The sequence below is a fragment of the Cellulomonas sp. ACRRI genome, from assembly GCF_022346185.1.
GTDB lineage: Bacteria > Actinomycetota > Actinomycetes > Actinomycetales > Cellulomonadaceae > Cellulomonas.
Window position 1 is genome coordinate 57,672 of the sequence record NZ_JAKRMS010000001.1, and the last position, 52,588, is coordinate 110,259.

Sequence of the window (52,588 nt, forward strand, 5' to 3'; positions counted from 1 at the left end):
TGGTGGCGGCCCGGCTGCGCGGGGCCGAGCCGGACGCGCTCGGGCTCGCGGGCCAGGGGCTGCGCGACGTCACCCGGATCGCCTCGTCCGACCCGGCGCTGTGGACGTCGATCCTCGCGGCCAACGCCGCGGCGGTGCGCGCGGTCCTCGCCGGGTTGCGGGACGACCTCGACGAGGTGCTGGGGGCGCTGGACAGCGCCGCGCGGGCGAGCGGGCCGGAGGACGTCGAGCTGGGCGCCCTGGCGCGGGTGGCCCGGCTGATCGCCGACGGCAACGCCGGCGTGGCGCTCGTCCCCGGCAAGCACGGCGGCGCGCCCCGCGCCTACGCGGTCGTGACGGCGCTGGTGCCGGACCGGCCGGGCGAGCTCGCACGGCTGCTCGCCGACGTCGGCGCGGCCGGCGTGAACCTGGAGGATCTGCGGCTCGAGCACGCGGCGGGACGGCCCGTCGGCATGGCGGCGGTGTCGGTCGACCCCGCGCGCTCGGCGCACCTGGAGGCGGAGCTGACGGCCCGCGGTTGGAGGTTGGTCCGGTGACGACGCACGAGGTGCGGCGACCCGTGGTGGTGGCGATCGACGGGCCGTCCGGCTCGGGGAAGTCGACGGTGTCCCGGCGGGTCGCCGAGCGGCTCGGCCTGGCGTACCTGGACACGGGCGCGATGTACCGCGCCGCGACCTGGTGGGCCCTGCACCGCGGGGTGTCGCTGACCGACGCGGACGCCGTGGCGCAGCTCGTCCGCGAGATGCCGCTGGTCATGGGCGTCGACCCGCGCGAGCCCGGCGTGCACGTCGACGGGCACGACGTCGGCGAGGCGATCCGCGAGACGGCGATCTCCGCGGCCGTGAGCGCCGTGGCCACCAACCTGGAGGTCCGGGCCGAGCTCGGCCGCCGGCAGCGCGCGGAGATCGCGGCGCAGGCGGCGTCGTCGGCGTTCTCGCAGGGCCGCGGCATCGTGGCCGAGGGCCGGGACATCACCACCGTGATCGCCCCCGACGCCGACGTGCGGCTGCTGCTCACCGCCAGCGAGGAGGCCCGGCTGGCCCGGCGCGCCCGCGAGGTGCACGGGTCCGACGACGCCGACGCGGTCGCGGCGACCCGGGACCAGGTAGTCCGCCGGGATGCGGACGACTCGACGGTGTCGCAGTTCCTCGTCGCGGCCGACGGCGTGGTCACGGTCGACTCCTCGGACCTCGACCTGGACCAGACGGTCCAGGCGGTGCTCGACGTCGTGGCGCGCACCGCGGACCTGCACGCGTGACCGGCGGCGCGGACGTGGCGCCGCCGGCGTCCCGCACGGCGGCCGCGGTGCCCGCCTCCCGGCCGGTGCCCGGCTGGGCGCGCGGCATCGGCAGGTTCCTCGCGCACGGCGTCTGGGACGCGCGGGTCGTCGGGGCCGAGCACGTCCCCGCGTCGGGGCCGGTGGTGTTCGCCGCCAACCACACCAGCGTCGTCGACGGGCCGCTGCTGCAGGGCATCACGCCACGCCCGGTGCACATCCTGGTCAAGCACGAGATGTTCCGCGGCCCGCTCGGCGGCGTGCTCCGGGCCGCGCAGCAGATCCCGGTCGACCGGTCCGGCGGGCGTGCCGCGCTGGTCGCCGCCCTCGCGGTGCTGCAGCGCGGCGACGCGGTCGGCGTGTTCCCGGAGGGCAACCGCGGGCGCGGCGACGCGTCGTCGGCACGGGCCGGCGTCGCCTGGCTGGCCGTGCACGCCGGCGCCCCGGTGGTCCCGGTGGCGATCCTCGGGACGCGGCGCACGGGCGAGTCGGTCGGCCACGTCCCGGGGCTCCGGCGGCGGCTGCACGTCGAGCTCGGCGCGCCCCTCGACCTGTCGCCGGCCGCGGGGCAGTCGTGGCGCGAGGCGGTCGGGGCGGGCACGGAGACCGTGCGGGCGGCGCTGTCCGCGCTGGTGCGCGACGCGGCGGCCCGCACGGGCGCGGCCCTCCCGACGGACTGACCCGGCCGCCCGCGCCGCGCGCGCCCGCCGCCCTGGTCGCCCGCAGTGCCCGCCCGCCGGGGCCGCCTGCGTCGCCTGCCCGGGCACACCGAGTGGGCAGCCGACGCGTCGAGTGTGCATCCGGCGGATGCACACTCGACATGTCGGTTGCACAGTCGCTGGGCCGCCCTGCCGGGGCGTGGTTCGTCGCCGGGTGCTCGGTCAGGGAGAATGGTGCCCATGCGTGACAGCGAGCCGGCCCAGCCGACCACCTCCGAGGACCTCGACGGGTCCGCCGTGGAGTCCGACGACCTCGGGAGCGGCCCCGCCGAGGCCGAGCCCTTCGACGGCACCGACGTGACCGCGGAGGCGGAGGACGACGAGGCGCGCGAGCGCGCCCTGCGGGCCGGCCTCGACGACTACGAGCTCGAGGACGAGGACGTCGCGCTGCTCTCCGGCGACGTGGACGACCTCGACGAGGACGGCTCGAACCAGGCGCTGCCCGTGCTGGCCGTCGTCGGCCGGCCGAACGTCGGCAAGTCGACGCTGGTCAACCGCATCCTGGGCCGGCGCGAGGCCGTCGTCGAGGACCGGCCTGGCGTCACCCGCGACCGGGTGTCGTACCCGGCGGAGTGGGCCGGGCGCCGGTTCACGCTCGTGGACACCGGCGGCTGGGAGGTCGACGTCGCCGGCATCGAGGCGCGCGTCGCCGAGCAGGCCGAGGTCGCGATCTCGCTGGCCGACGCCGTGCTGTTCGTCGTGGACGCCACGGTCGGCCCGACGGCCACCGACGAGCGCGTCGTGCGCCTGCTGCGGAAGTCCGGCAAGCCGGTCGTGCTGTGCGCCAACAAGGTCGACGGTCCTCGCGTCGAGGCGGACGCCGCCGAGCTCTGGAGCCTCGGCCTGGGCGAGCCGCACCCCGTCTCGGCCCTGCACGGCCGTGGCACCGGCGACCTGCTGGACGCCGCGATGGCCGCGCTGCCGACCGTCTCGCAGCACGCCACGGCCCGCCCCGGCGGCCCGCGACGCGTCGCGCTGGTCGGCCGACCCAACGTCGGCAAGTCCTCGCTGCTGAACAAGGTGCTCGGCACCGACCGCGTGGTCGTGGACGACACCGCCGGCACCACCCGCGACCCGGTCGACGAGCTCGTCGAGCTCAAGGGGGTGCCGTGGTGGTTCGTGGACACCGCCGGCATCCGCCGTCGCGTGCACCAGACCTCCGGCGCCGACTTCTACGCCTCGCTGCGCACGCAGGCCGCGATCGAGAAGGCCGAGGTCGCGGTCGTGCTGCTCGACGCGTCCCAGCCGCTCACGGAGCAGGACACCCGCGTCATCCAGCAGGTCATCGACGCGGGCCGCGCGCTCGTCATCGCGTACAACAAGTGGGACCTGATGGACGAGGACCGCCGGCCCTACCTGGAGCGCGAGATCGAGAAGGAGCTCGTGCAGATCCAGTGGGCGCCGCGGGTGAACATCTCCGCGCGCACCGGCTGGCACACCGACCGGCTGGTCCCGGCGCTGACCCGCTCGCTGGAGTCGTGGGACACCCGCATCCCGACCGGCAAGCTCAACGCGTTCCTCGGCGAGCTCGTCGCGGCGCACCCGCACCCGCTGCGGGGCGGCAAGCAGCCGCGCATCCTCTTCGCGACCCAGGCCTCGACCCGGCCGCCGCGGTTCGTCGTGTTCGCGACCGGCTTCCTCGAGGCGGGGTACCGCCGGTTCATCGAGCGCCGGCTGCGCGAGACCTTCGGCTTCGAGGGCTCGCCGATCTCGATCTCGGTCCGGGTGCGGGAGAAGCGCAAGCGGTGACCCGCGGGTCGGAGGTCGGTCGGACGGGGGACCGGACGGGCCCGCCGGAGCGGCACCACGTGCTGCGCCGGTCGCCGGTGCTCGTCCTGGGCCTGCCCCGGGACCCCGCCGGGCCCCGGCACGTCGCCGGGTTCCTCGCCGTGACGGTGCTCACGGTCCTGGTGACCCGCGGGCTGCTCGCGCTGACCGGCTTCCCGCAGCTCGGCGGCGACGGCCTGCACATCGCGCACGTCCTGTGGGGCGGGCTGCTGATGGCGGTCGCGGTGGTGGCGGCGCTGTCCTGGGCCGGGCCGGTGGTCCGGCCGCTGGCGGCGCTGCTGGGTGGCGTCGGGTTCGGGCTGTTCATCGACGAGATCGGCAAGTTCGTCACGTCCGACAACGACTACTTCTACGAGCCGACGGCGTCGCTCATCTACGTCGTCGTGGTCGTGCTGGTCCTGGTCGGGGAGGTCATCCACGGCCGGCGGCGCGACCCGCACGAGACCCTGGCCGCGGCCGCCGACCTCGCCGTGGCGGGCCTGGCGGGCGGGTTCTCGCCGCGCGCCCGGCGGCAGGCCCGGGAGCTCGTGGCCGGTGCCGGCGACGTCCGGGGCGCAGCCGAGGTGCGGGCCCTGCTCGACGTGGTGGAGGACGACGCCCGCGAGCTGCCGGACCCGATCAGCGCCGTCTCCCGCGCCGTGGTGGCCGCGTCGCGCCGGGTCGTGCGCGTGCGCTGGCTGCCCCGCCTGACCGTCGGTGTGCTCGCGCTCGTCACGCTGTACACCGTGGTGCGCGGAGTCGTCCTCGTCTCGACCGGCGCGGACCTGCCGTGGTGGGCGATGGTCGGGCTGCTCGCCAGCGGCGCCGCGTCCCTGGCGTGCTCGGCGGTGGGGCTGCGGTTCGTCGGCGAGGACCGGCGGCGGGGCTACGAGTGGTTCCGGCGCGCGGTGCTGGTGAACCTGCTCCTGAGCCAGATCTTCCTGTTCCGCATCGACCAGTGGAGCGCGGTGACCGGCCTGGTGGTCGACCTGCTGCTGCTCGGCGTCGTCGCCGCCGAGCTGGACGTGCTCCGGGGCCGCTCCGGGGACGACGACGTCGCCCGGGACGCCGCGGAGGAGACCGCCCCCGCGCGCTGACCCCCGGTTCCCGCCCCGGGGCCGCCCGATTTGGACCGGGGATGCATCTGGGATACATGTAGTACCCATGAAGTCGCTCGCCGCACCCGCCGCCCCGCCGGCCGCCGAGTCCGCCTACCGGCACGTCAAGGACGCGCTGCTGTCCGGCCGGCTGCCCGCGGGGGAGATGCTCAGCGAGGGCGACGTCGCCGCCGAGCTCGCGATGAGCCGCACGCCGGTGCGCGAGGCTTTCCTCCGCCTGGCCTCCGAGGGCTGGCTCCGGCTGTTCCCCAAGCGCGGCGCCCTGGTGGTCCCGGTGGCGCCGGGGGAGGCCGAGGCGGTCGTCGACGCGCGGCTGCTGCTGGAGTCGCACGCCGTCGACGTCGTGGTGCGGTCCGCGCCCGCCCGGGAGGCGCTCGCCGCCGGGCTGCGCGACCTGGTCGCGCGGCAGCGCGAGTCCGTCGCCGCGGGGGACCTGGACGCCTACGCCGAGCACGACGCCGCCTTCCACCTCGCGATCGTCGCGGCCGGCGGGAACGACCTGCTCACCGGCTTCTCGGTCACCCTGCGGGAGCGGCAGCGCCGGATGGTCGCGCTGTCGGTGGGCGCGTCGGGGGAGCGCGCGCCCGGCTTCGTCGAGGGCCACGAGGCGCTGGTGGCGGCGATCGAGGCCGGCGACGCGGCGGCGTTCCGCGAGCGGCTCCACGGGCACCTGCACGGGGCGCACCTGCACGGGGCGCACCTGCACGGCGCGCACCCGGACCGGGACGGCGGCGCGCGGTGACGGCGACGGACCTCGACGGCCCGGCGACGACCGCGACCCAGGGTGCCGCCCCCGCGACGAGCCCCGGCCCGCGCGCCTGGCTCCGCGTCGGTGCGCTCATGTTCGCCGTGGCCTGGGGCGGCAACGAGTTCACCCCGCTGCTGGTCATGTACCGCGAGGTGAGCCACCTGTCCGCGCTCACCGTGAACGTCCTGCTCGGGGCCTACGTGCTCGGCATCGTCCCGGCGCTGCTGATCGGCGGCCCCCTGTCCGACCGGTACGGCCGGCGGCCCCTGCTGCTGCCCGCGGCGCCGCTCGGCATCGTCGGCTCGCTCGTCCTCGCGCTCGGTCCGGCCTCGGTGCCGGCCCTGGCGGCGGGGCGGGTCCTGTCGGGACTCGCACTCGGGCTCGTGATGGCCGTCGGCACCACCTGGGTCGCGGAGCTGTGCGCGGCGACCGGGTCCCCGCAGGCGGGCGCCCGCCGGGCGTCGCTCGCGCTCACCCTCGGCTTCCTGCTCGGCGCGGGCGTGGCCGGCGCGCTCGCGCAGTGGGGCCCGTGGCGCACGGGCACGCCGTACCTCCTGCACGCCGTGGTGACCGTGGTCGCGGGACTGGCGGTGCTCGCGGTCCCGGAGACGCACGCGGCCCGCCCGGCCGGCGCCCGGGGCCGGCTCCGGGACGACCTGCGCGTCCCGGCCGTCGGGCACCGCCGGTTCCTCCGGGTGGTGCTGCCGCTGGCACCCTGGGTGTTCGGCGCGGTGGGCTCGGCGTACGCGGTGCTGCCCGGGCTGATGCGCGAGCACGCCGGCGGGGTGCCGATCGCGTTCTCCGCGCTGCTGACGGTCGTCACGCTCGCCGTGGGCTTCGCGGTGCAGTCCGTGGCCCGGCTGATCGACACCCGGCACAGCGCGAGGGCGTCCGTCGTGGCGCTGGCGATCCTCGTCGCCGGGATGGCGCTGGCCGCGTGGGCGGCGGCGACGCTCGTGCTGCCGGTGGTGCTGCTCGCCGCGGCGGTGCTGGGCGCCGGCTACGGGCTGGCCCTGGTCGCGGGCCTGTCGGAGGTGCAGCGGATCGCCACCCCGGACGACCTCGCCGGGCTGACCGCGGTGTACTACTCGGCCGCGTACCTCGGGTTCTTCGTGCCGGCGGTGCTCGCCTGGCTGTCGACGCGGTGGGCGTACCCGCAGATGTTCCTCGCCGGGCTGGGCGTCGCCGCGGTCTGCCTGGTGGTGGTCGCCACCGCGTGGCGCGCCCACCTGCCGGCGGGGGACGGCGGGACCGTCCGGATACGGTAGAGTTTCCGAGGCTCCTGCGGGGGCCGCCGAGGTCCCCGCGGGGACCATCGGGCTGTGGCGCAGCTTGGTAGCGCACTTGACTGGGGGTCAAGGGGTCGCAGGTTCAAATCCTGTCAGCCCGACGTGGAAGCCCTGGTGGGAGAGATCCCACCAGGGCTTCGTCGTGTCACCGGGGCGCAAATCCGTTGCTCTCCTCGCCCGGTCCCGGTCGGATGGTCACCGGCGGGCCGCACCGGCCGCCGACCGCCGTGCAGCGAGGACCGATGACGACGAACGACACCGACCACGACCGAGCGGTCCGGGACATCCCGCGCATCTTCGCGGTCCGTGAGAGCGCGCACCGCATCCACAACCCGTTCACCCCGCAGAAGTACGCCACCTTGGGCGAGGCGCTCCGCCTGCCGCCCGGCACGACCGCGCTGGACCTGGGGAGCGGGTCGGGGGAGATGCTGTGCACCTGGGCGCGGGACCACGACCTGACGGGCACGGGCGTGGACCTCAGCGAGACGTTCACGCGGCAGGCCCGGGCGCGGGCGCACGAGCTCGGCGTCGCCGACCGCGTGCGGTTCGTGCACGGGGACGCGGCGGGGTACGTCGGCCCGGAGCCGGTCGACCTGGCCGCCTGCGTGGGTGCCACCTGGATCGGCGGCGGCGTCCCCGGCACGGTCGAGCTGCTCGCCCGCAGCCTGCGGCCCGGCGGCACGATGCTGATCGGCGAGCCCTACTGGCGTCGGGTGCCGGGCGATCAGCGCACCGCGCAGGCGTGCGGGGCGACCCACGTCGACGACTTCCGGCCGCTGCCCGACCTGCTCGCCCAGCTCGGTTCCCTCGGGTACGACGTGGTCGAGATGGTGCTGGCCGACCAGGACAGCTGGGACCGCTACCAGGCGGCGCAGTGGCTCACCATGCGGCGGTGGCTCGACCTGAACCCGGGCGACGAGCTCGCCGGGGCGGTCCGTGAGGAGCTCGCGACGGGACCCGAGCAGTACGCGCGCACCACCCGCGAGCACGTCGGCTGGGGCGTCTTCGCGCTGCGCGCGCGCACCGCCGGCTGACCGGCGGGCGACCGCGGTGTCAGCCCGGCAGCCGCGCCAGCCGCAGCAGCGCCGCCAGCGCCTCGGGCGACCCGGGCCAGTGCCGGGCCAGCGCCTCCCGGCCGGCGCGCCGCACGACGGACCGCAGCACCAGGGCGACGACGATCGCGTCGTCGGCCCAGCCGAGCACCGGGATCACGTCCGGCACCAGGTCGAACGGCAGCGCCAGGTAGCCGAGCAGCAGCCACAGCCGGACCCGCACCCCGCGCGGGAGCGTCCGGTCTCCCGCCAGCCGGCGCACCAGCCGCACCACGTCGGGGAGCAGGCGGAGCAGCTCGCGCAGCCGGACCTCGTCGGGGCGGGTCGCCCACAGCGCGGCGACGAGCGCGAGCCACAGCAGCAGGACGCCCGCGGCGACGCCGACCAGCGTCCAGGCCCAGTCCGGCACGACGCCCCCTCAGCCGCGGGGGCCGGTCAGCACGACCAGCCGCTGGGTGGCCCGGGTCATCGCCACGTACCGGTCGACCGCCCCGGTGACCCCGTCGCCCCAGAGCCCCGGGTCCACCAGCACCACCAGGTCGAACTCGAGCCCCTTCGCCCCGGTGGGTGACAGCGACCGGACACGCGGAGCCCCGGGGACCTCGCGGTCGGCGCCGATCACGCACGCGACCCCCTCCGGGTGCTCGGCGAGCCAGGACGTCAGCAGCCCGTCGAGGTCCGCGACCGGACCATGCGCGACCGGGACACCGGTGCTGCGGACGGAGGTCGGCACGTTCGCGTCGGGCAGCGCGGCGCGGATCACCGGCTCGGCCGCGGCCATCACCTCGACGGGCGTGCGGTAGTTGATCGTGAGCGACGCCACCGTGGGCGCGCCGAGGCCGACCCGCCCCAGGCGGTCCGCCCACGACTCGGGGAAACCGCTCCGGGCCTGCGCCCGGTCGCCCACGACGGTGAGGCTCCGCGACGGCGACCGGCGCAGCAGCATCTGCCACTGCGCGTCCGTGAGCTCCTGGGCCTCGTCGACGACCACGTGCGCGAACGGGCCGGCGAGGCGGTCGGTCTCGGTGCGGGCGTCCTCGGGGTCGCCGAGCAGCGCGTGCTCCAGGTCCGCGCCGCGCAGCATGTCGAGCATCCCCTCCTGCTCGCCCTCGTGGTCGGCGGCGATCAGGTCGTCGGCGACCCGCGACCGGTACTCCCGCTCGGCCGCCGCCTCGGCCTCGCGGCGGTGCCGGCGGCGGGACGCCCCCGGGTCGCCGAGGCGCTGCCGGGCCGCGTCGAGCAGGGGCAGGTCCGCGTCGGTCCACGCACGGGGGTCCGCGCGCTGGAGCAGCCGCACCTGCTCGGGCGTCAGCCAGGGGGCGCAGAGCCGCAGGTAGGCCGGGACCGACCACAGGTCGGCGACGACCTCGGCGGCGTCGAGCACGGGCCACGCCCGGTCGAGCGCTGCGCTCAGGTCGCCGTCGCGCTGCAGGGTGCGGCGGAGCAGGTCGGCGGGGACCTCCTCGTCCTCCTCCCGTGCCTTCTCGGTCAGCAGGTCCAGCAGCGCCTCCCGGATCACGTCCCGGGCCTCGTTGTGCGGGGTGCCGGGGTCGGGGGCGCCGAACGCCTCGGCCCAGTCGTCGGGGCCGAGCCACAGGTCGGCCCACGGGGTCTCGACCAGCAGCCCCTCGGTCGGCGGGCGCTCCGAGAACCGCACCGCCGGCTCGATCGCGCGGACCATCTCGAGGGTGCCCTTGAGCCGGGCGACCTCGGGGTCGTTCTCCGGGACGGCCGCCGCGCCCTCGGGGACCAGGTCGCGCAGCACGCAGGTGCGGGCGCCGTCCTCGCCCAGGTTCGGCAGCACGTCCGCGACGTAGTCGAGGTACGGGCGGCTCGGGCCGACCACCAGCACGCCGCCGCGGCGCGGCTCCACCAGCGGGTCGGCGTACAGCAGGTAGGCGGCGCGGTGCAGGGCGACCACCGTCTTGCCGGTGCCCGGGCCGCCGTCGACGACCAGGGTGCCGCGGGACCCCGCGCGCACGACCGCGTCCTGGTCGGCCCGGATGGTGCCCAGGACGTCCCGCATCCGCGCGGTGCGAGTGGCGCCGAGGCTCGCGATGAAGGCGGACTCGTCGTCCAGCGCGGCGCGTGCCGCGGCGCCCACCGGCCCGTCGGCGGTGAACACCTCGTCCCAGTAGTCGGTGACCCGTCCGCCGGTCCACCGGTAGCGGCGGCGCGCCGCCAGGCCCAGCGGCCGCGCGCGGGTCGCGCCGAAGAACGGCTCGGCGGCGGGCGAGCGCCAGTCGACCAGCAGCCGGCGGCCGTCGGCGTCCGTCAGCCCGAGCCGGCCGACGTACACCGGCTCGCCGCCGTCGTCGGGCGTGATCCGGCCCAGGCACAGGTCCAGCCCGAACCGGCGCAGCGCACGCAGCCGCGCCGACAGCCGACGCACCTCGGCGTCGCGGTCCAGCGTCTCCTGCCCGCGGCCCGCCGGCCGCCGGCGCACGCCGTCGAGCCGCTCCGCCAGGTCGGCGGTCGTCGCGTCGAGAGCCTCGGCGATCGCGACGAACCGGCGCTCGTCGTCGGCGATGAGGGCGGGGGCGGCCTTGGCGGCCAGCCGGTCGGGCAGGGCGAAGGCGGAGGCGGCGGTCGCGGTCATCGGGCTCCTCGGGCGCAGGGGTGGTGCGCCGAGGATTCTGGGCCCGGGTGGGGGCCTTGCGGCAAGACCCCCACCGCGCTATACGTTGAGAGTGCCGGAGGAGGCCGCGCACCGCGCCGCCTCCCGTAGCGTGGGGTCGTGACCGTCGCACCGGCGCCCGCTCCCGCCGCCCTCCTGCTGACCGGCACCGTCGGCGCGGGCAAGAGCACCACCGCCGACCACGTGGGCGAGCTGCTCGCGGAGCACGGCGTCCCGCACGCGGTGGTCGACCTGGACGAGCTGCGCCGGTCCTGGCCGGCCCCGCCGGGCGACCCGTTCCAGCAGGACCTGGAGCTGGAGAACCTCCGCGCGGTCGCCGCGGTGTACCGGCGGCGGGGCGCGAGACGGCTCGTCCTCGCGGGCGTGCTCGAGGACGACGAGTCGCGGGGGGCCTACGCCGCCGCGGTGGGGATGCCGCTGACCGTGTGCCGGCTCCGGCTCCCCGTCCCGGCCGTGCGCGACCGGCTCGACGTGCGGCACGCCGGCCACGCGTCGGTGCTCGCGTGGCACCGGCACCGCGCGGGCGAGCTGCACGCGATCCTCGAGGCCGCGCGGGTCGAGGACCACCTGGTCGACGTCGAGGGGCTCGCGCCGGCGGAGGTGGCCGCGGCGGTGCTGCGGGCGGTCGGCTGGGTCGGGTAGCGGGTCGCGGCGCGGCACCCCGCGCCCCGCCCGCCGCGCCGCGCCCCGCCGCGTGTGGTCGACTGGCCCGACGCGCACGTCAGCCGCACCGGAGGACCGCAGCATGGCCGAACCGCTCCACGTCGGGGACCGGGTGTCCTGGAACACGTCCCAGGGCCGCACGCGGGGTCGGGTCGTCGAGCGGCGGACCGCGGACTTCCAGCACGACGGCCAGACGTTCACCGCGTCCGACGACGAGCCCGCGTACCTGGTCGAGTCCGAGAGGACGGGGGCGCGCGCCGCGCACAAGCGCTCGGCGCTGCGCCGGCTCGCGTCCGGCTGACGCGCCGCCGGCGTCAGCGCGAGGACAGCACCTGGGCGAGCCCGACCCCGGACCTGCCGGGGTACTCGACCCACACCGTGTAGTCGCGGCCGGCGGCCTGGTCGCCGACCCAGCGCTGGACGGCGGGCAGGTCCGGCGCGGCGAAGATCCGGAACTCCTCGGTCGCCCCGTACGCGCCGACGAAGTCGACCCGGTAGGTCGGGCGGTCGTCGACCTCGACGGCGAACCGGGGGTCGGTGTGCTCGGTGCGCATCGCGTCTCCTCACGACGGGGGTCGCGGCCGGCGCCGGGTGCCCGGGCGCGGTCGGCCACGGGCGGCGCCGTCGCCGCCCGTTCCCGATGCTGCTCCCCGCGGGCGGCGCGTGGGCGGGCCGTTCGTCACCCCGGGGTGTGCGGTGCGTCACACCGCGCCGCGCGGCGGGGGCGGCCGGGCCCGCGGCGGGCGCGGGTCGGGGCTGTGTGACGCCGGCGCGTCCGACCACCCGCGACCCGCACAGGATCCGCACAGGCTCCCGGCCCGCCGTGCCGGGGCACCGCCTACGGTCGTGGAAGCCGCCGCGGGGGCGGCGGACCGGGGGAGGGTGCGGTGCGCGCAGGCAGGGACGTGCTGGTCGGAGCGGTCGCCGGGGCGGTGCTGCTCGCGGTCGCGGGGTGCGCCCCGGGCGCGGACATCGAGATCGCGAACCAGGCCGACGACGACGTGACCGTCCGGCTCGGCGACGAGGAGCGCACCGAGGTGGGCGACGGCGGCGGCGCGCTGCTCCTGGACGTCACGGAGTGCTACGGCCCGCCGCTCGTGGTCACCTACGCCGACGCGCGGGAGGTCGTGGTCGACGACGACCTGTGCCCGGGCGACCTGCTCCGCGTGACGCAGGACCACGTCGACCTCGTGCGCGCGGCCGACCGGGCGGCGTCCGGCGACGGCGCGCACGGGTAGCGCGCGACGGACGCCGGCGCACCCCGCGCCGGCACGACCCGGCGGGGGGACGCCGTGCTGCTGACCGGTGACGCCCGCCCAGAGGCGCGCGAGCCCGTGCTGCTCGACGCCGGCGGGCGCCCGGCGGTTCCGGGCGCCCGCCGCGACGCGCGCCGAGGGGGCATCCGACACGTCCAGGGGGTCGCCGGCGGATGCTCGCTCGACGTGTCGGCTGCCCGCTCGGCGCTGACCGCGAGGCGGGGCGCGCGGGCGCGCCGCGCGGACGCGGTCAGCGCCGCAGGCGGCGCAGCTGCGCCGCGACGTACGACCGGGCCCGACGCTGGCCACCGCGCTCGGCGATCGCCGCGGCGACGGCGTCGAGAGAACGGGCGACCGCGTCGGCGTCCGGGTCCCAGCCGCGGCGTGCGCACTCCTCCAGCCACTCGACGACGCCGCGGTGACCGCGCTCGGCGTTGCACCGGCGGCACGCGGGCACCTCGTTCTCGAGCCAGGACGGCCCGCCCTTGGACCGCGGAACGAGGTGCTCGCGCGTCGGCGGGACGAGCGGGCCGAACGCCCGCCCGCACCAGACGCACCGGGCGCCGTCCCGTTCGACGGCGAGGCGCAGCCGCTCCGCGCGCGGAGCACGTCGGGGGCCGGTGGTGGGCATGCGGCCGACGCTACGTCGGGCGCGGCGCACCGGCGCGCGCGTCAGCCCCGTGGCGGCGGAGCGACGACGCCGCGCAGCGCGCGCCCGCATTCGCCGATCCGGCCCTGCGAACCGTCGTCGCCGTGGTCCCGGACCTCCGGACCGCACGGCACGTCGGGCACCGCGCCGCCGGGCACGCTGCCGTCCGGCGGGCGCGTGACCACCGGCGGGCGCCGCCTCCGCGGCGTCAGGCGTCCGGGTGCCGTCCCGTCCCGGCGGACGCCGGCCGCCCGGCGGGCTCGTAGGTCTGCACCGTCACGCCGCCCGGCGTCGTCGTGGACGACACCAGCGTCAGGCGCAGGTACGGCCCGTCCTGGGGGAACAGCCGTTCCCCCTGCCCGACCACGACCGGGTAGACCAGCAGCCTCATGCGGTCGACCAGGCCGTGCGCCAGCAGCCAGCGGACCAGGGCACCGCTCCCGGGCACGAGCAGGTCGCCGTCGCCCGTCGACCGGAGCCGGCCCACCGCCTCGGCCAGGTCGCCCGCGAGCACCGTCGTGCCGGGCCACGCCGGGTGGGTCAGCGTGCGGGACGCGACGTACCTCGGCCTGTCGTGCAGCGCGGCCGCGACCGGGTGCGACGCGGGGTCCGGGAACGTGCCCCAGTACCCCGCGAAGATCTCGTACGTGCGCCGCCCGAGCAGGAACGCCGCCGCGTCGTCGTACTCCGCCGCGACCAGGTCGCCGACCGCGGGGTCTCCCGAGCCGAGCGCCCATCCGCCGCGCGTGAACCCGCCCCGGGGGTCCTCGTCGGCGGAGCCCATGCCCTGCAGCACGCCGTCGAGCGAGACGTGCGTCGTCGTCGTCAACCGCATCGCGGGACCTCCTCGTCCGGTCGTGGGACCGAGCGTAGGCACGCGCACCCGCCCGCCGGGGACCGTGGGCGTCAGCGGCACGCCCCGAGCGTCGCCGGCAGGTCCTCGTGCAGCTCGAACCAGACCGGTGCGCGGGGTCGCGGTCGAGGCCGTCGATCGACGCCGGACCGTCGCGCCCCCTGTTCGTGCACCAGCTCCGGCTCGCCGCGGGCGCCCCGTGCCGGCGCTAGGGGATCTCGGGGTGCGCCGCGAGGTACGCCTCCGCCTCGGCCACCGCCGCCCGCTGGTGGGCCAGCCGCGCCTCCAGCTCATCGCGGAACGTCACCAGCACCGGTGCCTGGGCCGCGGCCCGGGCGTCCGCCATGCGCTGCACGAAGTCGACCGCCGTCTTGCACTGCACGTCCGTCACGGCGAGCGCGACGGAGTCCCGGTCCCACCGGCTCAGCGACGCCCCGGCGACGGTGTAGCCGCTGTCGCCGCCGGCGGGCTCGAGCCCGTGCTCGGCGAGGCACGCCGTCCAGTCCGCGACGGCTGCGCGGGTCGCCTCGGATGCCTGCGCCGCCTCCCACGCGGTCCCGAGGGCGGCGGCGAGCTCATCGCTGCCGTCGACCTCCGGGCTCATCGCTCGCACGGCCGCCGACTTTCCGCAGGCCTCCCAGACGGTCTGCGGCACGTCGGCGTCGACCGCACCGGCGGGGCGCCCGCCCTCGGGCGGCACCGCGTAGCCGTACTCCTGTGCCTCGCCGAGGTCCCAGACGCCGAACGTGCGGTCGCTGTGCGGGTCGCCCGGGACGGCCGTCTCCCACGCGATCTCCCGGCCCACCTCGACCTCGGCGCAGCGCTTCATCTCCCAGGCCCGCGCGCGCCCGACGACGGCCCACTCGTCCTCGGTCAGGTCGTACCGGGCCAGCGGGAAGGTGATCGTGCCGGCCACGGGGTCGACCTCGGCGTGCAGGTCCGCCTCCGTCAGGGTCGGAGCGGGGGAGGAGGTGCCCGCGGGCTGGAGCTCGTGGGGTGCGGTGTCGAGCGCGCGCACCCCGGACCAGGCGCCCGCGACGGCCAGGGCCGTCACGGCGAGCGCGGCGCCACCGCGGGCCAGGCGCCGCCGCCGGCCGCCGCGCACGACCGCGGCGAGGTCGACGGACATCGCGGGCGCCTCGGCGTCGGCGCGGGCGCGGAGCCGGCGGGCGAGGTCGTCGTCGGGGGTGCTCATCGGTGGCTCCCGTCCCGGGCGGCGCCCGCGTCGGTGTCGTCGGTGTCATCGGGGGCGAGGACGGCGCGGAGCGCGGCCATCGCCCGGGAGGCGGTCGACTTCACGGTCCCGGCGCTCACGCCGAGGTCCTCGGCCACCTCGGCCTCGGACAGGTCGAGGAAGTGCCGCAGGACCACGACGCGGCGCTGCCGCGGGGTCAGGGTCGCGAGCGCCCGGACGAGCTGGTCCCGGTCGCCGGTGCGGTCTCCCGCCGGCCGGCCGTGCAGCGGCGTGCTGTCGGGGCCGACGTCCTCGGGCGGCACCAGCACCTCGCGCCGCCGGCGGCGCCAGTGGTCGACGCGCAGGTTGGCCAGGACGCGGCGGGTGTACCCGAGCGGGTCGCGCTGCCGGACGTGCCCCCACCGGCTGTAGGTCCGCACGAGCGCCTGCTGCACGAGCTCCTCGGCCTGGTGCCGGTCGCCGCAGAGCAGCCAGGCGGTGCGGAGCAGGTCGCCCTGGTGGAGCCGGACGAACTCGGTGAACTGGCGGTCGCGGTCGACCGCGACGGGGGCGACCTCGTCGGCACCGGGCGGGTCGATCGCCGTCCGGGCGGGTGGCGCGTGCCCGGCTGCCTCGAACCTCTCGCGCAGGAAGTCCACGCCGTCCGCGCTGCTCATGGTGGTCACACCGTAGAAGACGCAGCGGCGCGCGGATGGGTTGCGTCGGCCGCCGGGCGCCGCGCGGGAGGATCGTCGCATGGCCGGCGACCTCCTCCTGCGGATCCACAGCCCCGAGTTCCGCGCGATGTCCGAGCGGGTGCTGCGGGCCACCGAGCTGACCTCGCGGCTGAACGTCCTGCCGTTCGACGACGAGGCGGGGCGCTCCGCGCTCCTGGAGCGGATCCTGGGCCGTCCGCTGCCCGACGGCGTGACGATCTACCCGCCGTTCTTCACCGACCACGGCCTGAACCTCGACCTCGGCGACCGGGTGTTCATCAACCAGAACTGCACGTTCCTCGACTACGCGGGCATCCGGCTCGGTCCGCGGGTGCTGGTGGCGCCGAAGGCCACGTTCGTCACGGTCGGGCACCCCGTGGACACCGAGGACCGCCGCGTCTGGCTCACCGGCGGACCGATCGACGTCGGCGAGAACGTCTGGATCGGCGCCGGCGCGACGATCCTGCCCGGGGTGACGATCGGCCGGGACTCGGTCGTCGCGGCGGGCGCCGTGGTCGCCGAGGACGTGCCGGAGCGGAGCCTCGTCACGGGCAGCAAGGCGGCCGTGCGACGGACCTGGTGACGCCGGGGCCCGTCAGGACGCGACGCGCACGCCGCCGGCCCCGGTGAGCGCCGGGGCCTCCGCCCGCCGGATCTCCGCCCAGAGGTCGTCCAGCGAGAGCCCCAGCACCTCGGCGACGGCCGCGACGGTCGGGAACGCGGGGGTCGCGACGCGCCCGGACTCGATCTTGCGGAGCGTCTCGGGGGAGACGCCGGCGTCCAGCGCGACCGCCAGCACGGTGCGCGCACCGCGCGCCCGCCGCAGCAGGGCGCCGAGCCGGCGGCCGCGCTCGACGTCGTCGGGGGTGAGCGGGAGCCTGACCATGCCCGGGATTCTAGTACCGGGATAGCATGGCCGGGATAGTTATCCGCACGGCGCTGGAAGGCCGCACGATGATCGAGATCCTGAACCCCGCCGAGCTGGACCGCGCCCGCGCGACCGGCGCCCTCGTGGCGTCGATCCTGCGCACGATGCAGGAACGCAGCACCGTCGGGACGAACCTGCTGGAAATCGACCGGTGGACCCGGGCGATGATCGCGGACGCCGGGGCGGAGTCCTGCTACGTCGACTACGCGCCGTCGTTCGGCCGCGGGCCGTTCGGGCACTACATCTGCACCTCGGTCAACGACGCCGTGCTGCACGGCAAGCCGCACGACTACGTGCTCGCCGACGGCGACCTGCTGACCCTCGACCTGGCGGTATCGCTCGACGGGATCGTCGCGGACTCCGCGGTGAGCTTCGTGGTCGGGAGGTCCCGGCCCGCGGAGAGCCTGGCGCTGATCGACGCCACCGAGCGTGCGCTGGCCGCCGGGATCGCCGCCGCCGGCCCGGGCGCCCGCGTCGGGGACCTGTCGCACGCGATCGGGACCGTGCTCACCGAGGCCGGGTACACGGTGAACACCGAGTTCGGCGGGCACGGCGTCGGGTCGACGATGCACCAGGACCCGCACATCGCGAACACGGGCCGGGCCGGGCGCGGCTACACCCTGCGGCCGGGGCTGCTGCTCGCGATCGAGCCGTGGGTCATGGCGGACACCGACGAGCTGGTCACGGACGCCGACGGCTGGACGCTGCGCAGCGCGACGGGCGCGCGGACGGCGCACAGCGAGCACACGGTGGCGATCACCGAGGACGGGGTGGAGGTCCTCACGCTGCGCTGACCCGCGACGCCGGCGCCTGCGAATTCGAAGCACCTAGGATGGGGCGCATGACCGACGCCGCCCAGCCGTCCCTCGACCCCGTGGAGCTCGGCGCGTACTTCGCGCTCATCGAGGTGAGCAGCCTGCTGCGGCACACCGTCGAGCAGCAGCTGCAGGAGGCGGGCGGGCTGAGCTACGTCCAGTTCCAGCTGCTCGCGACGCTCGGGGACGCGCCGGAGGGCAGCCGGCGCATGACGGACCTGGCCGACGGCGTCGTGTACAGCCGCAGCGGTCTGACCTACCAGGCGGGCCTGCTGGAGAAGGCGGGGCTCGTGACGCGCGCGCCGGCCCCCGACGACGAGCGCGGCGTCACGGTGACGATCACGGACGCCGGGCGCGGCGTGCTCGCCCGGGTGTTCCCGGGGCACATCGGCGTGGTGCGGGACCTGCTGGTCGAGCCGCTGCCGCGCGAGGACGTCGAGGCGCTCGCGCGGGTGCTCGGCACGGTCCGGGACCACCTGCGGGCGAACCCGCCGCGGTCGGCGGCGCCGCGCCGCCGCGGCCGGGCGGCGCGGGGGTGACGAGGTCGCCCGGCCCGCCGACCCCGGCGAGCGCCCACCGGACCGGTCGCCGTGGAGGTGGCCGGAGGGCGCGGCCTCGCGGCGCGGTCCGGGACGTGCGCCCCGGGGCCGCTCGGCGCGCGCGTCACTGCCCGACGCGGCCGTCGACGCACTCCCGCAGCAGGTCCGCGTGCCCGCAGTGCCGCGCGTACTCCTCGATCCGGTGCACCTGCAGCTCGCGGACGGCGATCCCGTCGGCACCCAGGCGCTCGCCCAGGTCCGGGTGCCGGGCGACGACGGCGTCGGTCGCGGCCTGCTCCCGCGCCAGGTCGGCGAACGCCGCGGACACCTGGTCGGGGTCGGCCGCGGCGTCCTCGAAGGCCGCGTCTCCCGCGCCGTAGAGCCGGGCCGGCGGGTCGCCGGGGGTGATCCACCCGCGCCAGTCCCGCTCGACCTCGGCCAGGTGCCGGACGAGCCCGAGCAGCGACAGGGTGGAGGGCGGCACCGACCGCCGGGCGAGCTGCTCGGGGTCCAGGTCCTCGCACTTCATGAGCAGCGTCGCGCGGTACCGGCCCAGGTAGTCGAGGAGCGTCGGCAGCTCGCCGTCCGGGCTGACGCCCTCGCTGTTCCGCGGGTCGTCCGCGGGGTCGACCCACATGTCGGGGTACACCGTCGCCCTGGTCCACCGGGTGGGCTGGTCCATGCGGCCCATGGTCGCCCCGCGGTCGTCCCGGCGGCCACCGGATTCCGGGTCCGGTGCTCAGCCGGCCCCCGGCTGCGCGCCGAGCGCCGCGACGTGGGACTCCACCCACGCCGCGTCGTCGAGGTACATCCCGACGTGCCCGAGCAGCCGGGCGTCGCCGCCGGCACGCTCCCGGGTGAACCGGGCGAGCTCGCGCAGCCGCACCGGGACCGCGGCGAGGACGTCGTCCGGGCGCACGCCGCCGTAGGACCGGCAGAGCAGGTCCAGGCGCCGCCGGCGCTCGGCCACGGGGACCGGACCCGGGTCGGCTCCGGCCGGGCCGAGCGGGACCAGCCGGTACGCCAGGTACGCCAGGTCCCAGGCGCGCGGCCCCGGCGCGGCGGTGTCCCAGTCGATCAGGGCCACGAGGCGGCCGTCCCGGAACACCATGTTGTCCGGCGACGTGTCGCTGTGGCAGACCACCTCGGCGGGCTCGCGCGGCGGCAGCCGCCACACGGCGCCGGCCCGGTCGAACGACACCGACGCGTCGTGCACGCGCCGGAGCAGCGCGGCGGCGTCGGCGAGCACCTCGTCCCGCCAGACCCACGCGGGCAGCGGGTAGCGGGGCACGTCACCGGGCACGTGCTCGGTCGTGTCCCGGCCGCGGTCGTCGACGCCGAGCGGGGCCGGGACGCCGACGACGCCCGCCGCGCGCAGGTGGGCGAGGAGCCGCTGCACGGTCGGGGTCCACGGGCCCGCCGCGCGGCGGACGGTGCCCCCGGCCCGGACGGCGCCGCCCATGCCCCCGCCGGGGAGGCGGGCCTCGGCGGGCTCCGGCGTCGTCGTGTCCACGCGGCCATGCTCGCGCGGCGGCGCGCGGTCCTCCAGCCGATTCCCGCCGCCGGTCCCCGGGGTCGGGTCGAGGGCCCACGTCGCCTCCGGCTTCCGGCGCGCCCCACCCGGATCCGCGCAGGGCGCGCCGGAGGACGTAGGCCCGGCGGCGCGGGGTCAGCCCTCGGCCATCGCCAGCGCCTCCTCGGCGCGCTCCGGGCTCCCGTCCGCGAGGCCCTGGCCGATCGCCCGCCGGGTCGTGAGCAGCAGGACCGCGCCCGCGCCGAGCACCGCCACCTCGGTGACCGTCAGCGCCCAGATGATCCCGGGCAGGCCGAACCAGAGGTCGCCCAGCAGCACGACCGGCACGAACAGCACGCCCTGCGTCACGGACATGATCGTCGCGGGGAGTGCCTGCCCGGTGGCCTGGAACAGCGAGGTGATCAGCCCGGTGAACCCGTTCGCGATCATCGCCGTGAGCTGGGCCGCGAGCACCGTGACCCCGAGCGCGAGCACCGCGCGGTCGGTGAGGAACACCGCCAGCAGCGAGTCCCGGAACAGCAGCACCACGGCCGAGAACAGCACCGCCACGCCGCCGACGGCCACCGCCGACGCGCGCAGCGCCGCGGTCAGCCGGGCGCGGTCGCCCTTGCCGTACGCGTAGGCGAGCAGGGGCAGCACGCCGAGCGTCACGCCCATGACCAGGAACTCGGGCATCTGGGCGATCCGCACGGCGACGCCCATGGCCGCGAGGGGGCCGTCGCCGTAGTCCGCGGCGAGGTTGTTGAGCACCAGCGCGGTGACGATCAGGAAGGCCGACTGCAGGAGCGTGCCGATGCCGACGCCCAGCACCGGCTTCAGCACGGACGGCGACAGCGTGAACCAGCGCGGCGCCAGGCTGACGTGCGTGCTGTTCCGGGCGAGCCACACGGCGAAGTACGTGACGGTCACCGCGTTCGCGAGGGTGACGGCGAGCGCCGCTCCCGCGACGCCCCGGTGCAGGACGAGGATGAACAGCACGTCGAAGAGGACGTTCGCGACCGTCGAGGCGATCAGCCCGGTCATCACCTGGCGCGCGGCGCCCTCCGCGCGCACCAGCTGCTCGAGGCAGACGGCCGCGGCCAGCACGGGCACCCCGGCCAGCAGGACGCCGACGAACGTCGTGGTGGCGTGCCGTGCCGCCTGGTCCGCCCCGAGGAGCGAGACGAGCGGGTCGAGCAGGAGCAGGCCCGCCCCGCCGACGAGCACGCCGACCCCGACGGTGCCCCACAGGGCGAACGCCGACACCCGCCGGATCTCGCCGGTGCGGGCGCCGTCCCGCTCGGCCGCACCCAGGAGCCGGGAGACGAGCGCGCCCCCGCCGACGCCGAACACGTTGCCGATGGCCATGACCAGCGCGAGGACCGGTGACCCCAGGGTCACGGCGGCGAGCAGCGCGTCGTCGTGCAGGGAGCCGATGAAGCCCGCGTTGACGACGTTGTAGATCGCGCCGACGATCATCGCCGCCGCCATCGGCACGCACAGGTGCACGAGGGCGCTGACGACGGGCGCGGTGGAGAGGAACCAGCGGTCGGTGCCGGGGGCGTCGGCCGGTGCGGGTGAGGAGGTCGTGGTGCGCATGGCTGCTCCGTTTCTGGGCAGGGCGAAGCGCGCGGCGGGCCGCGTGGATGCTCAGGGGTGAGGGGTGGGCGCGCGTGGGCGCGGGGTGCCGCCGCGCGGACCGGCCGCGCGGTGGGGTGAGGTCTCGAGGGCGTCAGTCCCGCGTGGGGCGGGGGAGCGCGGACGTGACCCTGGTCAGGAGGGCGTGCAGGGTGGCGCGCTCGTCCGGGTCCAGCGGTGCGAGGATCGTGTCGTCGGCGGCCGCCACCGCGGACGCGAAGCCCGCGACGAGCTCGGCGCCCTCCGGCGTGGCGTGCACGCGTTTCCTGCGCTCGTCGCCCGGCTCGGTGCGGCGCTCGACCAGGCCGCGCGCCTCCAGGCCCTTGAGCAGGCTCGAGACGCTCGCGGCGCTGGTCCGGGTCATCGCGGCGATGTCCCGCTGGATCGTCCCGGGGTGCTGCGCGAGGTACCCCAGGACGAAGGCCTGCTCGTGGGTGAGCCCGCGCGAGCGGACCCAGTCCTCGGCGGCCTTGCGCTGGGCCCAGCCGATCCACCGGACCAGGTCGAGTGTCGTCGTGAGCTCGGGCGCGTCCATGCTGAGAAACCTAAGTGTTCGAGGTCTAACTGTCAATGATCTAACCTCTGGCCGCCGGCGCCGGTGGCCTCCGCGGCCGACGGCGTGCAGTGCCCCGCGGAGGACGCCGACCCGGCCGGCGGCCTCAGGCCAGGTCGCGGGACGACATCGCCCGGTCCGCGGTGATCCGCAGGACGACCCGCTCGATCGTCGGGTCCGGCGTGCGGTAGCGCGCCGCGTACCGGGCCAGCGCCTCGGCCACCTCGCCCGGGTCGTCGGCGACCTCGACGGTGCCCTCGAGCGTGAGCCACCGCCGCCCGTCGACCTGGCACAGCACCGCGCGTCCCGGGGCGCCGCCGACGCGGCGGCGGGCGTTCACGGCCTTCTGGGTCGTGGGCCGCGTCGTCACCCGCGCCAGCCCGGCGTCCTCGTCCCAGGTGAACGCGACGGGCACGACGTGCGGCGTGCCGTCGGCCCGGAGGGTGGTCAGCGTCGCGAGGTGGCGCTCGGTGACGAACGCGAGCCGGGGGGCGGAGAGGCGGAGCACGCCGGGAAGCGTACGGGCCCGCGGCAGCACCGGCGCGCCGGTGCTAGCCGAGGACGACGCGGTCGTGCGGCTCGGCCGCGTACCGGCGCCCCGGGTAGCGCAGGCCGCGGAAGTACATCGTCGTGTGGGCGACGATCTGCTCGCCGGTGATCCGCACGCCGTCGTGCTCGGCGTCGGTGGTGGTGTGGGCGTCGCTGACCAGCGTCACGTCGAAGCCCCGCACCGCCGCGGACTGGGTCGTGGTGCGGATGCAGTAGTCGCTCTGCGCACCGGCGACCACGAGGTGCGTGGGCGCCAGGCGCGCGAGCACCTCGGCGAGGTCGGTGCCGGCGAACGCATCGCGGTACTCCTTGCCCACCACCGGCTCGTCGGGGAGCCGGGTCAGCGGCGGGGCGAGCCGCCACGGGTCCGAGCCGACGGCGAAGGAGCCGTGGTCCTGCACCCACACCACCGGCACGCCCTCTGCGCGGGCGCGGTCCACGAGGGCCGCGGTCCGGGCAAGCACGCCGGCCGCGTCGACGCAGCCGTCGACGACCCCGACCTGCAGGTCGATCACGAGGAGGGCGGAGCGCGCGGTCACCCCGGCATCGTGCCAGAGAGGAGCTAGCCCCCGAGGCGCTCCGAGCCCTCGGCGAGGTCGGGGCTGCGCTCGGGCCGCGGCACGCACAGCTCCAGCGCCTGCGGGCGGACGGTGACGGTCAGCGTGCGGCCCGGTTCGATGACGTCCCCGTCGACCTGACGCCGCTCCTCGCGGTCGCTGACGACGGTGATCCGCGAGGCGCGCAGCACGTCCAGGTGCGCGACCCGGTGCGGGTGCCGGAGCACGCCCCAGGCGGTCTGCACCCAGTGGCCCAGCGTGCGCGGGGCGAGCACGGCGACGTCCATCTGCCCGTTGTCCGGCTCGGCGTCGGCGAGCAGGCGCACCCCGCCCTGCAGACGCCCGACGTTCCCGATGATCACCGAGCGCGCGCGGCGGCGCACGGGCGGCCGGTCGTCCAGGTGGATCTCGAGGTGCATGCTGCGGTCCCGCAGGTGCGTCAGCGCCGACAGCACGTAGGCGACGGAGCCCGCCCTGGCCTTGAGGGCCGTCGAGGCGTCGTCGAGCAGCGCCGCGTCGAAGCCCATGCCGGCCATGACCGCGAACGTGTGGCCGTCGGCCTCGCCGACGTCGATCCGCCGCCGCCCGTGCTCCGTGGCGATCTGCACGGCAGCGGCCGGGTCGTCCGGGACGCCGAGGTTCGCGGCGAGCAGGTTGCCGGTCCCGGCGGGGAGCACCGCCAGCGCGACGTCCGTGCCGGCGAGGCCCTCGATGCACGACCGCACGGTCCCGTCGCCGCCGCAGGCGAACACGACCTGGGCCCCGTCCTCGACCGCGCGCCGCGCCTGACCGGCCCCCGGGTCGTCCTCCGTCGTCTCGACCCACTCGGGCAGCGGCCACCCGGCCTCGGTGAGCGCCGCCTCGACGGCTGCCCGCCGCTCCTCGAGACCGTCGACGCGCACGGGGTTGTACACGACGACCGAGCGCAGCGGCCCGGCGTCGCGGGCGAGCGAGGCGTCGGCCGGGTCGCGGTCGTCCGCCGGGTGGGCGGGGCTGGTGGTGCTCATGTCGTCGCTGCTTCCGTCGAGGGGGAGGGTCGCTGACCTCGTGCGGTCACGACCCGCAGTGGACCACGGCGCACGCGTTCCGGCGCGTCGACGGGGCGTCGTCAGCCGAGCGCCGCGAGCAGGTCGGCCTCCTCGCCCGCGGTGAGCCCGGCGCGCCGCGGGCGGCCGGTGCCACGGGCGACCTCGTCCCGCAGGACGCGCGCGACGGTCTCGGCCAGATCCCGCTCGCCGCCGCCGGCTGCCCGGTAGCGCGCGCCCGACCGGCGGGCGAAGCCCGTCGCGGACGCCGGCAACCAGAGCGGCAGCGACCGGGGGCCGGCCCAGTACCGGACGTCGTGGGCGCGCAGCCAGGCGTCGTCGGCGGGCACCAGCGTCCCGGTGAACCCGGTCACGGCCCGCACCGCGTCCACCACGGCGTCGAAGGGTGCGCTGGTCCCGACCGCGTCGACCGCCCCGGTCACCGCGTCCTCGCCGGCGCGGACGACCCAGGCGGCCAGGTCGTCCACGTCGATCACCTGCACCGCCCGGCCGGCGACGGTGGGCAGCAGCACCCGGCCGCCGCGGTGCAGCCGCGCGGGCCAGTACCCGAAGCGGTCGGAGGGGTCGCCGGGACCGACGATCAGGCCCGGGCGGGCGACGAGCAGGCGGCCGGGCAGCCGCTCCGCGGACGCGCGCTCGGCCGCCACCTTCGCGTCGGGGTACGCGGTGAGGTCGCGCGGCTCGACGAGGTCCGCGGACTCGTCGGCGCCCGGCTGGTCGTCGCGCCGGTACACGGACACGGACGAGACCAGCGTCCAGTGCCGGGCGCGGTCGGCGAGCGCCTCGAGCGCGGACCGCACCAGCGCGGGCTCGTCCGCCAGCTCGACCACCGCGTCCCACTCGCCGCCGAGCGCGTCGTAGGCGCCCGGGCGGGACCGGTCCGCCCGGACCAGGCGGGCGCCCTCCGGCGCGTCGCCGGAGGCCCCGCGGGCGAGGCACGTCACCTCCGCGCCGCGGGCCACCGCCGCACGTGCGACGGCGCGGCCCAGCCAGGCCGTGCCGCCGAGGATCAGGACCCGTCGCATCCGCCCAGTGAACACGAGCGCGCGGCCGACGGGGCTCAGGCCGCGAGGTGGAACGTCCGGGCGAACCTGCCCAGCAGCCGGTCGGGGCCGTGCAGCACCTCGACCACGCCGGTCGCGATCGCCCCCGCGGGGTCGAGCTCGCCGGAGATGAGCCGTCGGATGCCGGGGCCCACGGCGAACGCGAGGTCGGCGGCCGGGTCGGTGCCCCGCGCGACCGCGAGCGCCGGGCCGTCGACCCGGACGAGCAGGTCCGCCGGGCCGACGCGCGCCGCGTACGCGGTCGGGGGCAGGTCCGCGGCCACGTCCGCGCGGAACGCGGTGCGCAGGGCGACGGCCATCGAGTCGGCCGTGACCACCTGGCCCTCGCGGGGGTCGCCCATCGCCTTGAAGCCCCACGCCCCGAGGGCGAGCACGACGGGCTCCAGCTCCCGCCCGTACGGCGTCAGCTCGTAGACGATGACCCGGGACCGCGGCGCGCGCCGGATGACGCCCGCCTCCTGCAGCTCCTTGAGCCGCGCCGCCAGGACGTTGCTCGGGATGCGGGGGAGGCCCGCCGCGAGCTCGCCGTAGCGGCGCGGCCCGACGAGCAGGTCGCGCACGATGAGCAGCGCCCAGCGCTCGCCCACGAGCTCCAGGCCGCGGGTGACACCGCAGTACTGCCCGTAGTCGCGCGCGGCCACCGGCCTCAGGCCTGCTGGTCGGCGACGGCCGCGGGGCCGTTCGCGGCGGCGACGGGGTCCATCCAGCCGAACTCGAGCAGGTTCCCGTCCGGGTCGGCGAGCTGCCGCTGGTACATGAAGCCGTAGTCCGAGGCGGGCCGCTCCTCGGCGCCGCCTGCGCCGAGCCCCCGGGCGACGGTGTCGTCCACCGCCTCGCGGCTGTCCAGGAAGATCGCCGTGGCGGCGGACACGGTCGTCGACGGGTCGCCGATCGGGCGGTCGCTGAAGGTCTGGAAGTAGTCGCGGGTCACGAGCATGACGTAGCCGTGGTCCTCCTCGACGACGACGCACGCGGCGTTGTGGTCGGTGAACAGCGGGTTGATGGTGAAACCGACGGCCTCGTAGAACGCCTTGGCGCGGTCGAGGTCGGTCACCGGCAGGTTGACGAAGATCGCGGTCATGATGCACTCCCTCGGACGCGGCCGACTGTGACCTGCACCACACTTGCAAAAAACAAGTGCGGCGTCAAGAGGGAGGGCGCGGCGATCCGCGGGCCGATCCGCCGGCTCCTCGGGCACGATGGGCGAGGTCGGTTCGGCGGACGGGGGACGGGGGACAGGTGCTGCTGCAGGACACGGTGCTGGGCGTCGTCGGGATGAACGTGCTCGCCGTGCTCCTCGTCGTCGCCCGCGCCCCCGTGTTCGGGACCCGCCTGTACCGCCCGATGCTGCTGAACGTCGGCCTGTCGGTCGCGCCCGTGCTCGTCCTCGGGGCCGGCGTCCTGGCGGTGGCGGTGCTGCTCGCCGCGGGCGCCCCGCGCGCCCTGGGCGTCGCGACGGAGGCCGTCGTCGTCCTCGCGTGGCTGCTGCTGCTGCCCAACGCCGGGTATCTGGTCACCGAGCTCAACCAGTCCCACCGCAAGCCGGGGGAGCGGGTCCCGGAGTGGTACGACATCCTGCTCGTGCTGTCGCTCGCGATGTCGGGCGTGCTGAACATGCTGATCAACGTCTTCTTCGTGCAGCTCGCGTACGTGGCGCTGCGGTTCGACGACGTCGACGGGCTGGCGTCCGCCGAGGTCCGCTGGCTGACGATCGCCGTCCTGCTGCTCGCCGCGTTCGGCGTCTACCTGGGCCGCAACATCCGGGTGAACAGCTGGGACGTCCTGCGGCCCTGGCGACTCGTGGCTCGGGTCGTGGCGCACCTGCGCGCTCCGGGCAGGCTCGCCGCGGCCGCGGGGTTCACCGTCGTGTGCGGGGCGTTCTTCGGGCTCATGCAGCTCGTCGTCGTGGGGCCGCTGATCAGCGCGGTCGTCGCGCTGGGCTAGCCGCGGCGGGGCCCGGAATGCGCTTGACCGCTCCCGGTACGGTCGCCGCATGTCTGTCGAGGAGCTCCCGCTGGCCGGCCGCACCGCCCTGGTGACGGGGGTGTCGCGCCGCAAGGGGATCGGGTTCGCGGTCGCGTGCGAGCTCGCGCGGCTCGGTGCGAGCGTGTGCACGCACGACTTCGCACCGCACGACGCGGACCAGCCCTGGGGCGGTGACGACCTGGACGCGGTCGCCGCCGGGGTCCGGGCGGCCCTGCGGGGTGACGCGGTCTCCGGCCGTACGAGCGCGGACCTGCGCGACCCCGCTCAGGTCGACCGGCTGCTCGACCGGGCCCGCGACCTGACCGGCTCCGTCGACGTGCTGGTCTGCAACCACGCCCGCAGCGGCGGCGACGGGTCGATCCTGGACATGACGGCCGAGACGCTGGACGCGTTCTGGGGGACCAACACCCGGTCGACGATCCAGCTCACGCAGCGGTTCGCGCGCCAGTTCGCCGCCGCGCCCGGGGTCGCGGCAGCCCGTCCGGGCGAGCGCCGCCCGCGGACGGCTCCGGCGGACTCGGAGCGCGCTCCGAAGGTCGTCTGGATGACCTCGGGCCAGCAGCACGGCCCGATGCGCGGCGAGGTCGCCTACGCGACGTCGAAGGCGGCGCTGGCCGGCGTGACCGCCACCGTGGCGGCGGAGCTGCTGGACCTGGGGATCGTCCTGAACACGGTGAACCCCGGCCGGTGAACACCGGGTACCTCGATCCCGGGTCGACGGACCGCCCGCTGGCAGAGCTCGACGCGCTCCGGGCGGCGACCCCTTTCGGGCGGTGGGGCGAGCCCGCGGACCCCGCGCGGCTCATCGGGTGGCTGGTCGGCCCCGCGGGTTCGTGGGTGGTCGGCCAGGTGCTGACGACGGACGGCGGCTTCGGGCTGCAGTGAGCCCCGGTGCGGCGGGCCGTCGACGACGCCGGCGTGGCCGGCCGCACCGTCGGACGACCCGGGATGGCGGGCGCACCGGACCGGCGTTAGCGTGGCCGTGCGGCTTTGACTCCCGGACAGGCTGATTCCGGGCCAGACCCCTTCCGACGTCGTCTGCGATCGCGTCCGACGATCAGCGCACAGGGGTTCGAGATGGCGCGGCCGCACAGCGATGTTCACGAGGTCACGGGACCGGCGTCGCCGTCCTCGATCCCGACGTTGCGGCACTGGGCCGTGAACCGGGCCCGCCTCGCGGGGGCGAGCACCGGGGGCCTCGCGGCCGTCGAGCTCGCCGTCAGCGAGGTGGTGACCAACGCCGTGGTGCACGCCGCGGGGACCACGACGGTGACGATGCGCTTCCGGTCACGGGGCGCGGTGATGCACTTCGAGGTGCTGGACCACGACCCGCGTCCGCCGCTCGTGCGCACGGGGCGCGACGGGCGCCCGGGCGGTCACGGCCTGCACATCGTGCAGACGCTGGCGGAGAGCTGGGGCTGCGTGGGGGACGGGGCCGGCGGCAAGATCGTGTGGTTCGTGGTCGCGCTGCACCGCGTCCACTAGGGCCCCGCGGACTCAGCCGCGCCGCAGGTCCTGGGCGAGCATCACGATGATGCCGCTCGGGCCGCGGACGTAGGTCAGCCGGTAGAGGTCCTCGTAGGTGGCCACGCCCCGCAGGGGGTGGCAGCCGTGCCGCGCAGCGATCGCGAGGGCGTGGTCGAGGTCGTCGACCGAGAACGCGACGCGGTGCATGCCGATCTCGTTCGGCCGCGTGGGCTCCGTCTCGATCGCGTCGGGGTGCAGGTACTCGAACAGCTCCAGCCGGCCGCGGCCGTCCGGCGTCTGCAGCATCGCGATCCGGGCGTGGTTCCCGTCCAGGCCCACGGCGGTGTCCGCCCACCCGCCGCTGACCTCGTCCCCGCCCAGGACCTCCAGGCCGAGGTCCGTGAAGAAGGCGATGGTCGCGTCCAGGTCGCGGACGGCGATCCCGACGTTCTCGAGCGCGATCGGCATGCGCCGCACGGTACCGCCGTGCGGCGCACGCCGGGAGGGCTCAGCCGCGGGCGACCGCCGCCACGAATCGCGCGCTGCGCTCCTGCACGCCGGCGACGCGCCGCGCGACGACGGCAGCGGTGTCCTCGCCCGCCTCGGCGATCATCGGGCGCCGGCGGGCGTTGCGGGAGCACGCGAAGTCCGCGCAGACCAGCGTGCCGATCGTGTCGCCGTTCCGGCCGGACGACCCGGCGAGGCGGGCGACGAACAGCGCGACCTCGTTCGTGGCGATCACGTCCTCGCACCAGGCGCACACCGCGTTCCTGCGGGTGGAGCCGTCGGACGCGCGCAGCACCATCCCGGTGGCACGGTCGTCGACGACGGTCACGACGTACGCGCGGCGCGGGTTCTTCGGGTCGGTCCAGCCGAGGTAGTCCAGCCGGTCCCAGTCGAGGACGGCCAGGTCGGGGACGACCGCCTGGGCCGCCTCCCGTCGGGAGCAGTTGACGAAGGACGCACGGATCTCGGGCACGGTCAGGGCACGCATGAGCAGGCTCGCTCTCAGGGAGTGGTGACGCCCGCTGCGGTCAGGGTCGCGCGGGCACGGGGGAGCGCCCGTCGCGGGGGACGACGACCAGCACCCGTGCGGGTGGGTCGGTCCGGCGCGACGGGGGAGTCCCCGTCACACAAGGTGGCCGTGGCGGCCGACCTCGCTCCCTGCGGACATCCGCGAGCTCCTCGTGCTCCTCGGCGCCGCGGCGGTGCCCGCGGCGCAGTCGGTTTGATGCTGCCCCACGTGGCGCGGGGCTGTCGACCGGATTTCCAGGCCCCGGTCAGCCCGGCGCGCCCACCGGGACCGCGACCTCCATCACCGGGCCCGCCACCCCGGTCCCGAAGGTCGGCAGGTAGATCTCCCGGTTGTCGCCCGCCGCGGGACCCCCTCCGCGGGACGCGCCGGACGACAGGTGGTCGTGCAGCCGGACGAGGTACGCCTGGTCCCGGGCGTGGGCGTCCTCGACGGGCACGAACTCCTCCCGGTGCGCCGGGTCGACCGACAGCCGGGTCGGCCCGGACGGCCGGACCAGGTCGGCGACGGGGACGCGGACCGTGACGCGCGCCGTCCCGGACCCCGTCGCACGCCCGTGGTAGGCCACGAACGGGTGCCCGGACAGGTCCGCTCCGGCACCGCGCAGCACGTCGAACAGCGTGGCGGTCCCCGTGGCGATGGCGTCGGGCAGCCCGGGCAGGTCGGTCCGCAGCTCCAGGTCGAGGGTCAGCCGCTCGGGGACGTCGCGGTGGCCGACCCGCACGTCGCGGAGCGGGGCCGAGGACAGCGCGGCGCGCCCCCGCTCGCCCGCCGCCGTCAGCGCGCGCAGCCGCTCGCGCCGGGCGCCCCACAGGTCGTCGAACGCGGCGACCGGGTCCGCCGCGTCGAGCACGCGCGCGATGTCCGCGAGCGGGAGCCCGACACCGCGCAGCAGCCCGACCGATCGCGCGCGGTCGAGGGCCTCCGGCGAGAACGCGCGTCGACCGGTGCGCGGGTCCTGCGCCACCGGGACGAGCCCGCGGGCGGCGTAGAGGCGCACGGCCTTCTCGCTCACCCCGAGGGCCTGGGCGACCTGGCCGGTGCTGTAGCTGCTCGTCATGCGGGCGACGCTAGGGCCTGCCCCTGGGGCAGGTTCAACCGGGCGAGGCGAACGAGCATCGCCAGGGTGAGCGACGACGCGGACCGGCCAGGGGAGTGCGTGTTCTGCGACATCGTGCGCCGGCACCGTCCCGAGCGCCACGGTGCTCCAGGACGAGGCGATCGTCGCGTCCATGGACGTCGACCCCGGGGCCGACGGGCACCTCCTGGTCGCGCCCGGGCGGCACAGCGCCGACCCGTTCAGCATCCCCGCCGAGGACCTCGGTCGCCACCACGCTCGCGTCGGCGCTGTGAGCCCTTGGCACGGCTCCGGGCGATGAGTCATGGTCATGTCAGAAGCGGCGCAGGACGGCAGGAGAGGAGTCACCGTGAACGACTGGAACACCAGCATCATCACCGAGTTCCGCGCGAACGGCGGCAGGGTCGGCGGGCGGTTCGAGGGCGCGCCGTTGCTGCTGCTGCACACCACCGGGGCCAGGTCCGGCCAGGAGCGGGTCAACCCGGTCATGTACCAGGACCTGGGCGACGGCCGGGTCGCGGTCTTCGCCACGTACGCCGGGCTCGACGTCAACCCGGCGTGGTTCCACAACCTGGTCGCGGAGCCGCGCGTCTCGGCGGAGATCGGAACCGAGACCCGCACGTTCCTCGCACGCGTGGCCACCGGCGACGAGCGGACGGCGATCTGGGAGAAGCAGAAGGCCGAGCACGCGGGCTTCGCCGGCTACGAGGCGAAGACGTCGCGCGAGATCCCGGTCGTGGTGCTCGAACCGCGCTGACGACCACGGTGCGGGCGGCACGGCGGCTGTTGCCCCTGGCGGCGGCTCCCGGCTCCGGGGCCGTGATCGCGTTCGCCGATAATGCACGTTATGTCACACCGTGGTCTGCGTACCGCATCTGATACAGCCCGCCACCAGGGGCTGTCCCTCCCCCGGCGTACAGGCGGGCCGGCCATTGACCAGCGCAAACGCAACTCGAGCAACGTGATGTCGCGTTGCATGGCGACCTAGAGCCGGCCACCTCGCCGAGCGTTCGCCCATGCCGCCAGGTGACGCGCCGAGCTACGCCGGGCTGGCTTCGACGTCGCCGACAGCGGCGGGTGCGAGCTGATCCAAGACCTCGTCGAGGTCGGCGGCGAAGGTGCCCGGCCGGTCGTTGCAGTTCTCTGTGACGGCGTGGAGGGCGGCGAAGGCGGCACCGACGAGCGCGCGGGTGACCACGCGAGGTCCGGGGTCAGGGACGCGGTCCTGGAGCACGTCGACCAGACGCTGCTGGATGAGATTCATCCGGTCGAAGTACGCCGCTCGCAGCGACGGGGTGTTCAGGAGGATCGACCACATCAGGTCCGACCGGTCGCGGGTCGCCGGCTCCTCCCGAAGTGACACGAACACCTCGAAGGTGTGGCGCAGCGAGGTCCAGGGGCTCTCGGTCGAGGGGCGCGCGCGCAGGAGCTCGACCATCCGGTCCCCGTGCCGGTCGAACTCAGCCAGGACCAGGTCCTCCTTGGTCCCGACGTGCCGGAAGAAGGTCCGCTGCGACATGCCGACGCGCGCGGCGATGTCGTCGACGGTGGTGGCGTCGTATCCCTGCTCACGGAACAGGCACTCCGCCGCGGACGTGATCTCCGCGGCGATCGCTCGACGTGCGACTTCGCGCGTTCCTGACCTGGCCATGCCTCATGCTAGCACGCGCCGCTTTCGACAGGCGCTGTCACTTTTGGCGTACACGTTCCGGACCGCAGTGCGCAGGAAGAACGCCGGTCGTTGAGCTGCCGCCTCTCATAGGGAACACGCGGGCCCGTGCCGCGGTTGACAGCGTCTGACACATAGGACGTACGGTGTCAGCAAGCGGTGAGGCGGGCCGACCGGTCTGGCATCGCCGCACACCACGCCCGCGCGCCGGACCCGGCGCCGGCACAGACAGGAGAAGTCGCATGAAGGTCGCAGTCATCGGTACCGGAAACATCGGCGAGCCGCTGGCGCGGGCACTCGCCGCCGCGGAGCACGAGGTGATCTTGGCCAACTCCCGTGGCCCGCAGTCCCTGCAGGAGCTGGCGGCGAAGGTCCCCGCGCGTGCCGCCACGGTCGAGGACGCCATGGCTCAGGCCGAGGTGGTCGTGCTGTCCATCCCGTTCGCGACGATCGCCGGCATGGCGGAGACCATTCGCCGGGCACCCGAGTCCACGATCTTCGTGGACATGTCCAACTACTACGGTCAGCCCGTCGTCGAGGGCGCCGCGGACGCGGCCTCCACCACCGCCTGGCTCAGTGACCAGATCGGCCGCCCGTTGGTCAAGGCGTGGAACACCATCTTCTCCCGCAGCCTCGCCCTCAAGGGCCGTCGCGCCGGTGAGCCCGACCGGGTGGCACTGCCGGTGGCCGGCGACGACGTCGTGGCCAAGCAGGTCGTGATGCAGCTGGTCGAGGACACGGGCTTCGATGCGGTCGACGCAGGCCCGCTGGCCGAGTCCTGGCGCCAGGAGCCCGGCTCCCCCGTGTACTGCACCGACCTGGACGCCGCCACTGTCAAGGAGGCGCTCGAGCGCGCGGACAAGGCCCGCAACGCCCGGGACCGGATGACCCAGGCCCAGGCCATCTACGACCCCGAGACCCAGTCCATGGACATGGTCAACGGCGTGCAGATCTACCGCGACATCACGAAGTAGGCCCCGCAAGGAGGGGGCGGGACCTTCGCGGTCCACCCACGGCCCGCCCCGAGCGGCGCAGATGGCAGGCGCAGAGACCGCACAGCCATGCCACTCGCCAACACGCAGGGCGACGGTGCCTGGTGTCCACCGGGCGCGCTGACGCCGCCCGAGGGCCAGGCAGTGCCCGCACCAGGTCAGTTCATCAAGCATCCAGACATCGAGGAAGAACAGAATGAGCAGTCGGTTCGAAGGAAAGGTCGCCCTGATCTCCGGGGGCAGCGTCGGTATCGGGTTCGCCACCGCCAAGCAGCTCATCGACGAGGGGGCAACGGTCTTCGTGACCGGCCGCCGGGTGGAGGAGCTGCGGGCGGCCGAGGCGGCACTCGGGCCGAAGGCGACCGGAGTGCGTGCAGACGCTGGGAGCAAGGAGGACATCGAAGCGCTGATCGACGAGATCAAGTCCACGACGGGCAAGATCGACGTACTGTTCGCCAATGCCGCGGCAGCGCGCTTCGAGCCCCTGGGCCAGATCACCGAGGAGGCCGTGGACCAGCAGCTGGGCGTCAACTTCAAGGGCCTGATCCACCTCGTTCAGGCGGCCCTCCCGCTGATGGTGGACGGCGGGTCGATCGTCATGACCTCCTCACTCGGGGCGCAGCAGGGCGTCCCCCAGGTCGGCGTGTATGCCGCAACCAAGGCCGGAATCCGCAGCTTCGCGCGTACGTGGGCTGCGGAACTGGCTGATCGCAAGATCCGCGTCAACGTCGTGACGGTGGGCCAGATCGCCAGCGAGGGCTTCCTGGGCGGCATGGGCGACGAGACGGTCCAGGCGTTCATCGACGACGCAGTCCAGAAGTCGCCCTCCCGGCGGTTCGGCGAGCCCTCCGAGGTGGCGAAGACTGTCGCCTTCCTCGCATCGGATGACGCGTCGTTCATCAACGGCGCCGACATCCAGGTCGACGGAGGCCTGGGTCAGGTCTGACCTAGCCGCAGTACGACGCGAGGGAGGTGGCCCCGGACCACGTCTTGGGGCCACCTCCCTTCCGCGCAGCTGATCCTGCTGGTAACCGACAGCGTGTGACCGCGGCTGCCCTGACGCATGGGGGCCGGTGTGGCCGATGCCGCCAGCCGTCGCATTTGACAGTTGCTGACACGGTGGGCGTACGCTGCTACCGCGCACGACGAGCAAGGACCGCGAACCGCGGCGCTCAACGGCGCCGCCACGAGGACCACCGACCGGCAGGCCCGAGTTCCGCACACCCACCCCCGAGGTTCGACATCCACTCCTCAGGAGTACCCATGAACGTGTCCGTCATCGGCACCGGCGACATCGGCAGCCAACTCGCGCGATCGATCGCCGTCGCGCAGCACTCGCTCACCATGGCCAACTCACGAGGACCCGAGACCCTCGACCGACTGGCGGCCGAGCTCCTGGCCCGAGCCGCGACGACCGCCGACGCCGTGGTGGACGCCGACGTCATCGTGCTCTCCATCCCGTTCGCCAAGATGCCGTCGCTGGCGGAGGACTTGACCCGGGCGCCGGCATCCGCCGTGATCGTCGACATGTCCAACTACTACGCACTCGCCGGGGTGGTCGACGGCCTCGAGCATGACGACCCCAGCAGTGCATGGGTCAGCGAGCAGATCGGCCGCCCGGTCATCAAGGCGTGGAACACGATCTTCTCGCGCAGCCTGGCGCTGAAGCGGGAAGCTCCCGGGACCCCCGAGCGGCTTGCCCTCCCGGTCGCCGGTGACGACGTCGTCGCGAAGGCCACCGTGATGCAGCTGGTCGAGGACACCGGCTTTGATGCCGTCGACGCCGGCAGCCTGGCTGACTCGTGGCGGATGCAGCCCGGAACGCCGGCCTACTGCACCGACCTCGACGCGGCCGCACTGCGCGCCGCGCTTGCACGCGCCGACCGGTCCCGGATGGCTGTCGACGCCGCCGCCGAGATCGCCGCGGTGTACAGGCCCGGCACGGGGATCGACATGGTCAACGGAGTCGAGATCTACCGCAACATCACGGCGTAACGGCCTCCCGCCAGCGGCGTGGACGGGGCGGTCGCGTGACGCTGCTGCTCGTCGCCGGCGCGGGCGCGAGCTGGCTGGTGCGGTCGCGAGGTTGCTCGTCGGCGAGGAGTACGACCGATCTTGATACGCAGAGGTGCCAGTAAAACCCGTTGACGCCCTGACTCGTGCTCTTGCTGCGTCAGGCGGTGCCTGGGCCGTCGCCGGCGACGACGGCGAACAGCAGGCTGTCCTCGCGAACCCCGCGGATGAGCATGTGGGAACGCATGACTCCTTCCTGCTGCATGCCGAGCTTGCGCAGCACTCGCTGGGACCCGAGGTTGCCGGGTCGGCATGTCGCCTCGACCCGGTGCAGGCCGAGCTCGCGCCACGCGAACGCCAGGACCGCCGACGCGGCCTCCGTGGCGTAGCCCCTTCCCCAGTGCTCCCGCGCCACGACGTAGCCGACTTCGCCACGACGGTGCTGGACGCTCGTCACGGAGACCATGCACGTCCCCACTAGGGCCCCGCCGACCGTGACGGCCCAGTTGATCGCGGCACGCTCCGGCTGAGACGCGGCCGCGACCATCTGGTCGACGAACTCGTGCGTCTGCTCCAGCGTGTTCGGCCCCCACTCCATGTACCGGCACACCTGGGGATCGGCCGCGTAGGCGTGCACCGCCTCGACGTCGCCAGCGGTGAAGTCCCGGAGCAGGAGCCTGTCGGTCGCCAACGTTCGCACTCGAACACCCTAGAGATGCCAGCGGGCTCGTCGTCGCCACAATCGAGACGAGTACGACCGATCTCGATACGCAGAGGTGCCAGTAACAGCCTGCGCACAGGTCAGTCGCACCCCGGTAGGGATGACAAACGGGCTGACGTCAGGGAATGTCCACGCTCCCCCGAGCGCGCGTCCTCGCGCCCTGACGGACGCGCGCCGCCGTCCGTCGGCTCACGGCCCGGTCTCGCTCGGCCCTAGCGCATCACGGGACGACGAGGAGCGGACCGTGCAGCAGAGTCAGGTGCACACCACCCCGTGCGGACCAGGTCGAGCAGGCCCGTGCGGGAGGCGTCGTCGGCCATCTTCGCTCGGCGGACCCAGCTCGTGGCGAGGACGAGCAGGAACAGGTCGCGTGCGCGCACCTCGGCACGGGCACTGCCGTCGCGCTGAGCGGCGAGCAGGAACGTCTCGGTCGTGGTGATGTATCCCTCGCAGGTGAGCGCCAGCGGTGACGCCTTCTGCGCCACGGCCTCGCGCAACGGTTCGGGCAGTCCGTCGAAGGCGGCAGCCCACTCCCCCAGGGCGTCCAACCACAGGTGGAGGGCCGACCCGGAGTCGGCTGTCTCCGCTCTGATCGCGGCGAGCTGCTCCCCCAGGCGGCTCTCGCGTGCCTCGAGGAGCTCGGCCAGGAGCGCTTCGCGCGTCGGGAAGTGCCGGTACAGCGTGCCCGGGCCGACCTGCGCGCCCTTGGCGATCTGGTCCAGCGAGGCCGAGACGCCGTGCTCGGCGAAGTGCTGCTCGGCGACCTCCAGGATCCGGTCGCGGTTGCGCTGCGCGTCGGCGCGGAAAGTCCGTGGCGCCGGTGTGGGTGCGTCGGGCATGAGCGCTCCTCTCGTTGACAAGCGGAGACTGGCTCCGTAACGTCGTCGCGTTAGTGGAGACTATCTCCTGTTCCGGACCCCGGTCCTCGTGGTCCAGCAGCAGAGAGCGGGAGGAGCGGTCAGGTGAAGGCACCCGTCATGAAGCGCTGGCAGGCGGCAGAGTTCGGTGATCCGGCGCAGGTGGTCCGACTGGAGGAGGTCCCTGTGCCCGTGGTCGGCGCGGGTGAGGCGCTGGTGCGGGTCCGCGCGGCCAGCCTCGCGCTGCCGGACCTGATGATGCTGCGCGGCGAGTACCCGATGGTCCCGGCCCCGCCGGTGACCCCGGGGCAGGAGGTCGTCGGTGTCGTCGAGAAGGCCGGCGACGGCTTCCCCCTTCCCGTGGGGACCCGGGTCGTCGGCGGCGCCCGCTTCGACATCGGTGCCGGGGGTCTCGCGGAGTACACGGCGATGCCGGGGTGGAGCGCGTTCCCGGTGATGGAGGGCCTGAGCGACGAGCAGGCGGTCGGGTTCGTCGGGTCGTTCCACGTCGCGCACATCGGGCTGCATCACCGCGCCCGCCTGCGCGCAGGAGAGGTGGTGCTCGTCCTGGGCGGGGCCGGCCGGACCGGCTCGGCTGCGATCCAGGTCGCCAAGGCGCTGGGCGCGACCGTCGTCGCCACCGCGCGCACCGCCGCCAAGGCGCGCTTCTGCGAAGCCCAGGGAGCGGACCTCGTCGTCGACCTGAGCGCCCCGGATGCGGCGGGCGCCATCGACGCCCTCACCGACGGGCACGGCGTCGACGTCGTCTACGACACCGTCGGCGGCGAGGCGTACGCCGCCGCGACCGCGGTCCTCGCCCGCGGCGCGCGCGTCCTCCTGGTGGGCTTCGCCAGCGGCACGCCCGCACGCCCCGACGCGCAGGACATGCTGATGCGCGACTACGCGGTCATCGGGACCCTGTCGTCGTTCCGCGACGACGACGAGGGCACCGACACCCTCGAGGCCCTGTCCGCGATGCTGTCCGCCGGGCAGATCGACCCGCCCGTCACCGCGGTGCACCCGTTCGACGACGTCCCCGCCGCCCTGGCTCGTCGGGCCGAGGACGCCTCCGGGCAGACCGTCGTCCTTCTCGCGCCCACTGCCCTCACCTGAGCGAGCCAGTCCTCTCCGCTCGCGGAGACAGCACCCGCGTGACGACCGCCGCGTGTGGCCGCGACCACCCGTCCGCCAGCGTCCGACCACGACAGGAACAAGCAGCGCATGAGCACCATCGGCATCATCGGCAGCGGCAACATCGGGTCCGCGGTCGCCCGTCTGGCGACTCAGGCCGAATTCACCACCATCATCGCCAACTCCCGCGGCCCGGCATCGCTGACCGATCTCGTGGCGGACCTCGGGCCGCGGGCGAGCGCCGGCACCGTCGAGCAGGCCGCGTCTGCCGACATCGTCGTGGTGGCGGTGCCGTTGACGGTCACGCTCGCCCTGCCGCCCGAGCTCCTCGCCGGCACGACCGTCCTGGACTCCAGCAACTACTACCCGTCCCGCGACGGCCGGATCGGCGAGCTCGACGACAACAGCACGACGACCAGCGAGCTCGTCCAGGCCCACCTGGCCAAGAGCCGCCTGGTCAAGGCGTTCAACAACATCCTCGCCCACCACATCACCGAGCTCGCCCGACCGGCAGGTGCGGACGACCGGAGCGCTCTGCCCCTTGCCGGCGACCACCCGGACGCCGTGGCAGCAGCCGCCGGGTTCATCGACGCGCTCGGCTTCGACACCGTCGACACCGGGCCGCTGTCGGACTCCTGGCGTCTCGAGCCGGAGACCGGCGGGTACACCCAGCTCTACCTGGTCGACCCGTCCGTTGCGTACGAGCAGATCATGACCACGGCCAGCGCACCGTTGCCGGCGGACCGCCTCCGCCGCGCTCTGGCCGGCGTCCCCCGGATCGACGTCGGAAGCCGCACGGCCTGAACCTCGGCTGATCCGGAACCCACCCCGGAGCACCCACCTCAGCATCTCGAGCACCACGGAAGGACCGACCATGCAGATCGGCATCATCGGGGCGGGCTCCATCGGGACGATCCTGGCCCGCCGGCTCGCCCGCGCCGGGCACGACGTCTCCGTCGCGAACTCCCGTGCCCCCGAGACCGTCAACGCGGCGGCCCTCAGCACGGGCGCCACGGCGGTGTGGGCGGCGGACGCGGCCGCGGCTGCCGGCGTCGTGATCGTGTCGGTCAACCTCGGCCAGATCCCGTCCGTAGCCGACCTGGTCGCCGCCGCTCCTGCGGACGCGGTCATCATCGACACCTCCAACTACTTCCCACACCGGGACGGCGTGATCGAGGGCCTGGGCCAGGGCCAGACCGAGAGCCTGTGGGTGCAGCGGCAGTACCGGCGTCCCCTCGTCAAGGCGTGGAACACCATCACCACCGCGTCGTTCGCCGACAGGTCCACCGAGCCCGGCACCCCCGGACGCATCGCGCTGCCCGTCGCGGCGGACGACGACCGGCAGCGAGCCGTCGGCATGGAGCTGGTGGAGCAGACCGGATTCACGGCGTTCGACGCAGGCGTGATCGCGGACTCGTGGCGCCAGCAGCCCGGCACCCCGGCGTACACCACCGACCTGACCGTCGAGGAGCTGCCCGCGGCGCTCGCCAAGGCCGACGCCCACGCCGCCGCCCGCCGACGCGACCTGATGATCCAGATCTACGACGAGCGCACCCAGACCGAGGGAAGCCTGCCCGGCCCGGACTTCCAGCTGGCTCTCACGCGGGCACTCTTCTGACCCGCTCGTCGCTCTGACGGCGCCGATGCCAGAGCGTGCCCTCGGGTCGTGCCGTCCCCGGCGAACTGGTACAGCACGGCGGCCGAGAAACCGGCCGAACCGTCCGGCTGCCTGTGCTCACCACGACGACGAAACGCGAGCCATCACACGTCGTGAGCTTCGAGCACAGGCGTCGTCGTGCGCGAGGCTGACGGACAGCTCGCGGTGCGCGGCCGCCTGCTCCAGCAGCTGGTTCGCCTTGGTCTCGAACACCGCGACGGCGTCCTCCCCCGCGGCGAAGCGTGCCGGCGGCTGGTCCAGGTCGGACAGCTCGACGATCGCGCGGGCGAGCTTGGCCGGGTCGCCACCCTGGATGCCGTCCATGCCGCGCCAGGCCGCCACGGTCTGCTCGGTGCGCTCGGCGTAGTCCGGGATCGAGGCGGGGGCGTACTGGGTGGACTGCGGGCTGAGCAGCTCGGTGCGGAAGAACCCGGGCTCGACGAGCATCGTCGTGATCCCGAACGGTGCGACCTCGGGGGCCAGGGCCTCCATGAACCCCTCGACGCCGAACTTGGAGGCGGCGTACGCGCTGGTGAACTCGACCGCCGAGGCGATGCCCGCGGTGGAGGAGATCGTGACGACGAGCCCGGAACGCTGCGCACGCATCGGCGGCAGCGCTGCTCGGGTGACGTTGACCGGCCCGAACAGGGTGGTCTCGATCTGGGAACGGAACGCCTCGGGCGTCATCTCCTCGAAGAACCCCGCCTGGAAGCTGCCGGCGTTGTTCACCAGCACGTCGAGGTGGCCGAACCGCCGCACCGCGGCGGCGACCGCGGCCTCGGCCGCAGCGGGGTCGGTGACGTCGAGGTCGACCGCCAGCAGGTCCTCGTGCCGGCCGACAGCCCGGGTGACCGTCGCGCTGTCACGGGCGGTGGCGACCACCGCGTGACCGGCGGCCAGTGCGGCCTTCGTGATGTCGACGCCGAGTCCGCGGCCGGCTCCGGTGATGAAGAAGACCCTCTTGTCGCTCATGGCTGTGCCCTGCTCTCGTGGGTGGCGTGGGGGTGGAGCTGACCGAGACGGCCCCGCGGGCCGCTCACTCCATCCATGGAACCGACCGCTCGAACCGTGCGGGAGACCCTGCGAGAGGGGTACCAGCAGAGACCCCCGAGAGCGGCGACCCGAGTCGTACAGTCGAGAACATGGCCGACCGGGACGAACATCGAGACGTGCGCGGCGACGTCCGCGCGCAGATCCGGGAGTTCCTCTCCACGCGGCGCGCGCGCATCACCCCCGAGCAGGCCGGCCTGCCCGTCTACGGCGGTGACCGACGCCGGGTCCCCGGGTTGCGGCGCTCCGAGGTCGCCAGCCTGGCCGGCATCTCCCCCGAGTACATGACCAAGCTCGAGCGCGGCAACGCCACCGGCGTCTCCGAGGGCGTCGTCGAGGGCCTGGTCAACGCGCTGCAGCTCGACGACGCCGAGCGCGCGCACCTGGAGGACCTCCTCCGGACGGCCGGCAGCAGCCGACCACCCCGACGTCGACCCACCACCGAGCGCGTGCGCCCCACCCTCCAGCGGATCCTCGACTCGATGAGCGGCAGCCCCGCCTTCGTCCTCAACGGACGCCTCGACGTGCTGACTCCGAACCGCCTGGGTGCAGCGCTGTACGCGCCGATCCTCGACGGTCCCCGGCGGTCTGCCAACACCGCTCGCTTCGTGTTCCTGGACCCACGTGCGCGCGACTTCTTCCGGGACTACAACCGCGCCGCGAACGACACGGTCGCCCTGCTGCGTGCCGAGGCCGGCCGTGACCCCTACGACCGGGAGCTCAGCGACCTGGTGGGGCAGCTGTCCACCCGCAGTGAGCAGTTCCGCCGCCGCTGGGCCGCCCACGACGTCCGCATCCACACCAGCGGTGTCAAGCTCATCCACCACCCCGTCGTCGGCGACCTCGACCTGCCCTACGAGTCCGTCACCCTGCCGGCCGACGCCGGGCAGAGCCTGCTCTTCTACACGGCCGAACCGGGATCCCCCACCCAGGACGCCCTGCAGATGCTCGCCAGCTGGTCGGCGCCAGGAACGACGCCGCCCCGACGGCAGGCTGAGGCGGACGAACGAGGCCGCCGCTGACGCCCGTGGGCGCACGGCCGAGGCGGCACGTCACGTGGCCCTGCGGGTGGGAGGACGACCGATTCCCCTCCTGATCCGCGGCGGCACCTCCTCCATCGGTCTCGCGCTGGCCGCGCTCGGTCGCCTGCAGGGGCTGACCGTGCTCGCGACCACCCGCTCGGCCGACCGGACCCCGATGCTCGAGTCGGCCGGGGTCCACCACGTCGTGATCGACGACGGCGAGATCGCCGACCGGGTCCGCGCCATCGTGCCGGACGGCGTCGACGGCGCGGTCGAGCTCGTCGGGACGAACGTCATCGGCGACACGCTGCGCGCCGTGCGCCCCGGGGGCACGGTCTGCTTCACCGGGATGCTCTCGGACGAGTGGTCGATCCCCGACTTCTACCCGATGGACTGGATCCCGAACGGCGTACGCCTGACCGCGTACTCCGGTGAGGCCGCCGATCTGCCCGCGAGCGTGCTCCAGGCGTTCCTGGACCACGTGCACCGCGGCCGGGCCCGCGTGCCCGTCGGCCGGGTCTACCACCTGGACGACATCGTGCAGGCGCACCGGGACATGGAGGCCGGCGTCGTCGGTGGCAAGGGCGTGGTGCTGCTGTGACACGGTTCCCCGAGCCGTCGGTGACGCCGGCGGCCACCTGGTCGCGCCCCGGACTCGCCGGTCCGGTCCGGACGGCGGTCGCATGATCGAGTTCCGGGACGTCACCAAGATCTACCCCGGCGGCACCGCCGCGGTCCGCGCGTTCAGCCTGACGGTGCCTTCGCACCGTGGCGCTAACTGCGGAGTCTCGTGTCGTCCGGTTCTCCCAGGCGATCACCTACGAGCTGCGGTGACGATGGCAGCGCTGGCTTGCCGACCTGGTGCGTGACACCGTCTCGGGTGTGCAGCATCGCGGAATCTACGGGATCTGGATCGGCGCCGACGGCCGTGTCCCCCTGATCCGGAAGTCCCGGGGACCGTACACGGGACTGCTCGATCTTCCGGGCGGCACTCCCGAGCTCGGTGAGACCCCAGAGCAGACGCTGCGCCGAGAGCTGATCGAGGAATGCGGAGTGACGGCGGCGCACGTGCTCTCGTGGCACGAGTTCGACCTGGTGGTCGTGCGCGACAGCTCGGGCGACCCGATCGACTTCCGGCACTCCGGGCTCATCGCAGTCCTCGACGTCTGGCAAGCGCCCTCCCCTGTCCGTGACGCCGAGGACGTCACGACCGTCGAGCTGCGCGACCCGCGGCGGCTCGCCGTGGCGGAGTGCAGCGCACTGCTGGTCGAAGGTCTCACCCACCTGGGAGTGGCGCTCGACGTCTGACGCCCCCCGGCACGGGCTCCTACGCGGTCGCTCCGGGCCGGAGCGATGCGTGACGGGAGATCGTGCCGGCGCTGAGGCTGGGCCTCGGGTCCAGATCGAACAGGTGCTCGGCCTCCCGTCGCGAGATGCGCCAGCCGACGTCAGTGCGAACGTAACAGTCGCGATAGACCCCGCCACCGCGGACCCACGTCCCGTCGTCGAACTGCGTCGTCACGCTGACGTCGACCTCACCTCGAGCCTGATCGCCGTCCAGATCGATCACGAGGTTGGACGTCCAATGGTGCATCTGCAGGAACGCGCCCCACTGCCACTCGACGGCGGCGCAGATCGCCTCGACACCTCGGAACTCCTGCGTCGGGGCCACCTGCCAGACGGCGTCGGGGGTCCACACCGCCGCGAACCGGGCGCGGTCACGCTTGTCGGCTCCGTGGCAGTACTCGTGCACGAGCGCGCGGATGGCGGACTCGGACTCGAGGCGGTCCAGTCGCTCGTGCAGCTCGATCTCGCTCCTCATGATCGAAACGCTAGTCACCGCGCCACGAGTGCGGGTCGAGTACGACCGATCGTGATGCGCCGAGGTGCCAGGAACAGTCCGCGTCTCGCCCTTTCCGCACGGCCGGGCGCCTCGGGTCGGCGGGCGCCAGGGTGGCCGCCGACCCGAGGGCCGTCGCGCGACTCAGTGCCCGTTGGCCTCGATGGAGACGTCCTTCCACTGCTCCCAGGTCTGCAGGCGGGACTGGTAGACCGCCGGGACGATCTGGGTCGGCTGGGTGCCGAAGAGCACGCGCAGCGGCGGCCGCTCCGCGTCGACGATCTTCAGCAGTGCCGGGCCGGCCGCGGCGGGGTCGCCCACGTCCGCGCCGCCCTGGCGCGCCGCCATCGCCGCGCGCAGCGGGTCGTAGGCGGGCAGCGGGGTCGCGTGCGTGGCGCTGCTGCCGGCCCAGTCGGTGGCGAATCCGCCGGGCTCGACCAGGGTGACGGCGATCCCGAAGCCGGCGACCTCCTGGGCGAGGGACTCGGTCAGGCCTTCGAGGGCCCACTTCGAGGCGTGGTACCCGCCGAGGTCCGGGAACGCGGCGACGCCGCCGATCGTGGAGATCTGCACGATGTGCCCGCTCCCCTGCTCGCGCAGCACCGGCAGCACGGCCTGCGTGACGTTCAGGACGCCGAAGAGGTTGACCTCGAGCTGGTCGCGCAGCTGCTCGGGCGTGATCTCCTCGACGGCGCCGAACAGCCCGTAGCCGGCGTTGTTGACGACGACGTCGATCCGGCCGAACCGCTCGACCGCGGTGGAGACCGCCGCGAAGGCCGCGTCACGGTCCGTGACGTCGAGCGCCAGCGGCAGCACCTTCTCCCCGTACTCCCCCACCAGGTCGTCCAGCGACCCGGCGTCGCGCGCCGTCGCGACCACCTGGTCGCCGCGCCCGAGCGCGGCTCGGGCGAACTCCCGGCCGAACCCGCGGCTCGTGCCCGTGATGAACCAGACCTTCGACATGTGAACCTCCCCGAGAACCAACATCGTCACCTTGGGCACGGTATGGCACTCGGTGTCAGGTGTGCAACCGATGGTAGGTTCCGCGTATGACCTCGGGACCGGCGAGCTCGCCGCTGCGGGAGCGCACGCGCCGTGCGGTCCGCGCGGAGCTGATCGACGCCGCGCAGGACCTGTTCGTCGCGCAGGGGTACGAGGGGACGACCGTGGACCAGATCGCGGCGGCCGTCGGCATGTCGCGCCGCAGCTTCTTCCGCTACTTCGCCTCCAAGGACGACCTCGTCCTCGGCAAGTACGACGCGATGGCCGACCAGCTCGTCGAGGCGCTGCACAGCCGTCCGTCCGACGAGCCGCTGTGGGTCTCGCTGCGACGGGTGCTGGACGGCGTGGTCGACTACGCCACGGACCCCACCAAGGCGCCCCGCATGGCGGCGATGGAACGCATCGTGCAGACGAACGACGCGCTGCGCGCCTCCTACCTCCAGCGCCTCGACGCCATCCAGGGCGCGCTGGTCACCGCGGCACGCGAACGAGCGCGGGCCTCAGGGCACGCCTGGGACGACGCGAGCCCCGCGCCGGCGGCGGCGGTCGGCGCTGCGTTCGCGTGCGTGCGCACCGCGAACGACCTCGCCGCCAGCACCGGACTGAGCCTGTCCGACCTGCTCGACGACGCGTTCAGCCAGCTCGGCGCCGTCGTGTCCGCGCCGGCTGGGCCTCCGGCCTGACGCGCGGACGGCTGCCCCGACCCGCGGACGGTGCACACCCCCGTGCCGTCGGCCGGGTCCGAGGTGCGCCGGACGATCACGCCCTGCTGCCCCGATGACGGCACGCAAGATCGCTGATGACCCTCGGCTCGGCCGGGCGTGCACGCTGGGGCGCATGACACGCATCCTGATGATCATCACGGCGGCTGACTCGCTGGCACTGGCCGACGGCTCGGCCCACCCCACGGGCTTCTGGGCGGAGGAGCTGGTCGTGGCCCACCGCGCCCTGTCCGCCGCGGGGCACGAGGTCGTCCTCGCGACGCCGGGCGGTCGCCGTGCACCGGTCGACCCCGGTTCGCTCGAGGTGGCCGTGGTCGGCGACGAGAGCAGGGTCGAGGAGTTCGCCGCGTATCTCCGCACCATCGAGGCGGAGCTCGAGCACCCCGCGGATCTCGCCGCACTCGACGCGACCGCGTTCGACGCCGTGGTGCTGCCCGGCGGCCACGGCCCCATGGCCGACCTGGCGAGCGACCCGGTGGTCGGCGCCGCGCTGGTGGCGGCGGACGACGCCGGCCGCGTCGTCGCGCCGTTCTGCCACGGGCCCGCGGCGCTCCTGAGCGCGACCCGGCCGGACGGGACGTTCGCCTTCGCGGGCCGCCGGCTGACGGTGTTCACCAACGAGGAGGAGACCTCGGGTGGCCTCGGAGCCGCCACTCCGTGGTTCGTCGCGGACGCGCTGACCGAGCGCGGCGCCGTGGTCGAGTCCGCAGCGCCCTGGAGCAGCCACGTCGTCGTCGACGGCAACCTCGTCAGCGGGCAGAACCCGCAGTCGAGCGAGGACGTCGCGACCGCCGTGCTGAGACTCCTCGCCGCCTGAGCGTCAGACCCCGGCCGCCGTGATCCGGGCGATCACGGCGGCCAGGTCGCGCACGCTCCGGCTGGCCTCGGCCCGCCCCGACCGCGTCACGAGGTACAGCGTGTTGAGGGGGGCGACCTCCGGCCGGTGCAGCTCGACGAGCGCACCGGCCGCGAGCTGCTCCCCCACCAGGTACCGGGGCAGCACCGACATCCCGGCGCCCCCCACGACCGCCGCGCGGACGGCCCGCAGGTCCGGCACCACGGCGGCCGTGGTCGCGATGTCGGGCCGGCGACCGAACACGGACCGCCAGTACCGGCGGATGATGGGCAGGTTCTCGGCGTACGCCACGACGGGGATGCGCTCGAGCGCGTCGACGGCGGCCTGGCTGCCCGCGAGCTCCCTCTCCCAGCGGGGTGCACCGACGAGGACGAACTCCTCGTCGGTGACCGGTGAGCCGCTCAGGCCCTGGACGCGCGGTCGCACCGAGCTGAGGACGATGTCGAGCTCGCCGACGCGCAGCTGCTCGAGCAGGTCGTCAGCCACCCCCAGGTGCAGGCGGACCGGGGCACCGGCGGCCGCGACGAGCTCGGGCACGTGCGGTGCCAGCACCTCGCCGACGACCTCGGCGGCACCACCCACGTGCAGGACGGTGCCGGCCTCCCCCGAGAGCTCGACGAGGTCGTCCAGCGCGTCGAGGTGCCGGATGGCCTGCTGGGCGAGCACCGTCGCCCGCGCCGTGGCGACCACTCCCGTGGGCGTCCGGTCGAACAGCGCGTAGCCGAGCCGGCTCTCGAGCGCACGCACGTGAGCCGACGCGGTGGGCTGCGAGATCCCCAGCAGCCGTGCGGCGTCGCTGACCGAGCCGGTCCGGTACGCCGTCACGAACGTCCGCACGTGCTCGAGGTCATGGGCTGCCACGGTCGCATGCTCGCACGGATCGCACCACGGGCATCGCGCCGGCCGATAGCGCACCGCGGCGCCTGGTTCGACATCTGTCAATATGGAGACATGCCGACCACCCATGCGAGCCCGGCCACCGCCGCCCGCAGCACGCCGTGGACCTCACCCGCGGACCACGCGATGGGTGCCGACGCCGCGGTGCACGTCGCGGGGACCCTCAAGGCCTTGGGTGACCCGCTGCGGCTGCGGATGCTGTCGCTCCTCGCGGCCTCCCCGACCGGTGAGGCGTGCGTGTGCGACCTGGCCACGGTCGCCGAGGTCTCCCAGCCGACCGTCTCGCACCACCTCAAGCTGCTCAAGGAGGTCGGGCTGCTGACGTCCGAGCGCCGCGGGACCTGGGTGTACTACCGGGTGCAGCCGGCGCTGCGCGGCGCGGTCACCACCCTGCTGGACTCCTTCGCCCCCGCGGCCGCCGATGCCGCGGACGCGGTCCCGCCGGCCGGGCTCACCGACGCCGAGGACGCGCTCGCGCGGATCGCCCGCCGCCTCGCCTCGGCGTTCCCCGACCGCGACCCCGGCGCGGTGCTCAGCGTCGTCCGGGAGTCCTACACCGGCCTGGCCCGGTCCTCGGCCGTCGCGTCGCAGCTGGTGGGCAACGCCGAGCGGTTCGCCCGCCAGCGGCTGACCGACACCGCCCGCCCGGCCGGCGCGGGCCCGCAGGTGCTGTTCGTGTGCGTCGCGAACGCCGGCCGCTCCCAGCTCGCCGCCGCCCTGCTGCGGCACCACGCCGGAGACGCGGTCACGGTCCGTTCGGCGGGGTCCGCGCCGGCGGCGGACGTGCACGCCGCGGTGCGCCCCCTGCTCGCCGAGCTCGGCGCCGACGGCGAGGCGTTCCCCAAGCCGCTGACGGACGACGCGGTCCGCGCCGCGGACGTCGTCATCACGATGGGCTGCGGCGACACCTGCCCGGTCCTGCCCGGCAAGCGGTACGAGGACTGGGTCGTCGGCGACCCCGCCCTGGCGTCCGACACCGGGGTGCGGGCGATCCGCGACGAGATCGACCGCCGCGTGCGCGCCCTGCTCGCCGACCTGCTGCCCGACCTCACCCTGCCCGCCGCCTGACCTCCGTGGAGACCGAGATGACCGACACCAAGCCGTCCGCCCTGTTCGTCTGCGTGCACAACGCCGGCCGCTCCCAGATGGCCGCCGGCTACCTGCGGCACCTGTCCGGCGGCGCCGTCGAGGTCCGGTCGGCCGGGTCGATGCCCGCCGAGCAGATCAACCCGGTCGCCGTGGAGGCGATGCTCGAGGAGGGCATCGACATCCGCGCCGAGCGCCCCAAGGTGCTGACCACCGATGCGGTGAAGGCATCCGACGTCGTCATCACCATGGGCTGCGGCGACGCCTGCCCGATCTTCCCCGGCAAGCGGTACGAGGACTGGGCCCTGGCCGACCCGGCCGGCCAGGGCATCGAGGCGGTCCGGCCGATCCGCGACGAGATCCGCGGCCGCGTCCTGGCCCTGCTGTCCGAGCTCGGCGTCGAGCCCGTCACCGCCTGACCGGCGGCTCCCACGACGCCGGGGACGCGCCTGCCACGCCTCACACCTCCTGGGGTCCGGGTTTGCGGGCGCGCACGATCGCGCCGTGCATGCCGTCGGCGACCGGGTGGGTGAACGCGACCTCGGCGTCGACGAACCCCGCCGCCGCGAGCCCCTGCAGGTACTCGGTGCGCGACAGCGCCCTGGCGATGCACCCGACGTAGGAGCCGCGCTCCGCCCGCTGCTCGGGGGTCAGGTGGTCCTCGGCGACCACGTCGGAGATCCCGAGCCGCCCGCCGGGCACCAGCACCCGGAACGCCTCGGCCAGCACCGCCGGCTTGTCCGGGGACAGGTTGACCACGCAGTTCGAGATCACCACGTCGACCGCGGCGTCGTCCAGGGGCAGGTCCTCGATCGTGCCCTTGCGGAACTCCACGTTGCTCGCACCGGCCCTGGTCGCGTTCGCCCGGGCCAGGTCGAGCATCTCGTCGGTCATGTCGACCCCGTAGGCGAACCCGTCCGCCCCGACCCGTCGTGCCGAGAGCAGCACGTCGATCCCGCCCCCGGACCCCAGGTCCAGCACGCGCTCGCCCTCCCGCAGCTCCGCGACCATCAGCGGGTTCCCGCACCCCAGCGACGCCGCCAGCGCCTCCGCCGGGACCGCGGCCGCGTCCTCCGCGCCGTACAGGCCGGCGCCGAACCGCTCGTCGATCACCAGGTCGGTCGGCCCGCACCCGCCGGCCGAGCCGCCGCCGCAGCAGCCGGCGTCCCCGGCGCCCCGCACGGCCGCCAGGGCGTAGCGGGCCCGGACCTGCTCCCGGATGTCCTGTGCCATCACTCCTCCTTCACATCGATCCTCGTCGATGTCCGTCGACACCAGGAGCGTGGACCCGCACGTCGACGGCTGTCAACATCGACAGGCGTCGATGTGTCGCGCATGATGGGGCCATGGCTCTCGACCTGCTCCCGGCGACCTCGACCCGGGCGACGGGGTGCTGCACCCCCGTGACCGGCTCGACCATGAGCGCCGAGGACGCCGAGCGCACCGCGCGGACCCTCAAGGCGCTGGCCGACCCGGCCCGCCTGCGGCTGCTGTCGATCATCGCGGCCCACGACGGCGGCGAGGCGTGCGTCTGCGACCTCACCGAGCCCGTCGGGCTGTCGCAGCCGACCGTGTCCCACCACCTCAAGGTGCTCACCGAGGCCGGCTTCGTCACGCGCGAGAAGCGCGGGGTCTGGGCGTACTACACCCTCGTCCCCGAGGCGGTGCAGCAGCTGTCGGCGCACCTCGGGCAGCATCTTTCCGGCGCTCGATGACGACGCCGCGCCGCTCCACCCGGCGGGCGCAGTGCGCGGCTCAGGCCGTACCGAAGCGGTCGTAGAACGCGCGGGGGTCGCCCGCCAGCGAGGCCTTGACCATCGCGCTCCACTCGTCGACGACGACCTCGAGGTCGCCCGCCTCGACGGCGTCCAGCACCGTGCGGACGACCACGGCCGGGTCGGTCTTCGGCCCCTGGAGCCCGGCAGCCATGTCCGTGTCCGCCAACCCGAGGTGCACGGAGGTCACCCGCGTGCCCTGCGCGGCGAGCTCCAGCCGCAGGGCGTTGCTCATGTTCCAGTTCGCCGCCTTGGACACGGCGTACGCGCCGGCACCCGGAGCGGCGAACCAGGACAGCGCGGAGGCGATGTTGACGATCGCCCCGCCCCCGTTGGCCGCGAGGACCGGGGCGAAGGCGCGGACCATCGACAGCGCGCCCCAGAAGTTGACGTCCATCTCGGCGCGCACGCCCTCCAGGTCCCCGAGGAGCTGCGACCCGGTCGAGATGCCGGCGTTGTTCACCAGCAGGTCGACGTCGGCGGCCAGGTCGGCGGCCGCGGCGACCGCGTCGGGGTCGGTGACGTCCAGGGCCACCGGCCGGACGCCGGGGAGGTCGATCGTCGCGGGCTCGCGGGCGGCGGCGTAGACGGTCGCCCCCCTGGCGAGGAGCTCGGCGGCGAAGTGGTGGCCGAGGCCGCGGTTGGCCCCGGTGATGAGTGCGGTTGTCATGTCTGGCACGCTAAGACCTGACGTTGACGTCAGGGTCAAGTCCAGGTCGAGCGGTCGAGGAGACGGATGCGCATCGGGGAGGTCGCCGCGCGGGCCGGCGTGAGCGTGCGGGCGCTGCGGTACTACGAGGAGCAGGGGCTGCTCGCCGCCGAGCGCAGCCCGAGCGGGCAGCGCCGGTACGCCCCCGAGGCGGTCGACCGGGTCACGTTCATCCAGCACCTCTACGCCGCCGGGCTCGGCAGCAAGGCCGTGCTGCGGATCCTGCCCTGCATGGAGCACGGCGGGCTCACCGACGAGATGCTCGACCGGCTGCTGGCCGAGCGCGCCCGCGTGCAGGGCCAGCTCGACCAGCTGACCGCGACGCGCGACAAGCTCGACGAGGTCATCCGGCAGGGTCGGACGAACCGCGCGGGTCGGGGCCGGCGCGCTGACGAGAGCGGGTGCGCGACCGCGACGTGACGACGCGCGTCCTCCGGGGCGGCCGTCACCGGCGCGCCGGTCGCTCCCCTGCGTCGCGCGCACCGTAGGCGCGCATGAACGCACGCGCGCCGTCGGTCATGATCCGCCGGACGTGCGCGCTCTCGGTGCGCCGGCGCGCCGGCTCGTTGAGCACGCGCAGCGCGGTCAGGGCGTGGAAGTGCGCGGCGGCGAGCCCCGGCTCCTCGGCGTCGAGCAGGCCGGCGCGGGCGAAGCGGTCGACCCGCTCGCTGAGGACCTGCGCGTGGGCCTCGTCCAGCGGGTGGTCGTCGAGCTCCGGGAGCAGCGACTCGTTCTCGTTGATCAGCCGGACGGCGGCCAGGTAGTCCGACGACAGCAGCAGGGACCGGCCGAGGTCGGCGGCGAGCGCGGTGAGCGCCCCGTCCAGCTCGGCGACGTCCGTGATGCTCACGTCGTCGAGGTGCTGCGCGACGAGCTCGCGGAGCGTGGTCAGCGCCCGCTCCCCCGCGTCCTCCACGACACCGAGCAGGAGCCGCCGCTTGTCCCCGTAGTAGTCGTAGACCGTCCGCTTCGACACCCCGGCGAGCGCAGCCACCGCGTCCATGCTGGTGCGCTCCACGCCCGTCTGCACGAACAGCTCTCTGGCGGCGGTCAGGATCGCCGCGCGCTTGTGCGCCTGGCCCTCGCGCAGGGGCTTCTCGCCCACCGTCGTCATCGTCCTCCTCCGTGGTCCTCGGGGTCGAGGCTACACCGAGCGGTGTAGAACTACACGACACGGTGTAGTGTCGCGACTCATGCACACCATGAACCCGGTGACCTTGCAGGCGCACGCCCTGCAGAAGCGCTACGGGCGCCTCACCGCCGTCGACGGCCTGTCGTTCGCGGTCCGCCCGGGCGTCGTGACCGGCTTCCTGGGCCCCAACGGGGCGGGGAAGTCGACGACGCTGCGGATGTTCCTCGGCCTGGACAGGCCGACCAGCGGTGCGGCGACGGTCGGCGGGCTGCGGCTCGCGGAGACCCCGCACCCGATGCGCGTCGTCGGCGCGATGCTCGACGCCCGGGGGGTCCACCCGCGCCGCGCGGCCGCGGACCACCTCGCGGCGGTGGCGCGCGCCGGAGGCGTGGCCCGGTCCCGGGTGCCCGAGATGCTGGAGCTGGTCGGGCTCGGAGGTGTCGGGAACCGCCCCGCCGGCGACTTCTCGCTCGGGATGAAGCAGCGGCTGGGGATCGCGACCGCGCTGATCGGGGACCCGGCCGTCGTGATCTTCGACGAGCCGCTCAACGGCCTGGACCCCGAGGGGATCCGGTGGGCGCGCTCGCTGATGCGCGACCTGGCGGCCGAGGGCCGGACCGTCCTGTTCTCCAGCCACCTCATGGGCGAGATGGAGCTGACGGCCGACCACCTCGTCGTGATCCACCACGGACGGCTGCTGGCGGACCAGCCCCTGGCCGCCTTCATCGCCGACCACACCACCGAGCACGTCCGCGCGCGCACGCCGGACCGGC

General features: G+C 74.9%; 67 protein-coding genes and 1 tRNA gene (2 of these 68 only partly in view). 37 read left to right on the forward strand and 31 right to left on the reverse strand.

Going from position 1 to position 52,588, the window contains the following annotated elements:
- The 9 genes from MHY85_RS00275 to MHY85_RS00315 form a co-directional block, all read left to right on the forward strand.
- Positions 1–536, forward strand: the 3' portion of a protein-coding gene (locus MHY85_RS00275) for a prephenate dehydrogenase (RefSeq protein WP_239191647.1). It extends 592 nt beyond the left edge of the window; the window shows 536 of its 1,128 coding nt (coding positions 593–1,128); its start codon lies beyond the left edge, outside the window; its stop codon occupies positions 534–536.
- Positions 533–1,258 (forward strand): (d)CMP kinase, encoded by a 726-nt coding sequence (gene cmk, locus MHY85_RS00280; RefSeq protein WP_239191651.1) that lies wholly within the window; start codon positions 533–535, stop codon positions 1,256–1,258. The genes MHY85_RS00275 and cmk overlap by 4 nt, the downstream gene beginning before the upstream one ends.
- Positions 1,255–1,956, forward strand: coding sequence for a 1-acyl-sn-glycerol-3-phosphate acyltransferase (locus MHY85_RS00285; RefSeq protein ID WP_239191652.1), 702 nt, complete (start codon positions 1,255–1,257; stop codon positions 1,954–1,956). Before cmk ends, MHY85_RS00285 begins: the two co-directional genes overlap by 4 nt.
- Before the next feature lie 219 nt (positions 1,957–2,175).
- A complete protein-coding gene (gene der, locus MHY85_RS00290) occupies positions 2,176–3,744 on the forward strand; it encodes a ribosome biogenesis GTPase Der (protein WP_239191654.1) in 1,569 nt (522 codons plus the stop codon).
- A complete protein-coding gene (locus tag MHY85_RS00295; RefSeq protein ID WP_239191656.1) occupies positions 3,741–4,859 on the forward strand; it encodes a hypothetical protein in 1,119 nt (372 codons plus the stop codon). Before der ends, MHY85_RS00295 begins: the two co-directional genes overlap by 4 nt.
- Positions 4,860–4,926: 67 nt before the next feature.
- Positions 4,927–5,622: a GntR family transcriptional regulator gene (locus MHY85_RS00300; protein WP_239191658.1), complete on the forward strand. Its 696-nt coding sequence runs from the start codon at positions 4,927–4,929 to the stop codon at positions 5,620–5,622.
- On the forward strand, positions 5,619–6,896 hold the full coding sequence (locus tag MHY85_RS00305) for an MFS transporter (RefSeq protein WP_239191660.1): 1,278 nt from the start codon (positions 5,619–5,621) through the stop codon (positions 6,894–6,896). The genes MHY85_RS00300 and MHY85_RS00305 overlap by 4 nt, the downstream gene beginning before the upstream one ends.
- Positions 6,897–6,944: 48 nt before the next feature.
- Positions 6,945–7,018: transfer RNA gene (locus MHY85_RS00310), tRNA-Pro, on the forward strand.
- Between the two features lie 141 nt (positions 7,019–7,159).
- Positions 7,160–7,951, forward strand: a complete 792-nt coding sequence (locus MHY85_RS00315) for a cyclopropane-fatty-acyl-phospholipid synthase family protein (protein ID WP_239191662.1) — start codon at positions 7,160–7,162, stop codon at positions 7,949–7,951.
- A gap of 19 nt (positions 7,952–7,970) precedes the next feature.
- Here MHY85_RS00315 and MHY85_RS00320 read toward each other — a convergent pair whose 3' ends face one another.
- Both MHY85_RS00320 and helR read right to left on the reverse strand, forming a co-directional pair.
- Positions 7,971–8,378, reverse strand: coding sequence for a YkvA family protein (locus MHY85_RS00320; protein WP_239191665.1), 408 nt, complete (start codon positions 8,376–8,378; stop codon positions 7,971–7,973).
- 9 nt (positions 8,379–8,387) lie between these two features.
- Complete coding sequence (gene helR / locus MHY85_RS00325; RefSeq protein ID WP_239191667.1) at positions 8,388–10,568, reverse strand: RNA polymerase recycling motor ATPase HelR; 2,181 nt, start codon at positions 10,566–10,568, stop codon at positions 8,388–8,390.
- 138 nt (positions 10,569–10,706) lie between these two features.
- Between helR and MHY85_RS00330 the strand changes: the two genes are divergently transcribed.
- Entirely contained in the window at positions 10,707–11,249 is a 543-nt protein-coding gene (locus tag MHY85_RS00330; RefSeq protein ID WP_239191670.1) for an adenylyl-sulfate kinase, read from the forward strand.
- A 103-nt stretch (positions 11,250–11,352) separates the two neighbouring features.
- Positions 11,353–11,571 carry a DUF2945 domain-containing protein gene (locus MHY85_RS00335; protein WP_239191673.1) on the forward strand — a complete coding sequence of 73 codons (219 nt, stop codon included), beginning with the start codon at positions 11,353–11,355 and terminating at the stop codon, positions 11,569–11,571.
- A gap of 13 nt (positions 11,572–11,584) precedes the next feature.
- On the opposite strand, the gene MHY85_RS00340 is transcribed toward MHY85_RS00335, so the two are convergent.
- Positions 11,585–11,824: a hypothetical protein gene (locus tag MHY85_RS00340; protein ID WP_239191675.1), complete on the reverse strand. Its 240-nt coding sequence runs from the start codon at positions 11,822–11,824 to the stop codon at positions 11,585–11,587.
- A 333-nt stretch (positions 11,825–12,157) separates the two neighbouring features.
- Between MHY85_RS00340 and MHY85_RS00345 the strand changes: the two genes are divergently transcribed.
- The gene (locus MHY85_RS00345) at positions 12,158–12,508 is read left to right on the forward strand and encodes a hypothetical protein (protein WP_239191677.1); all 351 of its coding nucleotides are present in this window, start codon (positions 12,158–12,160) and stop codon (positions 12,506–12,508) included.
- 268 nt (positions 12,509–12,776) lie between these two features.
- Here the strand turns inward: MHY85_RS00345 and MHY85_RS00350 are convergent, their stop codons facing one another.
- The 4 genes from MHY85_RS00350 to MHY85_RS00365 form a co-directional block, all read right to left on the reverse strand.
- Positions 12,777–13,157 carry an HNH endonuclease gene (locus tag MHY85_RS00350; protein WP_239191679.1) on the reverse strand — a complete coding sequence of 127 codons (381 nt, stop codon included), beginning with the start codon at positions 13,155–13,157 and terminating at the stop codon, positions 12,777–12,779.
- Between the two features lie 226 nt (positions 13,158–13,383).
- A complete protein-coding gene (locus tag MHY85_RS00355; protein ID WP_239191681.1) occupies positions 13,384–14,010 on the reverse strand; it encodes a dihydrofolate reductase family protein in 627 nt (208 codons plus the stop codon).
- A 226-nt stretch (positions 14,011–14,236) separates the two neighbouring features.
- Positions 14,237–15,223 (reverse strand): hypothetical protein, encoded by a 987-nt coding sequence (locus tag MHY85_RS00360; protein WP_239191683.1) that lies wholly within the window; start codon positions 15,221–15,223, stop codon positions 14,237–14,239.
- Positions 15,220–15,879, reverse strand: a complete 660-nt coding sequence (locus MHY85_RS00365) for a SigE family RNA polymerase sigma factor (RefSeq protein WP_239191686.1) — start codon at positions 15,877–15,879, stop codon at positions 15,220–15,222. The genes MHY85_RS00360 and MHY85_RS00365 overlap by 4 nt, the downstream gene beginning before the upstream one ends.
- Before the next feature lie 79 nt (positions 15,880–15,958).
- Here MHY85_RS00365 and MHY85_RS00370 point away from each other — a divergent pair, with 79 nt between their 5' ends.
- The gene (locus MHY85_RS00370) at positions 15,959–16,501 is read left to right on the forward strand and encodes a DapH/DapD/GlmU-related protein (protein WP_239191689.1); all 543 of its coding nucleotides are present in this window, start codon (positions 15,959–15,961) and stop codon (positions 16,499–16,501) included.
- Positions 16,502–16,513: 12 nt separating this feature from the next.
- Here the strand turns inward: MHY85_RS00370 and MHY85_RS00375 are convergent, their stop codons facing one another.
- Entirely contained in the window at positions 16,514–16,804 is a 291-nt protein-coding gene (locus tag MHY85_RS00375) for a helix-turn-helix transcriptional regulator (protein WP_239191691.1), read from the reverse strand.
- A gap of 68 nt (positions 16,805–16,872) precedes the next feature.
- Here MHY85_RS00375 and map point away from each other — a divergent pair, with 68 nt between their 5' ends.
- Both map and MHY85_RS00385 read left to right on the forward strand, forming a co-directional pair.
- Complete coding sequence (gene map / locus MHY85_RS00380; protein WP_239191975.1) at positions 16,873–17,640, forward strand: type I methionyl aminopeptidase; 768 nt, start codon at positions 16,873–16,875, stop codon at positions 17,638–17,640.
- Positions 17,641–17,687: 47 nt separating this feature from the next.
- Positions 17,688–18,200 carry a MarR family winged helix-turn-helix transcriptional regulator gene (locus tag MHY85_RS00385; RefSeq protein ID WP_239191694.1) on the forward strand — a complete coding sequence of 171 codons (513 nt, stop codon included), beginning with the start codon at positions 17,688–17,690 and terminating at the stop codon, positions 18,198–18,200.
- 124 nt (positions 18,201–18,324) lie between these two features.
- On the opposite strand, the gene MHY85_RS00390 is transcribed toward MHY85_RS00385, so the two are convergent.
- The 10 genes from MHY85_RS00390 to MHY85_RS00435 form a co-directional block, all read right to left on the reverse strand.
- On the reverse strand, positions 18,325–18,882 hold the full coding sequence (locus tag MHY85_RS00390; RefSeq protein ID WP_308191283.1) for a DinB family protein: 558 nt from the start codon (positions 18,880–18,882) through the stop codon (positions 18,325–18,327).
- A 57-nt stretch (positions 18,883–18,939) separates the two neighbouring features.
- On the reverse strand, positions 18,940–19,713 hold the full coding sequence (locus MHY85_RS00395; protein ID WP_239191699.1) for a phosphotransferase: 774 nt from the start codon (positions 19,711–19,713) through the stop codon (positions 18,940–18,942).
- A 156-nt stretch (positions 19,714–19,869) separates the two neighbouring features.
- Entirely contained in the window at positions 19,870–21,312 is a 1,443-nt protein-coding gene (locus tag MHY85_RS00400; RefSeq protein WP_239191702.1) for an MATE family efflux transporter, read from the reverse strand.
- 133 nt (positions 21,313–21,445) lie between these two features.
- Positions 21,446–21,886, reverse strand: a complete 441-nt coding sequence (locus MHY85_RS00405) for a MarR family winged helix-turn-helix transcriptional regulator (RefSeq protein WP_239191705.1) — start codon at positions 21,884–21,886, stop codon at positions 21,446–21,448.
- Between the two features lie 124 nt (positions 21,887–22,010).
- Positions 22,011–22,412 (reverse strand): pyridoxamine 5'-phosphate oxidase family protein, encoded by a 402-nt coding sequence (locus MHY85_RS00410; RefSeq protein ID WP_239191708.1) that lies wholly within the window; start codon positions 22,410–22,412, stop codon positions 22,011–22,013.
- A 43-nt stretch (positions 22,413–22,455) separates the two neighbouring features.
- The gene (locus MHY85_RS00415) at positions 22,456–22,992 is read right to left on the reverse strand and encodes a cysteine hydrolase family protein (protein WP_239191711.1); all 537 of its coding nucleotides are present in this window, start codon (positions 22,990–22,992) and stop codon (positions 22,456–22,458) included.
- A 23-nt stretch (positions 22,993–23,015) separates the two neighbouring features.
- Positions 23,016–24,017, reverse strand: a complete 1,002-nt coding sequence (locus tag MHY85_RS00420; RefSeq protein ID WP_239191714.1) for a diacylglycerol kinase family protein — start codon at positions 24,015–24,017, stop codon at positions 23,016–23,018.
- Positions 24,018–24,118: 101 nt separating this feature from the next.
- Positions 24,119–25,081 (reverse strand): NAD-dependent epimerase/dehydratase family protein, encoded by a 963-nt coding sequence (locus MHY85_RS00425; RefSeq protein WP_239191717.1) that lies wholly within the window; start codon positions 25,079–25,081, stop codon positions 24,119–24,121.
- Between the two features lie 35 nt (positions 25,082–25,116).
- A complete protein-coding gene (locus MHY85_RS00430) occupies positions 25,117–25,761 on the reverse strand; it encodes a helix-turn-helix domain-containing protein (RefSeq protein WP_239191720.1) in 645 nt (214 codons plus the stop codon).
- 5 nt (positions 25,762–25,766) lie between these two features.
- Positions 25,767–26,201: a VOC family protein gene (locus MHY85_RS00435; RefSeq protein WP_239191723.1), complete on the reverse strand. Its 435-nt coding sequence runs from the start codon at positions 26,199–26,201 to the stop codon at positions 25,767–25,769.
- 158 nt (positions 26,202–26,359) lie between these two features.
- On the opposite strand from MHY85_RS00435, the gene MHY85_RS00440 reads away from it, so the two are divergent.
- The 4 genes from MHY85_RS00440 to MHY85_RS00450 all read left to right on the forward strand — a co-directional run bounded on the left by MHY85_RS00440 (position 26,360) and on the right by MHY85_RS00450 (position 28,591).
- Positions 26,360–27,064 carry a DUF1361 domain-containing protein gene (locus tag MHY85_RS00440; RefSeq protein ID WP_239191726.1) on the forward strand — a complete coding sequence of 235 codons (705 nt, stop codon included), beginning with the start codon at positions 26,360–26,362 and terminating at the stop codon, positions 27,062–27,064.
- A 49-nt stretch (positions 27,065–27,113) separates the two neighbouring features.
- Entirely contained in the window at positions 27,114–27,797 is a 684-nt protein-coding gene (locus MHY85_RS00445; protein ID WP_308191284.1) for an SDR family NAD(P)-dependent oxidoreductase, read from the forward strand.
- Positions 27,794–27,991: an SDR family oxidoreductase gene (locus MHY85_RS21690; RefSeq protein WP_308191285.1), complete on the forward strand. Its 198-nt coding sequence runs from the start codon at positions 27,794–27,796 to the stop codon at positions 27,989–27,991. The genes MHY85_RS00445 and MHY85_RS21690 overlap by 4 nt, the downstream gene beginning before the upstream one ends.
- 192 nt (positions 27,992–28,183) lie before the next feature.
- Positions 28,184–28,591 (forward strand): ATP-binding protein, encoded by a 408-nt coding sequence (locus MHY85_RS00450; protein WP_239191728.1) that lies wholly within the window; start codon positions 28,184–28,186, stop codon positions 28,589–28,591.
- Positions 28,592–28,603: 12 nt separating this feature from the next.
- Here the strand turns inward: MHY85_RS00450 and MHY85_RS00455 are convergent, their stop codons facing one another.
- The 3 genes from MHY85_RS00455 to MHY85_RS00465 form a co-directional block, all read right to left on the reverse strand.
- Positions 28,604–29,041: a VOC family protein gene (locus MHY85_RS00455; RefSeq protein ID WP_239191731.1), complete on the reverse strand. Its 438-nt coding sequence runs from the start codon at positions 29,039–29,041 to the stop codon at positions 28,604–28,606.
- Positions 29,042–29,081: 40 nt separating this feature from the next.
- Entirely contained in the window at positions 29,082–29,567 is a 486-nt protein-coding gene (locus MHY85_RS00460) for an FBP domain-containing protein (RefSeq protein ID WP_239191734.1), read from the reverse strand.
- 286 nt (positions 29,568–29,853) lie between these two features.
- Positions 29,854–30,666, reverse strand: coding sequence for a MerR family transcriptional regulator (locus MHY85_RS00465; protein WP_239191737.1), 813 nt, complete (start codon positions 30,664–30,666; stop codon positions 29,854–29,856).
- Positions 30,667–30,808: 142 nt separating this feature from the next.
- On the opposite strand from MHY85_RS00465, the gene MHY85_RS00470 reads away from it, so the two are divergent.
- Together MHY85_RS00470 and MHY85_RS00475 are read left to right on the forward strand one after the other, a co-directional pair.
- A complete protein-coding gene (locus MHY85_RS00470; RefSeq protein WP_239191738.1) occupies positions 30,809–30,985 on the forward strand; it encodes an HIT domain-containing protein in 177 nt (58 codons plus the stop codon).
- A 48-nt stretch (positions 30,986–31,033) separates the two neighbouring features.
- Positions 31,034–31,441, forward strand: a complete 408-nt coding sequence (locus tag MHY85_RS00475; RefSeq protein WP_239191743.1) for a nitroreductase family deazaflavin-dependent oxidoreductase — start codon at positions 31,034–31,036, stop codon at positions 31,439–31,441.
- A 282-nt stretch (positions 31,442–31,723) separates the two neighbouring features.
- On the opposite strand, the gene MHY85_RS00480 is transcribed toward MHY85_RS00475, so the two are convergent.
- On the reverse strand, positions 31,724–32,335 hold the full coding sequence (locus MHY85_RS00480; RefSeq protein WP_239191746.1) for a TetR/AcrR family transcriptional regulator: 612 nt from the start codon (positions 32,333–32,335) through the stop codon (positions 31,724–31,726).
- 164 nt (positions 32,336–32,499) lie between these two features.
- Here MHY85_RS00480 and MHY85_RS00485 point away from each other — a divergent pair, with 164 nt between their 5' ends.
- The 3 genes from MHY85_RS00485 (at position 32,500) to MHY85_RS00495 (ending at position 35,340) form a co-directional block, all read left to right on the forward strand.
- A complete protein-coding gene (locus MHY85_RS00485; protein ID WP_308191286.1) occupies positions 32,500–33,327 on the forward strand; it encodes an NADPH-dependent F420 reductase in 828 nt (275 codons plus the stop codon).
- Between the two features lie 214 nt (positions 33,328–33,541).
- Positions 33,542–34,291 (forward strand): SDR family NAD(P)-dependent oxidoreductase, encoded by a 750-nt coding sequence (locus MHY85_RS00490; RefSeq protein WP_239191752.1) that lies wholly within the window; start codon positions 33,542–33,544, stop codon positions 34,289–34,291.
- A gap of 317 nt (positions 34,292–34,608) precedes the next feature.
- Positions 34,609–35,340: an NADPH-dependent F420 reductase gene (locus MHY85_RS00495; RefSeq protein ID WP_239191755.1), complete on the forward strand. Its 732-nt coding sequence runs from the start codon at positions 34,609–34,611 to the stop codon at positions 35,338–35,340.
- Between the two features lie 178 nt (positions 35,341–35,518).
- On the opposite strand, the gene MHY85_RS00500 is transcribed toward MHY85_RS00495, so the two are convergent.
- Together MHY85_RS00500 and MHY85_RS00505 are read right to left on the reverse strand one after the other, a co-directional pair.
- Entirely contained in the window at positions 35,519–36,049 is a 531-nt protein-coding gene (locus MHY85_RS00500; protein ID WP_239191758.1) for a GNAT family N-acetyltransferase, read from the reverse strand.
- A gap of 242 nt (positions 36,050–36,291) precedes the next feature.
- Complete coding sequence (locus tag MHY85_RS00505) at positions 36,292–36,918, reverse strand: TetR/AcrR family transcriptional regulator (protein ID WP_239191761.1); 627 nt, start codon at positions 36,916–36,918, stop codon at positions 36,292–36,294.
- A gap of 123 nt (positions 36,919–37,041) precedes the next feature.
- On the opposite strand from MHY85_RS00505, the gene MHY85_RS00510 reads away from it, so the two are divergent.
- From MHY85_RS00510 to MHY85_RS00520, 3 genes are all read left to right on the forward strand, one after another.
- The gene (locus MHY85_RS00510) at positions 37,042–38,049 is read left to right on the forward strand and encodes a zinc-binding dehydrogenase (protein WP_239191763.1); all 1,008 of its coding nucleotides are present in this window, start codon (positions 37,042–37,044) and stop codon (positions 38,047–38,049) included.
- Positions 38,050–38,157: 108 nt separating this feature from the next.
- Complete coding sequence (locus tag MHY85_RS00515; RefSeq protein ID WP_239191765.1) at positions 38,158–38,871, forward strand: NADPH-dependent F420 reductase; 714 nt, start codon at positions 38,158–38,160, stop codon at positions 38,869–38,871.
- 43 nt (positions 38,872–38,914) lie between these two features.
- On the forward strand, positions 38,915–39,685 hold the full coding sequence (locus MHY85_RS00520; protein ID WP_374232537.1) for an NADPH-dependent F420 reductase: 771 nt from the start codon (positions 38,915–38,917) through the stop codon (positions 39,683–39,685).
- 117 nt (positions 39,686–39,802) lie between these two features.
- On the opposite strand, the gene MHY85_RS00525 is transcribed toward MHY85_RS00520, so the two are convergent.
- Positions 39,803–40,696: an SDR family oxidoreductase gene (locus MHY85_RS00525; RefSeq protein ID WP_239191769.1), complete on the reverse strand. Its 894-nt coding sequence runs from the start codon at positions 40,694–40,696 to the stop codon at positions 39,803–39,805.
- Between the two features lie 170 nt (positions 40,697–40,866).
- Between MHY85_RS00525 and MHY85_RS00530 the strand changes: the two genes are divergently transcribed.
- From MHY85_RS00530 to MHY85_RS00540, 3 genes are all read left to right on the forward strand, one after another.
- On the forward strand, positions 40,867–41,796 hold the full coding sequence (locus MHY85_RS00530; protein ID WP_239191771.1) for a helix-turn-helix transcriptional regulator: 930 nt from the start codon (positions 40,867–40,869) through the stop codon (positions 41,794–41,796).
- 46 nt (positions 41,797–41,842) lie between these two features.
- On the forward strand, positions 41,843–42,397 hold the full coding sequence (locus tag MHY85_RS00535) for a zinc-binding dehydrogenase (RefSeq protein ID WP_239191773.1): 555 nt from the start codon (positions 41,843–41,845) through the stop codon (positions 42,395–42,397).
- 260 nt (positions 42,398–42,657) lie between these two features.
- Complete coding sequence (locus tag MHY85_RS00540) at positions 42,658–43,104, forward strand: NUDIX domain-containing protein (protein WP_239191775.1); 447 nt, start codon at positions 42,658–42,660, stop codon at positions 43,102–43,104.
- A 19-nt stretch (positions 43,105–43,123) separates the two neighbouring features.
- Here MHY85_RS00540 and MHY85_RS00545 read toward each other — a convergent pair whose 3' ends face one another.
- Positions 43,124–43,618, reverse strand: coding sequence for a nuclear transport factor 2 family protein (locus MHY85_RS00545; RefSeq protein ID WP_239191777.1), 495 nt, complete (start codon positions 43,616–43,618; stop codon positions 43,124–43,126).
- 162 nt (positions 43,619–43,780) lie between these two features.
- Positions 43,781–44,599 (reverse strand): SDR family oxidoreductase, encoded by an 819-nt coding sequence (locus tag MHY85_RS00550; RefSeq protein ID WP_239191779.1) that lies wholly within the window; start codon positions 44,597–44,599, stop codon positions 43,781–43,783.
- Between the two features lie 86 nt (positions 44,600–44,685).
- Between MHY85_RS00550 and MHY85_RS00555 the strand changes: the two genes are divergently transcribed.
- Both MHY85_RS00555 and MHY85_RS00560 read left to right on the forward strand, forming a co-directional pair.
- Positions 44,686–45,321 carry a TetR/AcrR family transcriptional regulator gene (locus MHY85_RS00555; RefSeq protein WP_239191782.1) on the forward strand — a complete coding sequence of 212 codons (636 nt, stop codon included), beginning with the start codon at positions 44,686–44,688 and terminating at the stop codon, positions 45,319–45,321.
- A 154-nt stretch (positions 45,322–45,475) separates the two neighbouring features.
- Positions 45,476–46,177, forward strand: a complete 702-nt coding sequence (locus MHY85_RS00560; protein ID WP_239191785.1) for a type 1 glutamine amidotransferase domain-containing protein — start codon at positions 45,476–45,478, stop codon at positions 46,175–46,177.
- 3 nt (positions 46,178–46,180) lie between these two features.
- Here MHY85_RS00560 and MHY85_RS00565 read toward each other — a convergent pair whose 3' ends face one another.
- Positions 46,181–47,077, reverse strand: a complete 897-nt coding sequence (locus MHY85_RS00565; protein WP_239191788.1) for a LysR family transcriptional regulator — start codon at positions 47,075–47,077, stop codon at positions 46,181–46,183.
- A 90-nt stretch (positions 47,078–47,167) separates the two neighbouring features.
- Between MHY85_RS00565 and MHY85_RS00570 the strand changes: the two genes are divergently transcribed.
- Positions 47,168–48,181, forward strand: coding sequence for a metalloregulator ArsR/SmtB family transcription factor (locus MHY85_RS00570; protein WP_239191791.1), 1,014 nt, complete (start codon positions 47,168–47,170; stop codon positions 48,179–48,181).
- A 17-nt stretch (positions 48,182–48,198) separates the two neighbouring features.
- A complete protein-coding gene (locus tag MHY85_RS00575; RefSeq protein ID WP_239191810.1) occupies positions 48,199–48,618 on the forward strand; it encodes an arsenate reductase ArsC in 420 nt (139 codons plus the stop codon).
- 40 nt (positions 48,619–48,658) lie between these two features.
- Here the strand turns inward: MHY85_RS00575 and arsM are convergent, their stop codons facing one another.
- Positions 48,659–49,432 carry an arsenite methyltransferase gene (gene arsM / locus MHY85_RS00580; protein WP_239191813.1) on the reverse strand — a complete coding sequence of 258 codons (774 nt, stop codon included), beginning with the start codon at positions 49,430–49,432 and terminating at the stop codon, positions 48,659–48,661.
- Between the two features lie 113 nt (positions 49,433–49,545).
- On the opposite strand from arsM, the gene MHY85_RS00585 reads away from it, so the two are divergent.
- Complete coding sequence (locus MHY85_RS00585; RefSeq protein ID WP_239191815.1) at positions 49,546–49,914, forward strand: helix-turn-helix transcriptional regulator; 369 nt, start codon at positions 49,546–49,548, stop codon at positions 49,912–49,914.
- A 40-nt stretch (positions 49,915–49,954) separates the two neighbouring features.
- On the opposite strand, the gene MHY85_RS00590 is transcribed toward MHY85_RS00585, so the two are convergent.
- Positions 49,955–50,644, reverse strand: a complete 690-nt coding sequence (locus tag MHY85_RS00590; protein ID WP_239191822.1) for an SDR family oxidoreductase — start codon at positions 50,642–50,644, stop codon at positions 49,955–49,957.
- Positions 50,645–50,710: 66 nt separating this feature from the next.
- On the opposite strand from MHY85_RS00590, the gene MHY85_RS00595 reads away from it, so the two are divergent.
- On the forward strand, positions 50,711–51,103 hold the full coding sequence (locus MHY85_RS00595; RefSeq protein ID WP_239191824.1) for a MerR family transcriptional regulator: 393 nt from the start codon (positions 50,711–50,713) through the stop codon (positions 51,101–51,103).
- 25 nt (positions 51,104–51,128) lie between these two features.
- Here the strand turns inward: MHY85_RS00595 and MHY85_RS00600 are convergent, their stop codons facing one another.
- Entirely contained in the window at positions 51,129–51,797 is a 669-nt protein-coding gene (locus MHY85_RS00600) for a TetR/AcrR family transcriptional regulator (protein ID WP_239191827.1), read from the reverse strand.
- A 79-nt stretch (positions 51,798–51,876) separates the two neighbouring features.
- On the opposite strand from MHY85_RS00600, the gene MHY85_RS00605 reads away from it, so the two are divergent.
- On the forward strand, positions 51,877–52,588 hold the 5' portion of the coding sequence (locus MHY85_RS00605) for an ABC transporter ATP-binding protein (RefSeq protein WP_239191830.1). The gene runs 212 nt beyond the window's last position; 712 of the gene's 924 nt are visible here — the first part of the coding sequence; the start codon lies at positions 51,877–51,879; its stop codon lies off the right edge, out of view.

Bases quoted from the DNA above. Each gene is read 5' to 3' on its own strand.
- MHY85_RS00550 (WP_239191779.1), bottom strand. From the start codon at position 44,599: ATGTCGAAGGTCTGGTTCATCACGGGCACGAGCCGCGGGTTCGGCCGG.
- der (WP_239191654.1), top strand. From the start codon at position 2,176: ATGCGTGACAGCGAGCCGGCCCAGCCGACCACCTCCGAGGACCTCGAC.
- MHY85_RS00385 (WP_239191694.1), top strand. From the start codon at position 17,688: ATGACCGACGCCGCCCAGCCGTCCCTCGACCCCGTGGAGCTCGGCGCG.
- MHY85_RS00340 (WP_239191675.1), bottom strand. From the start codon at position 11,824: ATGCGCACCGAGCACACCGACCCCCGGTTCGCCGTCGAGGTCGACGAC.
- MHY85_RS00370 (WP_239191689.1), top strand. From the start codon at position 15,959: ATGGCCGGCGACCTCCTCCTGCGGATCCACAGCCCCGAGTTCCGCGCG.
- MHY85_RS00570 (WP_239191791.1), top strand. From the start codon at position 47,168: ATGCCGACCACCCATGCGAGCCCGGCCACCGCCGCCCGCAGCACGCCG.
- MHY85_RS00490 (WP_239191752.1), top strand. From the start codon at position 33,542: ATGAGCAGTCGGTTCGAAGGAAAGGTCGCCCTGATCTCCGGGGGCAGC.
- MHY85_RS00585 (WP_239191815.1), top strand. From the start codon at position 49,546: ATGGCTCTCGACCTGCTCCCGGCGACCTCGACCCGGGCGACGGGGTGC.
- MHY85_RS00355 (WP_239191681.1), bottom strand. From the start codon at position 14,010: ATGCGGTTGACGACGACGACGCACGTCTCGCTCGACGGCGTGCTGCAG.
- MHY85_RS00455 (WP_239191731.1), bottom strand. From the start codon at position 29,041: ATGCCGATCGCGCTCGAGAACGTCGGGATCGCCGTCCGCGACCTGGAC.
- MHY85_RS00575 (WP_239191810.1), top strand. From the start codon at position 48,199: ATGACCGACACCAAGCCGTCCGCCCTGTTCGTCTGCGTGCACAACGCC.
- MHY85_RS00390 (WP_308191283.1), bottom strand. From the start codon at position 18,882: ATGGACCAGCCCACCCGGTGGACCAGGGCGACGGTGTACCCCGACATG.
- MHY85_RS00300 (WP_239191658.1), top strand. From the start codon at position 4,927: ATGAAGTCGCTCGCCGCACCCGCCGCCCCGCCGGCCGCCGAGTCCGCC.
- MHY85_RS00595 (WP_239191824.1), top strand. From the start codon at position 50,711: ATGCGCATCGGGGAGGTCGCCGCGCGGGCCGGCGTGAGCGTGCGGGCG.
- MHY85_RS00515 (WP_239191765.1), top strand. From the start codon at position 38,158: ATGAGCACCATCGGCATCATCGGCAGCGGCAACATCGGGTCCGCGGTC.
- MHY85_RS00425 (WP_239191717.1), bottom strand. From the start codon at position 25,081: ATGCGACGGGTCCTGATCCTCGGCGGCACGGCCTGGCTGGGCCGCGCC.
- MHY85_RS00590 (WP_239191822.1), bottom strand. From the start codon at position 50,644: ATGACAACCGCACTCATCACCGGGGCCAACCGCGGCCTCGGCCACCAC.
- MHY85_RS00555 (WP_239191782.1), top strand. From the start codon at position 44,686: ATGACCTCGGGACCGGCGAGCTCGCCGCTGCGGGAGCGCACGCGCCGT.
- MHY85_RS00420 (WP_239191714.1), bottom strand. From the start codon at position 24,017: ATGAGCACCACCAGCCCCGCCCACCCGGCGGACGACCGCGACCCGGCC.
- MHY85_RS00450 (WP_239191728.1), top strand. From the start codon at position 28,184: ATGGCGCGGCCGCACAGCGATGTTCACGAGGTCACGGGACCGGCGTCG.
- MHY85_RS00435 (WP_239191723.1), bottom strand. From the start codon at position 26,201: ATGACCGCGATCTTCGTCAACCTGCCGGTGACCGACCTCGACCGCGCC.
- MHY85_RS00525 (WP_239191769.1), bottom strand. From the start codon at position 40,696: ATGAGCGACAAGAGGGTCTTCTTCATCACCGGAGCCGGCCGCGGACTC.
- map (WP_239191975.1), top strand. From the start codon at position 16,873: ATGATCGAGATCCTGAACCCCGCCGAGCTGGACCGCGCCCGCGCGACC.
- MHY85_RS00495 (WP_239191755.1), top strand. From the start codon at position 34,609: ATGAACGTGTCCGTCATCGGCACCGGCGACATCGGCAGCCAACTCGCG.
- MHY85_RS00350 (WP_239191679.1), bottom strand. From the start codon at position 13,157: ATGCCCACCACCGGCCCCCGACGTGCTCCGCGCGCGGAGCGGCTGCGC.
- MHY85_RS00335 (WP_239191673.1), top strand. From the start codon at position 11,353: ATGGCCGAACCGCTCCACGTCGGGGACCGGGTGTCCTGGAACACGTCC.
- MHY85_RS00465 (WP_239191737.1), bottom strand. From the start codon at position 30,666: ATGACGAGCAGCTACAGCACCGGCCAGGTCGCCCAGGCCCTCGGGGTG.
- MHY85_RS00505 (WP_239191761.1), bottom strand. From the start codon at position 36,918: ATGCCCGACGCACCCACACCGGCGCCACGGACTTTCCGCGCCGACGCG.
- helR (WP_239191667.1), bottom strand. From the start codon at position 10,568: ATGACCGCGACCGCCGCCTCCGCCTTCGCCCTGCCCGACCGGCTGGCC.
- MHY85_RS00460 (WP_239191734.1), bottom strand. From the start codon at position 29,567: ATGCGTGCCCTGACCGTGCCCGAGATCCGTGCGTCCTTCGTCAACTGC.
- arsM (WP_239191813.1), bottom strand. From the start codon at position 49,432: ATGGCACAGGACATCCGGGAGCAGGTCCGGGCCCGCTACGCCCTGGCG.
- MHY85_RS00445 (WP_308191284.1), top strand. From the start codon at position 27,114: ATGTCTGTCGAGGAGCTCCCGCTGGCCGGCCGCACCGCCCTGGTGACG.
- MHY85_RS00480 (WP_239191746.1), bottom strand. From the start codon at position 32,335: ATGGCCAGGTCAGGAACGCGCGAAGTCGCACGTCGAGCGATCGCCGCG.
- MHY85_RS00530 (WP_239191771.1), top strand. From the start codon at position 40,867: ATGGCCGACCGGGACGAACATCGAGACGTGCGCGGCGACGTCCGCGCG.
- MHY85_RS00545 (WP_239191777.1), bottom strand. From the start codon at position 43,618: ATGAGGAGCGAGATCGAGCTGCACGAGCGACTGGACCGCCTCGAGTCC.
- MHY85_RS00400 (WP_239191702.1), bottom strand. From the start codon at position 21,312: ATGCGCACCACGACCTCCTCACCCGCACCGGCCGACGCCCCCGGCACC.
- MHY85_RS00315 (WP_239191662.1), top strand. From the start codon at position 7,160: ATGACGACGAACGACACCGACCACGACCGAGCGGTCCGGGACATCCCG.
- MHY85_RS00600 (WP_239191827.1), bottom strand. From the start codon at position 51,797: ATGACGACGGTGGGCGAGAAGCCCCTGCGCGAGGGCCAGGCGCACAAG.
- MHY85_RS00365 (WP_239191686.1), bottom strand. From the start codon at position 15,879: ATGAGCAGCGCGGACGGCGTGGACTTCCTGCGCGAGAGGTTCGAGGCA.
- MHY85_RS00560 (WP_239191785.1), top strand. From the start codon at position 45,476: ATGACACGCATCCTGATGATCATCACGGCGGCTGACTCGCTGGCACTG.
- MHY85_RS00375 (WP_239191691.1), bottom strand. From the start codon at position 16,804: ATGGTCAGGCTCCCGCTCACCCCCGACGACGTCGAGCGCGGCCGCCGG.
- MHY85_RS00405 (WP_239191705.1), bottom strand. From the start codon at position 21,886: ATGGACGCGCCCGAGCTCACGACGACACTCGACCTGGTCCGGTGGATC.
- MHY85_RS00360 (WP_239191683.1), bottom strand. From the start codon at position 15,223: ATGAGCACCCCCGACGACGACCTCGCCCGCCGGCTCCGCGCCCGCGCC.